The sequence below is a fragment of the Methylobacterium currus genome, from assembly GCF_003058325.1.
In the GTDB taxonomy this organism is placed as follows: domain Bacteria; phylum Pseudomonadota; class Alphaproteobacteria; order Rhizobiales; family Beijerinckiaceae; genus Methylobacterium; species Methylobacterium currus.
The window spans coordinates 22501-79308 of record NZ_CP028843.1 but is presented as its reverse complement, the minus strand read 5'-3'; the positions used below and the strand labels follow the sequence as shown (position 1 = coordinate 79308).

Annotated in this window: 47 protein-coding genes and 1 pseudogene (1 of these 48 only partly in view); 20 read left to right on the top strand and 28 right to left on the bottom strand. The window is 70.3% G+C overall.

All coding sequences use genetic code 11. The features are described 5' to 3' along the window. The 3 genes from DA075_RS00360 to DA075_RS00350 form a co-directional block, all read right to left on the bottom strand. On the bottom strand, positions 1-190 hold the start of the coding sequence (locus DA075_RS00360; RefSeq protein ID WP_099951501.1) for a sigma-70 family RNA polymerase sigma factor. Its footprint begins 527 nt before the window's first position; only the first 190 of its 717 coding nucleotides appear in the window; it begins with the start codon at positions 188-190; the stop codon falls past the left edge of the window. A 66-nt stretch (positions 191-256) separates the two neighbouring features. Next, a complete protein-coding gene (locus DA075_RS00355) occupies positions 257-1468 on the bottom strand; it encodes an MFS transporter (protein WP_099951500.1) in 1212 nt (403 codons plus the stop codon). Between the two features lie 275 nt (positions 1469-1743). After that, entirely contained in the window at positions 1744-1953 is a 210-nt protein-coding gene (locus DA075_RS00350; RefSeq protein WP_164712177.1) for a hypothetical protein, read from the bottom strand. On the opposite strand from DA075_RS00350, the gene DA075_RS00345 reads away from it, so the two are divergent. From DA075_RS00345 to DA075_RS00335, 3 genes are all read left to right on the top strand, one after another. Beyond that, positions 1940-2959, top strand: a complete 1020-nt coding sequence (locus DA075_RS00345; RefSeq protein ID WP_099951499.1) for an aldo/keto reductase — start codon at positions 1940-1942, stop codon at positions 2957-2959. The two genes, DA075_RS00350 and DA075_RS00345, sit on opposite strands and share 14 nt — an antisense overlap. A gap of 167 nt (positions 2960-3126) precedes the next feature. After that, on the top strand, positions 3127-3528 hold the full coding sequence (locus DA075_RS00340) for an SWIB/MDM2 domain-containing protein (RefSeq protein WP_099951498.1): 402 nt from the start codon (positions 3127-3129) through the stop codon (positions 3526-3528). Between the two features lie 162 nt (positions 3529-3690). Next, the gene (locus DA075_RS00335) at positions 3691-3873 is read left to right on the top strand and encodes a hypothetical protein (RefSeq protein ID WP_099956312.1); all 183 of its coding nucleotides are present in this window, start codon (positions 3691-3693) and stop codon (positions 3871-3873) included. A 173-nt stretch (positions 3874-4046) separates the two neighbouring features. On the opposite strand, the gene DA075_RS00330 is transcribed toward DA075_RS00335, so the two are convergent. Further along, on the bottom strand, positions 4047-5699 hold the full coding sequence (locus tag DA075_RS00330) for an OFA family MFS transporter (RefSeq protein ID WP_099951497.1): 1653 nt from the start codon (positions 5697-5699) through the stop codon (positions 4047-4049). A gap of 179 nt (positions 5700-5878) precedes the next feature. Continuing rightward, a complete protein-coding gene (locus DA075_RS00325; RefSeq protein ID WP_099951496.1) occupies positions 5879-7252 on the bottom strand; it encodes an MFS transporter in 1374 nt (457 codons plus the stop codon). A 354-nt stretch (positions 7253-7606) separates the two neighbouring features. Between DA075_RS00325 and DA075_RS00320 the strand changes: the two genes are divergently transcribed. Then, positions 7607-7798 (top strand): hypothetical protein, encoded by a 192-nt coding sequence (locus DA075_RS00320; protein WP_099951495.1) that lies wholly within the window; start codon positions 7607-7609, stop codon positions 7796-7798. Between the two features lie 114 nt (positions 7799-7912). Here the strand turns inward: DA075_RS00320 and DA075_RS00315 are convergent, their stop codons facing one another. Further along, positions 7913-11545 (bottom strand): autotransporter family protein, encoded by a 3633-nt coding sequence (locus DA075_RS00315; protein WP_244936453.1) that lies wholly within the window; start codon positions 11543-11545, stop codon positions 7913-7915. A gap of 636 nt (positions 11546-12181) precedes the next feature. On the opposite strand from DA075_RS00315, the gene DA075_RS00310 reads away from it, so the two are divergent. Genes DA075_RS00310 through DA075_RS00300 form a run of 3 tightly spaced genes read left to right on the top strand, consistent with a single transcriptional unit; the run spans position 12182 to position 14517 of the window. After that, positions 12182-12496, top strand: coding sequence for a hypothetical protein (locus tag DA075_RS00310; RefSeq protein WP_099951494.1), 315 nt, complete (start codon positions 12182-12184; stop codon positions 12494-12496). Positions 12497-12534: 38 nt separating this feature from the next. Then, the gene (locus DA075_RS00305) at positions 12535-13692 is read left to right on the top strand and encodes an ISAs1 family transposase (RefSeq protein ID WP_167456061.1); all 1158 of its coding nucleotides are present in this window, start codon (positions 12535-12537) and stop codon (positions 13690-13692) included. A gap of 12 nt (positions 13693-13704) precedes the next feature. Continuing rightward, positions 13705-14517 (top strand): HD-GYP domain-containing protein, encoded by an 813-nt coding sequence (locus DA075_RS00300; RefSeq protein WP_244936451.1) that lies wholly within the window; start codon positions 13705-13707, stop codon positions 14515-14517. Positions 14518-14620: 103 nt separating this feature from the next. Here DA075_RS00300 and DA075_RS00295 read toward each other — a convergent pair whose 3' ends face one another. Continuing rightward, complete coding sequence (locus DA075_RS00295) at positions 14621-18214, bottom strand: AsmA-like C-terminal region-containing protein (RefSeq protein ID WP_099951493.1); 3594 nt, start codon at positions 18212-18214, stop codon at positions 14621-14623. Positions 18215-18446: 232 nt separating this feature from the next. Between DA075_RS00295 and DA075_RS00290 the strand changes: the two genes are divergently transcribed. Next, positions 18447-20204, top strand: a complete 1758-nt coding sequence (locus DA075_RS00290) for a carbamoyltransferase family protein (protein ID WP_099951492.1) — start codon at positions 18447-18449, stop codon at positions 20202-20204. Between the two features lie 66 nt (positions 20205-20270). Here the strand turns inward: DA075_RS00290 and DA075_RS00285 are convergent, their stop codons facing one another. Together DA075_RS00285 and DA075_RS00280 are read right to left on the bottom strand one after the other, a co-directional pair. Beyond that, positions 20271-20627, bottom strand: a complete 357-nt coding sequence (locus DA075_RS00285) for a hypothetical protein (RefSeq protein ID WP_099951491.1) — start codon at positions 20625-20627, stop codon at positions 20271-20273. Between the two features lie 327 nt (positions 20628-20954). Beyond that, positions 20955-21728 (bottom strand): AraC family transcriptional regulator, encoded by a 774-nt coding sequence (locus DA075_RS00280; protein WP_099951490.1) that lies wholly within the window; start codon positions 21726-21728, stop codon positions 20955-20957. A 226-nt stretch (positions 21729-21954) separates the two neighbouring features. Between DA075_RS00280 and yddG the strand changes: the two genes are divergently transcribed. From yddG to DA075_RS35695, 3 genes are read left to right on the top strand one after another with little or no spacing between them, the layout of a single operon-like run. Continuing rightward, positions 21955-22896 carry an aromatic amino acid exporter YddG gene (gene yddG, locus DA075_RS00275; protein WP_210207010.1) on the top strand — a complete coding sequence of 314 codons (942 nt, stop codon included), beginning with the start codon at positions 21955-21957 and terminating at the stop codon, positions 22894-22896. Position 22897: 1 nt separating this feature from the next. After that, positions 22898-24688, top strand: coding sequence for a B12-binding domain-containing radical SAM protein (locus tag DA075_RS00270; protein ID WP_210207009.1), 1791 nt, complete (start codon positions 22898-22900; stop codon positions 24686-24688). Then, positions 24678-25193 carry an amino acid kinase family protein gene (locus DA075_RS35695; RefSeq protein ID WP_164712176.1) on the top strand — a complete coding sequence of 172 codons (516 nt, stop codon included), beginning with the start codon at positions 24678-24680 and terminating at the stop codon, positions 25191-25193. Before DA075_RS00270 ends, DA075_RS35695 begins: the two co-directional genes overlap by 11 nt. A gap of 171 nt (positions 25194-25364) precedes the next feature. Here the strand turns inward: DA075_RS35695 and putA are convergent, their stop codons facing one another. After that, a complete protein-coding gene (putA, locus tag DA075_RS00265; protein ID WP_099951487.1) occupies positions 25365-28454 on the bottom strand; it encodes a bifunctional proline dehydrogenase/L-glutamate gamma-semialdehyde dehydrogenase PutA in 3090 nt (1029 codons plus the stop codon). Positions 28455-28574: 120 nt separating this feature from the next. On the opposite strand from putA, the gene DA075_RS00260 reads away from it, so the two are divergent. Both DA075_RS00260 and DA075_RS00255 read left to right on the top strand, forming a co-directional pair. Next, on the top strand, positions 28575-29039 hold the full coding sequence (locus tag DA075_RS00260) for an Lrp/AsnC ligand binding domain-containing protein (protein ID WP_099951486.1): 465 nt from the start codon (positions 28575-28577) through the stop codon (positions 29037-29039). 149 nt (positions 29040-29188) lie between these two features. Further along, a complete protein-coding gene (locus DA075_RS00255) occupies positions 29189-29506 on the top strand; it encodes a hypothetical protein (RefSeq protein ID WP_232386712.1) in 318 nt (105 codons plus the stop codon). Positions 29507-29550: 44 nt separating this feature from the next. Here DA075_RS00255 and cysK read toward each other — a convergent pair whose 3' ends face one another. Then, a complete protein-coding gene (gene cysK / locus DA075_RS00250) occupies positions 29551-30531 on the bottom strand; it encodes a cysteine synthase A (protein WP_099951485.1) in 981 nt (326 codons plus the stop codon). 336 nt (positions 30532-30867) lie between these two features. Between cysK and DA075_RS00245 the strand changes: the two genes are divergently transcribed. After that, on the top strand, positions 30868-32247 hold the full coding sequence (locus tag DA075_RS00245) for an NAD(P)/FAD-dependent oxidoreductase (RefSeq protein WP_099951484.1): 1380 nt from the start codon (positions 30868-30870) through the stop codon (positions 32245-32247). Between the two features lie 150 nt (positions 32248-32397). On the opposite strand, the gene DA075_RS00240 is transcribed toward DA075_RS00245, so the two are convergent. Beyond that, a complete protein-coding gene (locus DA075_RS00240; RefSeq protein WP_164712175.1) occupies positions 32398-33849 on the bottom strand; it encodes an NAD(P)-binding domain-containing protein in 1452 nt (483 codons plus the stop codon). A 24-nt stretch (positions 33850-33873) separates the two neighbouring features. Here DA075_RS00240 and DA075_RS00235 point away from each other — a divergent pair, with 24 nt between their 5' ends. Both DA075_RS00235 and DA075_RS00230 read left to right on the top strand, forming a co-directional pair. Next, positions 33874-34506 carry a 2-hydroxychromene-2-carboxylate isomerase gene (locus tag DA075_RS00235; RefSeq protein ID WP_099951482.1) on the top strand — a complete coding sequence of 211 codons (633 nt, stop codon included), beginning with the start codon at positions 33874-33876 and terminating at the stop codon, positions 34504-34506. 104 nt (positions 34507-34610) lie between these two features. Then, complete coding sequence (locus DA075_RS00230) at positions 34611-36026, top strand: M20 family metallopeptidase (RefSeq protein WP_099951481.1); 1416 nt, start codon at positions 34611-34613, stop codon at positions 36024-36026. A gap of 16 nt (positions 36027-36042) precedes the next feature. Here the strand turns inward: DA075_RS00230 and DA075_RS00225 are convergent, their stop codons facing one another. From DA075_RS00225 to DA075_RS00190, 8 genes are all read right to left on the bottom strand, one after another. After that, positions 36043-36306, bottom strand: a complete 264-nt coding sequence (locus DA075_RS00225; RefSeq protein ID WP_099951480.1) for a GNAT family N-acetyltransferase — start codon at positions 36304-36306, stop codon at positions 36043-36045. Positions 36307-36497: 191 nt separating this feature from the next. Further along, a protein-coding gene (locus DA075_RS00220; RefSeq protein ID WP_099951479.1) for an IS630 family transposase occupies positions 36498-37459 on the bottom strand; the annotation gives its coding sequence in 2 pieces (ribosomal slippage) (positions 36498-37114 and positions 37114-37459; 963 coding nt in all). Positions 37460-37574: 115 nt separating this feature from the next. Beyond that, on the bottom strand, positions 37575-37778 hold the full coding sequence (locus DA075_RS00215; RefSeq protein WP_099951478.1) for a hypothetical protein: 204 nt from the start codon (positions 37776-37778) through the stop codon (positions 37575-37577). 2 nt (positions 37779-37780) lie between these two features. Continuing rightward, complete coding sequence (locus DA075_RS00210; protein ID WP_099951477.1) at positions 37781-38092, bottom strand: DUF1330 domain-containing protein; 312 nt, start codon at positions 38090-38092, stop codon at positions 37781-37783. 135 nt (positions 38093-38227) lie between these two features. Next, positions 38228-38938 (bottom strand): orotidine-5'-phosphate decarboxylase, encoded by a 711-nt coding sequence (gene pyrF / locus DA075_RS00205; RefSeq protein WP_099951476.1) that lies wholly within the window; start codon positions 38936-38938, stop codon positions 38228-38230. Positions 38939-38997: 59 nt separating this feature from the next. Beyond that, on the bottom strand, positions 38998-39684 hold the full coding sequence (locus tag DA075_RS00200; protein WP_099956308.1) for a uracil-DNA glycosylase family protein: 687 nt from the start codon (positions 39682-39684) through the stop codon (positions 38998-39000). A 40-nt stretch (positions 39685-39724) separates the two neighbouring features. Further along, on the bottom strand, positions 39725-41929 hold the full coding sequence (locus tag DA075_RS00195; protein ID WP_099951475.1) for a xanthine dehydrogenase family protein molybdopterin-binding subunit: 2205 nt from the start codon (positions 41927-41929) through the stop codon (positions 39725-39727). Positions 41930-41942: 13 nt separating this feature from the next. Then, positions 41943-42398, bottom strand: a complete 456-nt coding sequence (locus DA075_RS00190) for a (2Fe-2S)-binding protein (protein WP_099951474.1) — start codon at positions 42396-42398, stop codon at positions 41943-41945. 348 nt (positions 42399-42746) lie between these two features. On the opposite strand from DA075_RS00190, the gene DA075_RS00185 reads away from it, so the two are divergent. Continuing rightward, positions 42747-44276 carry a sensor histidine kinase gene (locus tag DA075_RS00185; protein WP_099956307.1) on the top strand — a complete coding sequence of 510 codons (1530 nt, stop codon included), beginning with the start codon at positions 42747-42749 and terminating at the stop codon, positions 44274-44276. Positions 44277-44439: 163 nt separating this feature from the next. Here DA075_RS00185 and DA075_RS00180 read toward each other — a convergent pair whose 3' ends face one another. From DA075_RS00180 to DA075_RS00170, 3 genes are all read right to left on the bottom strand, one after another. Next, positions 44440-45642 (bottom strand): sensor histidine kinase, encoded by a 1203-nt coding sequence (locus tag DA075_RS00180; RefSeq protein WP_099951473.1) that lies wholly within the window; start codon positions 45640-45642, stop codon positions 44440-44442. Positions 45643-45766: 124 nt separating this feature from the next. After that, the gene (locus DA075_RS00175; protein ID WP_099951472.1) at positions 45767-46627 is read right to left on the bottom strand and encodes a phosphoribulokinase; all 861 of its coding nucleotides are present in this window, start codon (positions 46625-46627) and stop codon (positions 45767-45769) included. A gap of 6 nt (positions 46628-46633) precedes the next feature. Next, complete coding sequence (locus DA075_RS00170) at positions 46634-47554, bottom strand: fructose-bisphosphatase (protein ID WP_099951471.1); 921 nt, start codon at positions 47552-47554, stop codon at positions 46634-46636. A 194-nt stretch (positions 47555-47748) separates the two neighbouring features. Here DA075_RS00170 and DA075_RS00165 point away from each other — a divergent pair. Beyond that, positions 47749-48674, top strand: a pseudogene (locus tag DA075_RS00165) (LysR substrate-binding domain-containing protein). Positions 48675-48682: 8 nt separating this feature from the next. Here DA075_RS00165 and DA075_RS00160 read toward each other — a convergent pair. Together DA075_RS00160 and DA075_RS00155 are read right to left on the bottom strand one after the other, a co-directional pair. Then, positions 48683-49816 (bottom strand): HD domain-containing phosphohydrolase, encoded by a 1134-nt coding sequence (locus DA075_RS00160; RefSeq protein WP_099951470.1) that lies wholly within the window; start codon positions 49814-49816, stop codon positions 48683-48685. 535 nt (positions 49817-50351) lie between these two features. After that, complete coding sequence (locus tag DA075_RS00155) at positions 50352-50681, bottom strand: hypothetical protein (protein ID WP_232386718.1); 330 nt, start codon at positions 50679-50681, stop codon at positions 50352-50354. A 356-nt stretch (positions 50682-51037) separates the two neighbouring features. Here DA075_RS00155 and DA075_RS00150 point away from each other — a divergent pair, with 356 nt between their 5' ends. Beyond that, a complete protein-coding gene (locus DA075_RS00150; protein ID WP_099951469.1) occupies positions 51038-51901 on the top strand; it encodes a S49 family peptidase in 864 nt (287 codons plus the stop codon). Positions 51902-52034: 133 nt separating this feature from the next. On the opposite strand, the gene DA075_RS00140 is transcribed toward DA075_RS00150, so the two are convergent. The 3 genes from DA075_RS00140 to DA075_RS00130 form a co-directional block, all read right to left on the bottom strand. Next, a complete protein-coding gene (locus DA075_RS00140) occupies positions 52035-52412 on the bottom strand; it encodes a hypothetical protein (protein WP_099951468.1) in 378 nt (125 codons plus the stop codon). Positions 52413-52500: 88 nt separating this feature from the next. After that, a complete protein-coding gene (locus DA075_RS00135; protein WP_099951467.1) occupies positions 52501-53142 on the bottom strand; it encodes a L,D-transpeptidase in 642 nt (213 codons plus the stop codon). A gap of 109 nt (positions 53143-53251) precedes the next feature. Further along, entirely contained in the window at positions 53252-55354 is a 2103-nt protein-coding gene (locus DA075_RS00130) for a prolyl oligopeptidase family serine peptidase (protein ID WP_099951466.1), read from the bottom strand. Positions 55355-55533: 179 nt separating this feature from the next. Between DA075_RS00130 and DA075_RS00125 the strand changes: the two genes are divergently transcribed. Beyond that, on the top strand, positions 55534-56685 hold the full coding sequence (locus DA075_RS00125) for a ceramide glucosyltransferase (RefSeq protein ID WP_099951465.1): 1152 nt from the start codon (positions 55534-55536) through the stop codon (positions 56683-56685). Positions 56686-56808 lie beyond the last annotated feature (123 nt).

Sequence of the window (56808 nt, the reverse complement as noted above, 5' to 3'; positions counted from 1 at the left end):
GGAGGTGCGTGGAGGGCGCGAGCGCGGCGTCGTCGTAGGCGACGCGCAACGCCGCCCCGAGATGGGCCTGGATCCCGGCCGGCAGGGAGGGCGCCTCGGCGTGCGCGGGATCGGTCCGGTCCGGATCGCTTCTGGGCTCGTTGTCCTTGGGCTCGTTGTTCTCGGACGTGTTCTTGGGCGACGGCGCCATCGTGCGGTCTCCGGTGACCGACGCTTAAGGCATGCTCCGCCGTACCATTACAATGATCCGGGCGTACTAGTCCTTCCGGTGGTCCGACACGGCGGTCGCCCTGTCCCGCAGACCCGGCACCAGGAGCAACGCTGCCCCGCAGAGCCCCGTCATGACCCAGAACGCCCCCGCCCCGAGGGCGCCGTAGAGCGGGCCGGCCGCCAGGGTCGCGAGGGCGGTGGCGAGGCCTAGGCCGAGCGTGCCGTAGACGGTCTGGGCCGTCGCCGCGAGGGCGGGCGGCACCGTCTGGCTGAGGATCCGCATCGCCGCGAGATGCAGCAGTGCGAAGGTCAGCCCGTGCAGGGCCTGGATGCCGACGAGGGCCGGCAGCGCGACGGTGAGCGCCGCCACCGACCAGCGCAGGGCTCCGGCACCCGCCGCGAGGCCCAGGGCGCCGGCGGGGCCGAGGCGGGCGAGGAGCGGCGGGCCGAGGAGAAAGAAGACCAGCACCTCCGCCGCCACCGCCTCGGCCCAGAGCAGGCTCGCGGTGGACGGAGTCAGGCCCGCTGCCCGCCAGCGGATCACCGCGAAGGCGTCGTGCACCGCGTGGCTGCCGATCACCAGGGCTGCCACCGCGACGAGGCGGCGGAAGGTTGCGGAGCGCAGCAGCAGCCCGGCCCCGGCGCTGCCGCGCCCCCCGGAGGGGGCCTCGGCCGGGCTCGCGGCGTCCGGCAGGCGGAGCGTCGCGCCGGCCAGCGCCGCGAAGGCGATGGCGCCGGCCACCGGCAGGGCCGCGAGGCCCAAGGATCCCGTGACCTGGCCGGCCGCCAGGGTGCCGGCGATGAAGGCGGCCGAGCCCGCGCCCCGCACGGTGCCGTAGGCGAAGCGGAAGGGCTCGGCGGCAGTCTTGGCGGCGGCAGTCTTGGCGGCGGCGGCGGTCAGGGCCAGGGCGTCGGCCAGCGGCGCGAGCGGCGCCGTCGCGGCGGCGTGGGCGAGGCCGGCGAGCATGAGCCCGGAGAAGCCGTGACCGGCGAGGTACAGGAGGGCGCTTCCCGCCGAGAGGGCCGCGCAGGCCGCGAGCACGCCGCGGCCCGCGGCGAGCCGGTCGGCGACGCGGCCCGCCAGGGGCCCGGCAGCGAGCCGGATGCCGGTGGCGGCGGCGAGCACCAGGCCGACCTCGGTGGCGGAGAGCCCGCGCTCGCTGAGGAGCGCGGGCAGGAACGGCGTGGTCAGGCCGTAACCGGCATAGAGCGCGGCGTAGACGAGGAGGAAGCGCGGCAGAACGGCTCCGACTTGCATCGCGCAAGCCTACCCGGATTTCCGGTCCGTCGCGCTGTCCCTCAGAGCAGGCTGGCGCCGTACGGGTGGTCCCGCGGCGGCTCGACCGTGACGATAGTCCCGAGGCCGAGGACGAGGGCGCCGGCGGCGCAGAGGGCGAGGGAGAGAGCAGCGATGATCATGGCGCCGAGCTTCGCGAGCCCGTGCTTAACGCGAGCTTGCCGAACAGGGTGAAGAGAGGGAAAACCCCAGCATCCACACCGCGCAGACGGGCGGGTGCGGCGACGCCGCCACGGTCACGCAAATGCCACCATCGCGTCAAAGGCCGTGACCACGGCAAAGATCGCCATCGCGGCAAAGATCGCCATCACGGCAAAGATCGCCATCACGGCAAAGATCGCCATCACGGCAAAGATCGCCATCACGGCAAAGATCGCCATCACGGCAAAGATCGCCATCACGGCAAAGATCGCCATCACGGGAGGACGCCCCATGAAGTACCGCACGCTCGGCCGGTCCGGCCTGAAGGTCTCGCCCCTCTGCCTCGGCACGATGATGTTCGGCGGGCCGACCCCCGACGACGAGGCCGGGCGCATCGTCGCGGATGCGCGCGAGTGGGGAATCAACTTCATCGATACGGCGGACGTCTATACCGAGGGGCGCTCCGAGGAGGTGGTGGGCCGGGCCATCGCCCGCGACCGCGACGCCTGGGTGCTCGCCACCAAGGTGGCGAACCCGATGGGGACGGGGCCGAACGACCGCGGCCTGTCCCGCGCCCACATCGTGCAGGCCTGCGAGGCCAGCCTCCGGCGGCTCAACACCGACCGGATCGACCTCTACTACCTCCACAAGGAGGACCACGAGACGCCGCTCGCGGAGACGGTGCGGGCGATGGCCGACCTGATCCGGGCCGGCAAGGTGCGGTATTTCGGGGTTTCCAACCACCGCGCCTGGCGGGTGGCGGAGATCTGCCGCCTGTGCGACGAGCACGGCATCGACCGGCCGGCGGCGAGCCAGCCCTATTACAACGCCCTCAACCGGATGCCGGAGGTCGAGCACCTGCCGGCCTGCGCCCATTACGGCCTCGGCGTCGTGCCCTACTCGCCGCTGGCCCGCGGCGTGCTGACGGCGAAGTACCGCCCCGGCGAGGCCCCGCCCGAGGGCACCCGCGCCGGGCGCGGCGACACACGGATGATGCAGACCGAGTGGCGGCCCGAGAGCCTGCGCATCGCCGAGGAGCTGAAAGCCCATGCGGAGGCGAAGGGCGCCTCGGTGATCGACTTCGCGGTGGCCTGGGTGCTCAACAACCGCGCCGTCACCGCGGTGATCGCCGGACCCCGCACCTTCGAGCAGTGGCTCTCCTATGCGCGGGCGCTCGATTACCGCTTCACCCCGGAGGACGAGGCCCTGGTCGACGGCCTGGTGCCGGCCGGCCATCCCTCGACCCCGGGCTACACCGACCCGGCCTATCCGCTCGAGGGCCGGACCACCTGGACGGCGGCCCTGGACTGAGCCACGCTCGTCTTCGTCAGGCTAACGGCGCATCCGGTGTGGATGACGCCGGTCCGACGGCGATTTCCTCTTGGAACGCGCCGCGCACGGCTTAGTTGTTGACGCTATGTGCCCAGGCATGTCCACTGTTCGACCCTGGGAGATGGGTTGCAGACCGGAGGAGACCGATGGCGATCAAGACCACCAAGAAGGCCGAGACGAAGGCCGAGCCCGAAGCCGCCGCCCCGAAGGCCAAGGCTGCCCCGAAGGCCGCCGCCAAGGAGGCCAAGGACGACGCCAAGGATGAGGGCAAGGGCAAGAAGGTCGCCGCTCCGAAATCCGGCGACAAGCCGAACGCCCTGCAGAAGCCGCTGCAGCCGACGCCCGAGCTCGCCGCCATCGTGGGCGACAGCCCGATCCCGCGCGGCGAGGTGGTGAGCAAGGTGTGGGATTACATCCGGAAGCACTCGCTTCAGAACCCCGAGAACAAGCGCGAGATCCTCGCCGACGACAAGCTGAAGAAGGTCTTCGGCAAGGACAAGGCGACGATGTTCGAGATGAACAAGTACCTCGCCCAGCACCTGAAGTAAGACGAATCGTCAGGCGCCAGGCGCTCAGCCTCCTCCCGTCCGGATGGTCGCGCGACGCGGCCATCCGAGCCCCGGCCGGGGCCAGGATGGGACCTGGCCGTCATCGATGCCCGCGCGCGGATGAGCGCGCCCCGGGCCGCTCCCGGCTCGCCGGATCATCCGATGTCCCCGACCCGCGATCCGGACGCGTCCAGCCGGCGGCGCGCACTCGCCGCCATCCTGTTCCTGATCGTCCTGGTGGCCGGCGGCGTCTGGCTCGCCGACGCATTGCGTCGGGAATCGGCCCGCGAGGATTGCCTGGCGAGCGGAAGGCGCGATTGCGGCGACGTGCAGAGGACCCCGTGAGGGGCAGGACCCGCCCGCTTCTGGTCCGCGCGGCGACCCGGCGCGGATCATCCGTAGACTGTCTCGCCGATCCGCGTCGCCATCTCGTGCGGCCCCAGCCCTTTGGGCGATCGCGGGGCCGGCCATCCGGATCCGTCCCGGATGGCTGCCGGTAGGCTCGAGCCGCGATCCTGTCACCGGAACAGGATCAGCGCCTTCGCCAGCGTGATCCACACGCCCCACGCGATCGGCAGGCCGACCGCGGCCCAGGCGAGCGCCGCCGCCGGCGTCAGGCCGCCCCGGCCGATCCCGAATGCGCCGCCCGACGCATCGCCGGCAGCCGAGCCGGCGGGCCGCTCGGCCGCTGTCATGAACCAGCGCTCGCCGAGCGGCCTCACCAAGAGGTTGGCCACGAACCCGGCCGCCAGGAAGCCGGCCAGGATCAGGAGCGTGCGGCCGTAGAGCGCCGCGCCCTGCACCCCGGCCTCCACCTGCGCCTGCCGGATCGCCGTCACGACGAGCGGGCCGACCACGCCCGCCGTCGACCAGGCGGTGAGCAGCCGGCCGTGAATCGCGCCGACGAACTGCGTGCCGAACACGTCCGCCAGGTAGGCCGGGATCGTGGCGAAGCCGCCGCCATACATCGACAGGATCACGCAGAAGAACAGCACGAACAAGGCTTGCGAGCCGATGCCGGCCGCCCAGGGCGCGGCGGCGTAGAGCGCGCAGCCGAGGGCAAAGAAGGTCGCGTAGGTGGCCTTCCGCCCGATCCGGTCGGAGAGCGTCGCCCAGAAGAACCGGCCCAGGATGTTGAACAGCGACAGGAGCCCGACGAAGCCGGCGGCGATCGCGGCGACCTGCGCCTTCTGGCCCGGATCGAGCTGCCCGAACCCGACCTCCGGTCGCCCGATCAGCGCCCCGCCGAAGATCTCCTGGAGCATCGGCGAGGCCAGCGCCAGCACGCCGATCCCGGCCGAGACGTTCAGGCACAGCATCGCCCAGAGCAGCCAGAACTGGGGCGTCTTGTGCGCGTCGCGCAGGTGGACGTGACCGCTGGTGATCAGCCCGGCCCGTGCGGCGGGTGGGGTCCAGCCCTCCGGCTGCCAGCCGGCCGGGGGCACGCGGTAGCCGAAGGCGCCGCAGAGCATCACCACGAGGTAGCCGGCGCCCATCACGGCAAGGGTCTGCCACACGCCGGCGGAATCCGGCCCCTTGAAGCGGGTGATGAGGAGGTCGGCGAGCGGCGAGCCGATCATCGCGCCGCCGCCGAAGCCCATGATCGCCATGCCGGTCGCCATGCCGCGCCGGTCCGGGAACCACTTCACCAGGGTCGAGACCGGCGAGATGTAGCCGAGCCCGAGGCCCACGCCGCCGATCAGCCCCATGCCGAGCCAGATCAGCCAGAGCTGGTGGAGGTAGACGCCGAGCGCTCCGATCAGGAAGCCGCCGCTCCAGCACAGGGACGCCGCGAGGCCGGCCTTGCGCGGCCCGGCGCGCTCGAGCCAGCCGCCGAACAGGGCCGCCGAGAGGCCCAGCATCACGATGCCGATCGAGAAGACCAGGACGAGGTCGCTGACGCGCCAGTCGCAGCGCGTGGTGACGAGGGCGGTCAGGAGGCTCATGTCGGGGCAGGCGGCCGGGACCGGCTTGCCGACGCTCAGCGCCCGCGACAGCGGCAGCCAGAACACCGACAGGCCGTAGGACATGCCGATGCAGAGATGGATCGCGAGCGCCGCCGGCGGGACGAGCCAGCGGTTGAAGCCAGCCCGCGCGACGATGCGCTCGCGGGTCAGGATACCGGGTGCGGAGGCACCACTGGGGGGTTGATCGACGACGCGTGCGTCCACGCCTGTCCTCCTGGTTCCGGTCCCACGGCTACGGCCCTTGCCGGCCGGCTTGCCCGGCCACGTTCTAGGCCCCGGCCTTAATCCGTGGGAGGCGCTGCGCCGGCGGGTTCAACCCCGGCGCGTCATCAGTTTGGATTATGGCAGTCTGCAGCACCCGCGCGGCGGCCGGAGCGGGCCCGTCAGCGCCTGACCCGGAGCCCGCTCGCGACGGAACCGGTCAGCGCCAGCGCGCTCGCGATCCACAGCACCGTCACGGTCCCGCCGGTGTGGAAATAGCCGAAGATCACCGCCACCATGGCGGCGCCGAGGGACTGACCGAGGAGCCGGGCGGTCGATTGCATGCCGCTCGCCCCGCCGCTGCGCTCCCGCGGCGCGCTGGTGATGATGACCTTGTTGTTGGGCGACTGGAACAGACCGAAGCCGAGGCCGCACAGCGTCAGCCGCAGGGCGATGGACAGGGGCGAGGCGTCCGGGGAGACGCTCGCCATCAGGGCGAGGCCCGCCGACAGGACGACGAGGCCGATGCCGCCGAGGAGCCCCGGTGGGTAGCGGTCGGCCAGCCGCCCGGCGAAGGGGGCGATCACCGCGATCGCGATCGGCCAGGGCGTCATCAGCACCCCGGTCTGGGTGCTCGAGAGGTGGAGCACGTCCTGGAAGTAGAACGGCAGCGCCACGTAGGCCATCATCTGGGCCGAGAACGAGCAGACCGAGCTCACCATCGACAGCGCGAAGACCGGGATGCGCAGGAGGTCGATCGGCAGGAGCGGTGCCGGCAGGCGGGCCTGCATCCACACGAAGGCCGTTCCGATGACGGCCGCCCCGGCGAGCAGGCCGAGCGCCGTGCCGCTCCGGCCCGGATCGCCGAGCCCGTCGACGCCGGTGATCAAAAGGCCGAAGAACAGCGCGTTGAGGAGCGCGCTCAGGGCGTCGAAGCGGGCGCCGCTGCGGGGTGTCACCGGCAGCATCCGGGTGGCCAGCGTCAACGCCGCGAGGCCGAGCGGCACGTTGACGAGGAAGAGCCATGGCCAGCCCGCCACCGACAGCACCGCCGCCGCCACGCTCGGGCCCGCCGCCGAGGCGATCGCCACGATCAGCGCCATGGTGCCGACGCCGCGCCCGATCATCCGGTGCGGATAGATGAAGCGCACGAGCGCGATGTTGACGCTCATGATCCCGGCCGCGCCAAGCCCCTGGACGATGCGGGCCGCGACCAGCATCGGCAGCGAGCCGGCGAGCGCGCAGGCCAGCGACGCGGCGGAGAACAGCGCCAGCCCCGTGCAATAGACCCGCTTGTAGCCGAGGATGTCGCCGAGTGAGGCGAGCGGCAGCAGGGCCGCGGTGACGGCGAGCTGGTAGCCGTTGGTGACGAAGATCGCGGCGCCGGGGCTGACCTGAAGGTCCCGGGCCATCACCGGCAGGGCGACGTTGACGATGGCGCCGTCGAGCACCGCCATCGACATGGCGATGCCGATCGCCAGCATCGCCCACAGCCTCGCCCGGGTCGGCAGGCCGTCGGTCCCCTCCGCCGCCACCGGCCTCGCCGTTCCCGTCATCTGGTCCGCGCTCCTCGACCCGCACTCTTCCCCGGAGGCGTAGCCCAAAGCCGCCACCGCCACACCTGCCCGCCGCCTCATCCCGGCCCTGCGTGGAGGGCGGAAACGGTTCGGCCGGCAGCCAACGTGAAAGAGTGTTGACAGGCCGGCCGAGCGGCGTATGGAGCGCTCCGTGGCCTCAGGCGGCGTCTGCCCGCTCCGCCACCTCATCCAGGAACCATCACCCCCATGCCGAGCGACAGTCACAGTCGATCGACCGCGCCGTTCGCGCCGGCCGCTTCTCGCAGGGACGCCTGACCGGGCACTCTCTCGTGGGCGTCGGCCGCGCGGACGGCCACCCCCGAGAGGTGCATCATGACCGTTACCCTCTTTCCCGTCGCGCCGAAGGGCGCCGTTGCCGCCCGCCCGTCCGTTCCCGCCGCGAAGGTCGTCCTGCGCGCGACCTGGTCCCTCGATCCGGAGACCGGACGCCCGGTCTGCCGCTGGAGCGCCGAGGGGAGCGACACCCCGACCCCCAATCCGGTTCCGATTCGTCAGGCGGCGTGAGCCGCCCGAATTTTCCCCCCTCTCCCGGCCCGCTCCGCGGGCTACCCTCCCGGCAGAGGGGAGAGGGTTCGGGCGCGGCTCGCGCCGCGCCCCCTCTCGTCGGGTCGAGCCGGCTCAGAACCGGTAGGTGAAGCTGCCCTTCACCGCGTGGTCCTCCGCCCGCGACCCGACCTGGCCCGTATACGATATGCCGAGCGCCGTCGCGGACGACACGCGCAGGTCGATCCCCGCCGAGGCGACCAGCGCGTCCCGGGTGATCGGGATCCCCGCCGTCACGAAGCGCGGGCCCGTCCCGAAGGCCAGCAGCGCCGTCGGGATCACGTCCCCGAACGCCCGCCGGTAGCCCACCAGACCATGCAGCGACACCGGAGCGCCGAAGCCCAGATCCACCTCGGTCCGGCCGCGCAGGCCCGCCGTCAGGGTCGGGATCTCCGAGGAGTGCGAGGCGCCGCTCAACGCCGCGACGCCGCCGGTCTCGGCGAACCGGTCGCGGTTGATGCCCACATAGGCCCCGCCCACGAACGGCTCGATGTAGGACACCGACACCGGCGCATTCTTGCCCAGCAGGTCCTTGCCCAGCAGGTCCTTGCCGAGCGCCCCCGCCCCGAGCGCGATCCGGTAGCCGATCTCGCCGAAGCCCTGCACCACCGAGCCGCCGTAGCGCGAGGCTTCCGTCTCCGAGACCCCGGGGAACACCACGCTGCGGCGCAGCCGCAGGCTGGTGTCGGCGTAGACCGCGCCGAGCCGCAGGGCGAACGGGCCGGCCTCATAGCCGCCATAGACGCCGCCGAACCCGCTCTCGATCGTGCCGCTCGCCGTCCGGCCGGGCGTGTCCAGGCTGGTGCCGGCGTAGCCACCCGCCACGCCGAGCTTGATCCCGTCCTCCAGCCGCACATCCGCGCCGAGCACGAAGCCGGCGGTGTCGCGGTCGAGCGTCACCGCGTTGCCGTCGCTGCGCGCCTGGCCGACGCTGCCGAAGCCCTGGCCCCACAGCCCGAACACCCGCGGATCCAGCACCCGCACCGGCACCGGGGCGACGGGCGCGGCCCGTCCCGGCAGGTCGGCGGTGTAGGTGGCGGGCAGGCTGCCATAGTCGCGGCTGCCGTCGCCCGACCAGCGCAGGCGGTCGAGGATCGCTTCGCGCACGAAGAACGCGGTCTCGTACGAGGCCGACACCGCGCTGGCGTGGCTGTCGCCGGTGAGGGCCTGGAAGGCGGTGACGGCCTCCGGCGTGGTGAGCCCCACCGTGCGGGCATGGATGCCTGCGCCCGCGCCGGCCCCCTGGACGGCATTGGCGACCGCCGCCTGGTTGCGGGTCTGGGCGATGGTGGCGAAGGCGACGTCGTTGCGGGTGAGCGTCAGGTCGACTTCGCCGGGCTGGTAGCGGAGCGTCGGGGTGAGGAAGGCGAGGTTGGAGGCGACGCCCGCGAAGGTGCCGGTGACGCCGGCATTGGCCGAGAGGATCGTGTAGCCGGTGCGGGGGCTGTAGTTTCCGCTCGATGCCAGCACCTGGACGGTGCCGCCCTGGATCGTGGCGGATCCGGTGGCGGCGAGGCGGTCGGCCTGGCCGCTCGCATTGGCCTCGACCTGGAAGGTGGAGCCCTGGGCGAAGCTGGCGTTGCCGGCCACCGTGAGGGTGCCGATCGAGTTGCCGGGGGCGACCGTCGAGCCCGATTGCGCCACGACGCCGCCGACCGTGCCGGTGCCGCCGAGGCCGGCGCCCTGGCCGATGGTGACGACCGAGCCGGCGAGCGAACCGTTCACCGCCAGGCGCCCGCCGAGGACCGCCGTGGCGCCGGTGAAGCTGCTCTGGCCGGTGAGGCTCAGGGCGCCGGCGTTGAGCTTGGTCAGGCTGCCGGTCCCCGAGAGGGCGTTGGCCATGACGCCGTCGCTCGCCTGGTCGAGGACCAGGCTGGCGTCGTTGCGGATCGCGCCCGAGCCGAAGGCCTGGGCGTGGCCGACGAGCGTGCCGCCCGAGACCGTGGTGCCGCCCGCAAAGGTGTTGGTGCCGGTGAGCACCAGGGTGCCGGTGCCGGCCTTGGTGAGCGCGCCCGGTCCCGAGATGTCGTTGCGCCAAGTGTCGAAGGCCGACGTGCCGCCCTGCGCGGCGTCCATCGTCACCGTGACGGTGCGGGCGAAGGCGCCGTAGCCGTCGAACGCGGCGTAGAGGTTGAGCCGGCCCCAGCCGTCATAGGTGTTGCCGCTCAAGATCGGATAGCCGGAGGGCAGTCCGGTGCTTGCCAGCACCTCGGTGCGCTGCGCGTCGGTGAGGTAGGGGAAGCGGGTCAGCAGCAGCACCTGCGCCTGGAGCGGCACGTCGGCGGCGGTCATCGGGGCGGCCGTGCCGCTCGGCTGGAAGCCGTAGGTCAGGCGGGCGGTGTAGTCCGCCTTGTTCTGTGCGGCATTGCCGAAGGCGTCGGCGCTGCCGGCGGCCGCGTTGAGGCAGGCGGCGACGCTCGACGCGCCGCAGGACGAGGCCAGGGTGGCCTGCGTCTGCCGGTAGGCCTGGTAGACCCCGTAGGCGGTCTTGTTCGCCGGGTCGGTCCAGTCGAGCCGGTTGCCGGTCGCATCGTAGAGCGCGCCGTAGATGTTGGTGGCGACGATCGCCGTCGATTCCATCCGGCCGCCCATCACGTCGAAGGGCGAGTGCATGCCGGAGAGGATGCGGTTGTTGCCTAGTTCCGAGGCCCGGGTCAGGAGCTGTTGGCCCCGCTGCGGCACCAGGAAGGCGGTGCCCAGGGCCTGCAGGTAGCCCGAATTGGTGTGGCCGCTCGGATAGGCGCCGTCGGCATAGGGGTTGGTGCTGTTGATGACCGGCTGCAGCAGCGTCGGCACGGCGACGCCGGTCGAGACACGGTAGGGCCGCGGCGAGGTGCCGATGCCCGGCACGGTGTCGCCGACCCCGAAGGTCGCCGGGATGAAGACGCCGTTCGAGAAGGTGCCGACATTGGGCACGGTGAGCGGCCGGCCGCCATTGGCGTCGATCATTCCCTGCGTGACCGTGAAGCCGCGCACCCACTGCGCCGTGGTGCCGTACACTGCAGGCACCGGGAAGTTCGACAGGTAGGTCGGCACGACCAGGCCCGCCGTGTCGCGGGTCGTGAGACCGGTCCTGTTCGTCGTCGCGCTGTAGGCGTTGAAGCGGGCGTCGAGCGGGTCGATGGCGGGGTTGTCGCCCTGGTAGCGGGCGAAGATGCGCTTGGCCGGCTCGGTCGAGGCGTTGGCGCGCGCAATGGTGTTGATGAAGTCGACCGCGGCCGCCAGGGGCGTCGCGGTGCCGTTGCCGAAGGTCGTCACGCCCGCATTGGCGTTGTTGCCGGCGTTGATGTTCGCCGCGTAGTCCGCGAGCGTCGTGGTGACGTAGGCTGCCGGCGTCAGGCTCGTTGGCGTCGTGCCGGTGAAGGAGGCGCCCGCCCCGGTGAGGTAGGCCGAGGTCAGGGGCCCGAGGCCGTTGAGGATGCTGTAGGCTTGGCCGGTGCGGTCGTCGTGGATCGCCGCCAGGGTCTGCGCGTCCGTCCGCCCCTGCGTCAGGGTGACGACGGTCTGGTAATTCTGGGTCAACGCCGCCGGGTTGCTGCGGAGGAGCCCCGCATAGGAATCGAGCACGCGGTTGAGCACCGTGCCCGGATTGACCGAGGTGCTGTTGGCGAAACCCACCGGCGGCGAGGTCGGCACCGCCTGCGCCCATGCGCCGGCCGGGAAGAGACACGTCGCCGCCAGAAGCGCGGCGCTGAGTTTCGGATTCATGAGCCCCTCGGAAATCATCGTGTCCGTTCGGGGTCGGCGCCTAGCTTGGCCGTATGAAATGCCGATGACGACCATCTGAGCAGATACGGTGGGAAGCGATGCGCATCATCTAGGTCATCGTAAGATCAGACGGCGACCTCGATGACTGTTCGGCCGGTTCGGGTTGCTCGTCGGACAGTCGAGCGACGGGTGTCCGGCGTCGTCGACAGGAAGCGGCGATCGTCCGGGCCTGCCCCGCACCCGCGCTGCCGGGCCTCGCAGCGCGGACAGGTTGAAGGGAGGCTGCCGGACCCGCGCAACGGGCCCGGACGATGGCGTGCCCCGAGTCAGTCGAGTGCTCCGTATTGAGGCAGTCTGATCGTCAGTTTCCTCAGAAGGAAGGGTCAGTCGCCCGCGCGGTGTCGTTGTCCGTACCGGATGCTGAACAACCTCCGGCAGTATGGCCTGGAGCAGGCGGCGGGCGCGGGCCCCGACGACGCTGGGAGCGAGCAAGGCCGGCGACAATCGTGGACGATGAAGGGTTTGATTTCCTGATTGTCGTCACTTCACCTCCCTGTCGACCTTCACCGTAAGCATTTATTCGGGAGTAGACCGGTAATCGGGGGAGGGGGCCGTTCGGCCGCCGGGAGGGACGCGATGCCCGACGAGAGGACCTTCGTCCTCGTGACTGACAGGCCGGACCGCAGCGCCGCGATCAGTGCGGCCCTGCGGGGACTCGGGATCTGCGATGTCGTCGGACCCGATGAGACGTGGCGGGACCGGCGGGCGCTGGCCGGCGTCGTCTCCGACCTGACGCTGTCGCGGCCGGAGGCCGACCACTGCCTGCGCGCGCTCCAGCGCCGCTTCGCCGACCGGCACCTGCCATTGATCTGCCTTCTGCGCAAGGCGACCCAGGAGACCCTGCAGGGCAATCGGGTGAATGCGGGAGGTGACAAGGACCGGAAGCTCTGAATCGGTCGTCCGCCACGACGTGGTTTAGGAGGCGGGCGATGGACGAGGCGAGCGAGCCGGTAGCGGCGGTGTTCGAGGCGACGGTGTTTCTCGATCATTTCGCGGACCTGCCCGATCCGCGCCAGCCCGGCAAAGTCGCCTATCGCCTGGACGAGGTTCTGCTGCTGGCGTTGCTGGCCATCCTGGCGGGGGCTGAAGGCTTCACCGATATCGCCCGGTTCGGTCACACGAAACTCGACCTTCTGCGCCGATTTCTGCCGTTCCGGAACGGCACGCCGAGCCACGATCATCTCGGTGACATCTTCGCGGCGCTCGATCCCGTCGCATTTCGACGCTGCTTTGCGGCCTGGGCCGCGACGCTGACGCAAACGCCGCTCGACGTGATCGCGATCGACGGCAAGACCTCGCGGCGCTCGGGCCGGGCCGGTGCGCGAGATGCCCTTCACGTCGTCTCCGCCTTCGCCGCACGCCAGCGGTTGGTGCTGGCCCAGACCAAGGTGAGCGGAAAGTCCAACGAGATCGCGGTAATCCCGGCCCTGCTCGACCTCCTGTCGATCGAGGGGGCGATCGTCACCATCGATGCGATGGGCTGCCAGCGTGCCATCGCCCACAAGATCCTCGACAAGAAGGCCGACTATGTCCTGGCGCTCAAGGGCAACCAGGGCACGCTGCACGAGGACGTCACGCTCTTCGTCGAGGAACAGAAAGCTCGGGACTTTGCCGATTGCACCGTCAGCACGCACGAGACCGTCGAGGGCGATCACGGGCGGATCGAGACCCGGCGCGTGACTGTCATCCATCAGGTCGCCTGGCTCCAGGAGCGCCACGCCTGGCCGGGGTTGAAGAGCCTCATCGTCGTCGACAGCACCCGTGACTTGAGCACCCGTGACCCGGTAAACAGGATCGAGCGTGAGACGCGCTGCTATCTGACCTCGTCACCGCTCGGCGCCGACCGCCTCGGGCCTGCCGTCCGGCAGCATTGGGCGATCGAGAACGGCCTGCATTGGATCCTCGACGTCACCTTCCACGACGATCAGTCTCGCATCCGTACTGCTCATGCCCCCGAGAACATGCTGACGGTCCGCCACATCGCGGTGAACGTCGCAGCCCGCAAAAAGGGCAAGGATTCCATGCGCCTCGCCCTCAAAACCGCAGGCTGGGACGACGACTACCTCGTCAGGCTCGTCGCACCATGACCCTTCACCCGATTGCCCTGGGAGACCCTGCGCCACGCCAAGACCCTCGGGGCGACGGCGTGCATGCCCGCCTACCTGCCGCCCGAGACCGTCGTGGCGGCCTTGGCCAATCAGGTCGGGATCATCGCCGGCAACGCCGAGAAGGCGGTGAGCCGGGGCGTGGTCCGGGCGGGGGAGGCGCTGAACGGGCTCATGGCCGAGGCCCGGGCCGGCCAGCCGGTCCGCATGGGCGCCGTCGAGGCCGGGCTGGGCCCGATCCTCACCGCGGTGCAGGAGGGCGGCCTCGCCCGCTGGCTCGACACGGTCTGGACCCACGACGACGCCACCTACCAGCATTGCCTGCTGGTGGCCGGCCTGGCCGCGCAATTCGCCCTGCATCTCGGCTTCCGGCACGAGGACCAGTTCCGCTTCGTGCGCGCCGCTTTGATCCACGACGTCGGCAAGGCCCGCATTCCCCTCGAGATCCTCAACAAGCCCGGACGCCTCGACCCGGACGAGCTGGCGGTGATGCGCACCCACGCGGCGATCGGCCACGAGGTGCTGCGGGCGGGCGGCGAATGCGACCCGGTGACCCTCTCGGCGGTCCGCCATCACCACGAGATGCTCGACGGCTCCGGCTATCCGGACGGCCTCGTCGGCGATCAGATCGGCGACATGGTCCGCCTGCTCACCATCTGCGACATCTACGCCGCCCTCACCGAGCGCCGCCCCTACAAGTCCCCGATGCCGATGGCCGACGCGATGGCGATCCTCGCCGCCATGGACGGCAAGCTGGAGATGCGCCTGGTGGAATCCTTCGGCGACGCGATGGCGGCCGCGGTCTAAGCGCGGGCCGGCCCGGCCGCACCGTCGGGCCGGGCGCCATCCCGGATCCGGTCGCGCGCATCGCCCCTCCGTGGCGGCGCCGCGGCCGCACCCCCCGCCTTCGTCACGGACTGCCCGTTTCCGGGGCACCGCCGCTCTGGCGGCGCGCCTCCTCCTCGGCCTTCTGGCGCGCCGCCTCCGCAGCGCGCGCCGCTTCCGCCGCCCGAGCCGCTTCCACCGCCCGCGCGGCCTCGGCGGCCTTGGCCGCATCCTCTGCCCGCTGCCTGGCCTGCCGGGCTTCCTCGGCCGCCCGCGCGCGGTCCATCTCCAGGCGGCTGCGGCGGCGGGCAAGCTCGTTGCGGTCGGCCTCGACGGTCTCGATCTTGTCGAGTTCGCGCTGGAGCACCACGGCCGCCAGCACGTTGCTGAGCGGGACGAGGTCGAGTTCGCGCTGCGGCCGGGCCAGCGGGCCGACGAGGGCGAGGCCGAGGGTCGGCGCCGGCGCCGTCCAGGCCCGGGGCGTCGCGGTGGCGGTGAGCGTGCCGCGGGCATCGAGGCGCCAGCGCGTCGCGTCGACCTGAACCAGGCCGGTCCAGGTGGCGGGGCCGGGATCGAGGGTGAGGCTCCCGGTGCGCAGCACGCCGCCGACCACCGAGGCCGGCACCGAGACGGGCCCGGCCAGTTCCAGGGGCCCGCGGTCGAGCTCCTCCGACACCACCCGCTCGACGCGGCCGGCCCGCAGCGGATCCTCCTCGGCGAGGAGCCGGGTCAGGGCGCGCTGCACGGCCGCCGGATCGAGGTCGCGGAGGGTGAGCCCGGCGAGTTCCAGGCCGCCGCTGCCGGCGAGGTTGGCGACGAGGCCGGCCGGGCTGTCCCCCGCCGCGCCGAGGCGTAGCCGCAAGGTCGTCTGACCCTTGACCGCGTCGCCGCCGGTGAGGGCCGGAAGCGACGCCGCCGTCAGGCTGCCCTCCGCGGAGAGCGTCGCCTGGGCGCCCTGGCGCGCCAGGGTGGCGCTGCCGGCGAGCTGCCCGCCCGCGAGGCCGGCGGCGAAATCGCGAAAGGCCAAGCCGTCGCGTCCGAGCCCGAGATCGAACCGCGCCCATTCCGCCGCGAGGCCGCGGCCGAGATCGAGCCGCCGCACCGTCATCGCGACTTGCCCGGTGACGGGCAGGGCGGGGGCGGGGCCGAAGCGGGCGGTGGACCATGCATCGGGGCCGGCCGCCGCCCCCGGATTCAGCATCAGCGCCCCGGCGAGCCAGGGCAGGGAGAGCCGCTCGAGCGAGACGCTGCCGGTGATCTCGCCGCCCGCCGGCCGGGTCAGCGTCGCGTCGACCGCCGCGCCGGCGAGGGTGCCGGTCACGACGAGGCGCGGGGCGTCGCCGGCGCGGCCGAAGGCGAGGTTCAGCCGCGCCGGCACCGGGTCCGGCAGGGCGGTGCCGGGACCGGGGCCGAGGAGGCCGGCCACCGGCCGCAGGTCGGGCGTGGCGAGGGTGAGCGCCCCGTCCTGGAGCGGGCCCGAGACCGGCAGCACCAGCGGGCGGGTGGTGGCCAGGGCAGCCCCGGCGATCTCGGCGTCGAGGGTCAGGCTCAGTGGCCCGGTCCCCTCGGGCCCGGTCGCCTCGTTCCGGGTCGCCTCGGGCCTGGTCGCCTCGGACCCCTTCGCATCGCGCCTGCGCCCGGCGATGTGCAGGCTCGCCGGCATCGCCAGGGCCGGCAAGAGGGCCTGACCATCCGGGCGGCCGAGCCAGCGGCCGGAGGCCACGCCGTCGAGACGGGCATCCAGGTCGTCGAGCCGCCCGGCCCGGGCGGCCAGCGACAGGCCGAGCCGGCCGCCGGCGGCGCTGCCGCGGGCCTGGCCGCGCAGGCGGCCTTCCTCGGGCCCGGAATCCCGCTCCAGCGTCACGTCGAGGGCGACCGGGCCGTCGCGCAGGAAACCCGGCAGCAGCCGCGCCTCGTCCACGAAGGTGCGCGAGACGAGATCGATCAGGGGGGCGGCCACCGGGGCGCTCACCCGCCCGGTGATGCGCCCGGCGCCGTCGGCGCCGATCCGGCCCGAGAGGCTGGCCCTGGCCCCGGCGAGGTCGCGCACCTCCAGGCTGTCGAGGCGAAGCGCGGCGCCCTCGGATTGCAGGCTGGCGGCGATCTCGCCGGTGCGCGTCCCGGTCGGGCCGTAGCGCAGGTCGCGGGCGAGCAGGGTCAGCCCGACATCGTGGTCCTGGAGCGCCGCGACGGCGCCGCGCATCGGCGGCAGCTCCGCCACGTCGAGCCCATCGGCGATGATCTGGGCATCGAAGCGCGGGCGGGCCTGGTCCGGCCCGGCCGGGCTGTAGCGGGCGCTGCCGGTGATCTTCGCGGGGCCCAGGGCCACCCGGGCGTTGCGCAGCGAGAGCACCGGCAGGGCCGCCGCCACGTCGGCCTCGGCCGAGAAGGGACGACCGTCGAGAAGGCCGGCGAGCGGGCCGTGCAGGCCGAGCCGGTCGAGGAGGCGGGCGAGCCGGTCCGAGGCCGGCGCGTCGACCGCGGCATGGCCGGAGAACCCGCCGCTCGGCGTCACGTCGCCGCCGAGCGCGAGCGCCATCCCGCCGGCGGCCGTGCCGGCGAGCCGCCGCAGGGCGACGGCGCCGGACGGGCGCAAGGTGGCGCTCAAGGATGCGCCGGTCCACTCCTCGCGGGCGAGGGTCAGACTGTCGACCGCGACGTCGAGCGTCAGGGTGCCGGGCAGCGACGCGGGCGACAGGCCCCGGCCGAGCAGGGCCTGACCGGTGGCGCTCATCAGGAAGCCGTCGAGGTCGAGGCGGCGGGCCTCCAGGCTCATCGTCGCCCGGGCCGCCGCGAGGTCGAGGCTGCCACGGCCGGTGACGCGCAGGGGCGCCTCGCCCGGCACCTCGACGGTCAAGGACTCGAAGGTGGCGAGCCGGCCCTTCGCCTTGAATCCGCCCTGCACCGAGACCGGCAGCGCGGCGCCCGCGGCCTGGGCCGGCGGTCCCACCACCAGGCGGGCCGTGCCGCTCGCCTCCGGCACCCCGCCGCCCTCCGGGCTGCCCGACAGGCTCACCCGGGCGTCGAGATCGAGCCGGGGCACCGTGTCGCCGCCGGCTCCGAGCTTCACCGGCACCGTCCCGTCCGGCCCGGGCGCGCCGGTGGTGAGGCGGAACGGCACCGCCTCGACGCTGCCTTCCGCCCGCCACGGACCGGCGAGGCGCGGCGCGGCGAGCCGGACATCCTCGGCATAGACCTGGTCGGTGCGTCCGGTCGCCGCCACCCGGGTGGTGACGAGGAGCTGGGCGACGCGCAGGTCCTCGACGGCCAAATCCCGGCCCGCGAAATCCTGGCCCTCGTCGAGGGCCGGCGGCGGCAGGAAGCGGCCGGCCTCGGTCATCGGCAGGGTGACCTCGCCGCGGCCGATCCGGGTCTCGGTGAAGCGGATCTCGCCGGAGAGGAGCGGGGTGAGGGCGATCTCGGCCTTGACGAAGCGCGCGTCGAGGGACGGCCGGTCCCGCCCGGTCGCGAGCCGCAGGTGGTCGACCCGCAGGCGCGGCGAGGGCAGCAGGCGCACCTCGAGGCGGCCATCGCTGCGGGCCTCGACCCCGAGGGAGCGGCCGAGCGCCGCGTCGAAGCTGCCGCGGTAGGATTCCCACGGGATGAAGGGCGGCGCGACCAGGGCCGCGGCGAGGATCAGGATGACGAGGCCCGCCAGGGCGGTCAGGATGTCGCGCACCGTGCTGTCCGTGCCGCCCCGCGAGGAGAGCGCCGCCCCATGTTCCGTCGACGGCCCGACGGGCCGTACCCCGATGACAGCGCTAGCATATCGGCATCGGACACGCGGGCGAAATCCGGCGCGATCACGCAGCGAGAACGGGTGTCCGATGCACCCGCGCAACGCTCCCGGGCGGCCTGACAGGGTGGGGATGGGCTGTTAGATCGGCGGCGTGACCAGATCGACGGATTCGATGCGCTATTATCTCGGCCTCGCCACCACCTTCCACGACCCGGCCCTCGCCCTGGTCGGGCCGGACGGCACGGTGCTCTTCGCCGAGGCGACGGAGCGCTACCTGCAATACAAGCGCGCCCCGAACTGCGAGCCGGATTCGGCGCCCCGCATGGCCGGCCTGCTCAAGGCCCACCTGCCGCCGGGCGCCGAGCTCGTGGTCGCCACGACCTGGGGGCCGGACTTCAGCCGCTACCTCGCCGGCCAGGCGGGCGCCGGCGCCTTCGGGCTCGAGACCTTGCGCGCGCATTCCCCGGCGCTGAACCGCTCCCTGGTGCCGGAGCGGGCCGAGCGCACCTTCATCGCCGAGCTGGCCCTGGCGCAGGGGAGGGCCGGCTACGGCACCCTGCTCGGCCTCGACCGGGCCCATGGCGGGCGCTCGACCATCGCGGGCCTCACGCGCTACCCCCACCACCTGACGCACGCGGCCTACGGCCTGTGGGGCTCGCCGTTCCGGGACGCCACCTGCCTCGTCGTCGACGGCATGGGCGAGACCGGCGCCTCGGCGATCTACCGGATGGAGGCCGGGCGCCTCTCCGAGGTGAAGCGGCATCGCGGGCGCGAATCGGTCGGCTTCTTCTTCGGCCTCGTCACCGACCTCGCCGGGTTCGACCAGACCAAGGGCGAGGAATGGAAGATCATGGGGCTCGCCCCCTACGGCCGGCAGGACCCGGACCTGATGGCGCTCCTGCGCCGGCTCTACCGGATCGAGGAGGGCCGCCTGCGCTTCTCCGACGCCGCCACCGTGCAGGCGGTCGCCGAGGAGATCCGCGCCCGGCGCCCGGTGGAGGCCGACGAGGAGGGCTGGGCCGACCTCTCGGCCTGCGGCCAGGCGATCTTTTCGGAACTGATGGACGTGCTGGTCGCCGAGGCGTGGCGGTTGGCGCCGCACGAGAACCTCGTCGTCACCGGCGGCTGCGCGCTCAACTCGTCCTATAACGGCCGCCTGCTTCAGCGGTGCGGCTTCCAGCGCCTGCACGTGCCCTCGGCGCCCGCCGACGACGGCAACGCGCTGGGCGCGGCCTGGCTCGCCTTCCAGGAGGACAACCCGGGCTGGACCGGGCCGGGGCGGCTCGCCACCCCCTATCTCGGCTCGCGCGTCTCGACCGAGCCGCTGGAGCGGATGGTCGGCTGGGAGCCGCGCCTGCGCCATCTCGGCCATCACGGGGTGACGCAGGCGGCGGCCGACATCCTGGCGGCGGGCGGGCTCGTCGGCTGGGTGCAGGGGCGGGCGGAGTTCGGGCCGCGGGCGCTCGGCAACCGCTCGATCCTGGCCGATCCGCGGCCGGCCGACGCCAAGGCGATCCTCAACGGCAAGGTGAAGTACCGCGAGGCGTTCCGGCCTTTCGCGCCGTCGATCCTGGCCGAGGCCGGGCCGGACTGGTTCGAGGATTACCAGGACAGCCCCTATATGGAGCGCACCCTGGTCTGGCGGCCCGAGAGACGGAGCGACGTGCCGGCGGTGGTGCACGAGGACGGCACCGGGCGCCTCCAGAGCGTGACGGAGGAGCGCAACCCGGCCTACGCCGCCCTGATCCGGGCTTTCGCGGAGCGGACCGGCGTGCCGATCCTGCTCAACACCAGCTTCAACGTGATGGGCAAGCCGATCCTCCACACCGCCGAGGACGCGATCCTGATGTTCGCCACGACCGGGCTCGACGCCGTGGTGATCGAGGACTGGATCCTGGTGAAGGACGGGGTGATGCCGAAGGTCGGGTGATCGAACGAGAAGGGCCGGCCCCGTCCCCGGGTGCCGGCCCCTGATCGTCCGTCGGGCGGGCGAGCCTTACTCGCAGACCTCGACGCGCTTGTAGGTGAAGGACTCGTCGTCGAGCCACACCTTGCGGCGCTCGAAATGGCAGATCGGGCCGCGGCGCGGGCGCACGATCACGGTCTCGGGCTCCTCGACATAGACCCGGCGCGGCGGCGGCGCGGCGTAGACCGGCGGCGGGGGCGGCTGCATGCCGTTCATGATGGCGCCGGCCGCGACGCCGCCGAGCACGCCGGCCGCCGCACCGCCGATGATCGCCGCGCCGACATTGTCGCGGGCCTGGGCCTGGGGTGCCGCGGTGACGAAGAGGGCGGCGACGAGCGCCGCGCCCGCGCCGAGGCGCGGAAGGCCGTATGAGGTCAGAGCGCGCACGCTGAGGATCTCCCGAAGGTGTTGGCGCGAGAATGCGAGTGACTGCTTAACGAAGTGCCAAGCTTGCCGCCCGGCCAGAGGTCGAACGGCACGGCCCGGGGCCGACGAAAGCCTCGCGCCGTCGGGCCCCAGACATGGCGGCGGTTTGCGGCGATTTCCGGGTATGCCTACGGTTCCAGGGAGGGTGTGTATTTCGGGTGACGGTGAGCGCACCGGTCGATGCCATGCAGGTTCCGAGGCCGCGTCCGGCGATGAAAATGGCCTCGGACCGACACTTGGTAACGGGGCACCGGTGGGCGCGGTAGGGCGAGGCAGAAGGATGTCCGGCTAACCGCCCTGCCGCGTCAACTGACGATACAAGGCCGGGGTCACGCCATGGCATTTCTGCATGCTCCGGGACAAGGCGCTCTGGTCCGCATGTCCGGAGAGAAAGGCGATGTCTTGTATCGACTTTTGCGTTGTCCGGAGGAGCAGCATCGCGTACTCGATCCGCTTTGCAATGATATATGCGTGCGGCGTCGTGTCGAGATGGTCAGTGAAAAGAGCGTGAAGTGATCTTTCGCTGACGCCGGCCTCTCTGGCAACCAGCGCCACCGTGATCTTATTGGAGAAATTTAGGCTGATATAGACGAGCGCCTTACGAAGCGACCGAGCTTTCATCGACGGTTGACAGGCCACGCGATCGGCAAGCTCGGAAATTATCAGAGTAGCCCAGGCGTTGCTAATCAACGACCGATCGCCGTTCGTGCTTTTTGATGCCGCATAGCTGACCAAATGCCCGATCTTCTCGTTGATGCGAAAGAACTTCTGATCATTCAGGTGACAGAAAACATCGGATTCGTGGCAAAATCCAATCGATTGATGATTTGAAATGTCAAGTACTACAAAATTGCCGTTATCTGAGCAAAAAAACTCGTGCTTGGCGCCAGATGGAATGAAAACTCCTAGATTTCGATCTATAACACTCGAGCATCCATCAATGCATATTTCCATTGAGCCGTGGCACGGTAAGACAAATTGATGATATTCATGGATATGTTCTGTTGCGACGGCATTGTACTGCCTGCACTCAAGATTTAAGCTATTAAACTCGTTATGCATATCGATGGCACTCTTTGCCGATCATGGGGATTTGGCAACATTTTATATCGGGCTGGTTTGGATTTCTAGCTCCGCCTGAAAAGAGCTGGGCAATATATTTGGCTAATGTTTCGCCGGCGCCTCGGCTTATAATTTGCAGGCTTCGTCAATGGTTTTGCAATTTTGGCGGTCTCCAGGGCAATCGGACAGAGATATGAATCGATGGGGCATGAGATGCTGAGCCGACATGAAAAGACTTCAATATGGATCGAGAACAATGCAAGGGCATGTTGCTTCGCAAGGTGCTGCCACGGCGATAGGCTTCGTGGCGGTGGTGTTCTGGTCGGCGCTCGCGCTCCTGACTAAAATGGCTGGAAATATTCCTCCGTTCCAATTGTTATTTTTAAGTTTCTTTGTGGCTTTCATATTCAGCATCATGATTATTGCATGGAGGGGTAATAGGCTAGTTAAAATTTTCAGACAGCCAATTCAGGTATGGCTGTTCAGTTTTGCGGCAATATTTATCTATCACGCCCTATACTTTTTTGCATTGCAGAATGCGCCGCCGGCGGAGGCGAGTCTGCTTGCGTATCTATGGCCATTACTGATTGTCATATTTTCGATTTTTCTGGAACGCAAGGCATTTCATGCCAAGCATCTCATCGGTGCGCTTCTCGGCTTCGGCGGATGCGCGGTTGCGATCCTCGGGCAATCATCGTCTTTGAACAAAATATCGAATTATAGCGGTTACATTGCCGCCCTGTTGTGTGCCTTGGTGTGGTCGACGTACTCCGTCATCAATCGCCGCTTCTCCGATGTCCCTAGTGAGATCATTGGTGGGGTCTGCGGTCTTGTTGCCATCGCTGCGCTACCTTTTCATCTGGCGACCGAAAATGCCGTCTATCCGACGATGCGCGAGTGGATAGCGATAATTATATTAGGATTTGGTCCAACCGGGTTAGCATTTTTTGCTTGGGATTATGCTACAAAATGGGGACATTTGCCAACAATTGGTGCCTTATCCTATCTGGCTCCCCTCTTCTCTACGCTCCTGCTCATCGCCGCAGGGTGGACGGCTCCGCGTTGGACCGTCGTTGCCGCGACACTTCTGACTGTCGGCGGAGCAGTGATCGCAACCTTCGACCACAGGAAGGTTTTTTCCGGAAAATTCAACCGTGATGGAGTTTGACATGGCCACTCTGTCCCTCGGAAAATCGAAAAGCCCTCGATTTAGTTCTGCCCCCTCAAGAGAGCCTCTGCGTTACATGGGAGAGCCTTCCAAACTGGTGAGTCGCAGCGGTCAAGCCAGACGTGAGGCGGGAGAAAAGCCGCGGATCCTGCTGTTCGTGCCGCCATACACTCGGCTCATCGAGCCATCGCCGTCCGGTAGCGCATTAGCCGAAATCGGGATCTCGAATTTTGAGGTCATGAAGCGGGCTGGCACGCCAATCGGGCTCCTTCGTATTGCGACGGCGGCACAACGTGCCGGATACGAAGTGCAGGTGATCGACAGTCCATTTTTCGGATGGGACCAAGAGGCAGACGATGTCCGAGTCGATAAAGGTCATCTGATACGTTACGGGCTTGACTACAGTCAGATCAAAAATTTAATTGATAATTTTTCTCCCGATATCGTAGGTATTCAATGTAATTACACCGTTCAATGGGGAAATGCCCGCATCCTTGCGGATCTTATAAAGCACTTGGATCGAGATACGGTCGTTGTCGGTGGCGGCGCTCACTGCAGCGGCGATTGGGAGAACGCGCTGAATGACTCCGCTATGGATGTCATCGTTATTAACGAAGCCGACAAGACATTTCCATTTCTGCTCAATAGTTTGACCGCGCCAGATGGATCTGTCGAAGCCGTGCCGGGTATCGCGTACAGAGATGCGCGTTGCGAACTGGTGCGGACGACAAAGAAATCAAATTATATGAGTATTTTACCTAACAAGCAGGGCCTGCAAAGTCGCCTGGACATGATGCCTCTGCCAGATTTTGCATTATTGAATATGAATTACTACCTTCAACGCTACCATTCTTCCGGTGCACGTGTTCGCCCGCATGGCGCCTGGGCGCAAATATTTGCCACTATCGGCTGTAACGTAAATTGTAATTTCTGTTATATTCCGAAAATCAACGGTCCCTGGCGAGCCCTCGGCCTGGACTGGTTTGATCTTCATTTGGCGGATTTGGTCAGGCATGGCGTTACAGAGGTTCTGATAGAAGATGATCACCTCATGCATGATCCCCTCTATGCATTGGAGGTCGCCAAATTGCTTAAAAAATACGATCTTCCTTGGGTTGAGGAAGGCGGTATTAGTTTGTTTAATTTAGTCGTTCTGCACAAGGGGCCTGGCTTCGTCGCCGGCATGTCAGAGAACGATCAAAGAAGCCCGATCTATAAAAACGTAATTGAGGCAATGAAACAAGGGTTGACCGCAAAGGGTTTTATAAAGTCGTTGGCAGAATCTGGTTGTTACAGCGTCTACTTGGCCGTCGAAAGCGCAAACGAAGAAAGTCTGTCAAATTCACATAAATCTACATTTAACTCAATTCAGACTGCTACATTTGAGATTGTCAAATTGTTTACCGATGCGGGTATTCAGGTGACGGGGGGATTCATGCTCGGGTTCATCAATCCGCCTGGGAAGCAGTCTGGCAAGCCTTATATAGAGAGTCTTTCTCAGATCGACCATACCATAGACTACGCTGTTGATCTTATGAATGCCGGAATGGCTTATGCCAATCCGTTCATTGTTACGCCCATTCCGGGAACGCCGATGTGGGAGTTTCAGCAAGACTATGTCGTGAGACACTATGATAACGGGTGGTCACATGAAAAGGCGACGATGTCGTGCGAGAAGTGGGACGCAGAAGACATCGAGCGGAAGAGACTCGAGCTCCTCGTGCGAGCCAATGGCCCTGCGCGTGTCCGCGAGATGGTTAGCCGGGGGACTTGGCCCGTCGATGGTGCATGATGATCCAAATTTCCCAGATAGCAATGTTCATATTTGTTCCCAAGAATTGTCGCATTACAATCTGCGATTGGCTAGGTCATATGCGGCTGCGACGATGTCGCATATGAACTTTGCTCAAGTTGTCAACCTGAAGAAATCGGGGGCAAAAATCTTGATTTTTATTGACGAATCCGGTATATTCGACCGTCGACAATTGGATCCGGTATGCACGACGGGTGTTCCGGCGCATGTCATTGCGGTTGAGGCGGCAATCGGGCAGGCAAATATCGCCCGAACTTTCGAGAGTTTTTTCTCGGAACATGGCATCATATCTGCGCAGTTAATCGTCGAAATGGCGCATATTTACTATAAAATCCATATTTCCAATCTGGTAAACACAATCAATTTACTTTTAGATCATGACGCAATCCCGATTGTCATGGAAAGTTTCCTGCAAAATCCTATTAAAGAAGGGCAGTTTCGAGATCTGTACGATGCTGTCATGAATGCGTTGGCTGACAGATAGGCACCGCTGCGAGGACGAGCGCCTTGTTTCCACTGCTCAAGAGCGCCGTTCGTATAATCAGGTTCGGTGATCTCTGTCAGCCAATGTTGCCCACTCTGGACTCGGTTCCGCCGTTGCCGTCTCCCCCGCGTCATCGCATCGCTTGAGGAGGCCTACCCGAGAGCATGCGCGTCACCCTTCCATCGCGATCAACGCCGCATCCCCCCCCGCCGCGGCGGTGTTGATCGTCACGGTCTGCTCGGTGGCGAAGCGGGTGAGGTAGTGCGGCCCGCCGGCCTTCGGGCCGGTGCCGGAGAGGCCGTGGCCGCCGAATGGCTGCACGCCGACCACCGCGCCGATCATGTTGCGGTTGACGTAGACGTTGCCGGTGGAGAGCCGGGCGACCACCCGCTCCACGGTGGCGTCGATGCGCGAATGGACGCCGAGCGTCAGGCCGTAGCCGCTGGCCTCGATCCGATCGAGCACCCGGTCGAGATCGGCGGCCTTGTAGCGGGCGACGTGCAGGATCGGTCCGAACACCTCCTCCGTCAGCGCCTCGGGGCCCGCAATCTCGTAGATCTGCGGCGCCACGAAATGGCCCTCGCCCGGCACCTCGCCGGCGTAATGCGTCGTCGCCGCGCGGCGCAGCGCGGCGCCGTGGCGGTCGAGGCGGGCGCGGGCCTCGGCGTCGATCACCGGGCCGACATGGGTCGCGGGGTCGCGCGGATCGCCGAGCCGCAGTTCCTGCGCGGCGCCCGCCACCATCCCGATCACCTTGTCGGCCACGTCCTCCTGCACCAGGAGCAGGCGCAGGGCCGAGCAGCGCTGGCCGGCGGAGCGGAAGGCGGAGGTCACCACGTCGTCGGCGACCTGCTCGGGGAGCGCCGTGGCGTCGACCAGCATCGCGTTGATGCCGCCGGTCTCGGCGATGAGCGGCACGATCGGGCCGTCCTTGGCGGCGAGCGCCCGGTTGATGTGGCGCGCCACCTCGGTCGAGCCGGTGAAGACCACGCCGGCGACGTCCCGATGCGCCACGAGCGCGGCCCCGACCGCGCCGTCGCCCGGCACGATGTGGAGGGCGCCAGGAGCGATGCCGGCCCGGTGCATGAGGCGCACCGCCTCCGCCGCGACCAGCGGGGTCTGCTCGGCGGGCTTGGCCACCACCGCGTTGCCGGCCATCAGCGCCGCCGCGACCTGGCCGACGAAGATGGCGAGCGGGAAGTTCCACGGCGAGATCGCCACGAACACGCCGCGACTGCGCAAGGACAGGCGGTTGCTCTCGCCGGTCGGGCCCGGCAATTCTTGCGGCGCCCCGAAGAGCTTTCTTCCTTGCGCTGCGTAGTAGCGGCAGAAATCCACTGCCTCGCGCAGCTCCGCCACCGCGTCGTCGAGGGTCTTGCCGGCCTCCGCCTGGAGCAGGTGGATCAGCCGGCCGGTCGAGGCCTCCATCGCGTCGGCGGCCCGCTCGAGCGCAGCGGCGCGCTGCTCGGCCGGAACCCGCCCCCAGGCAACGGCCCCCTTGCGGGCGGCCTGGATCGCCGCCGCCGCAATCTCGGGCGAGGCTTCCGCAACGGTGCCGACGACCGTGCGGGCGTCGCTCGGGCTCACCACGTCGCGCGGCGTGCCGGCCTGCGTCACGCCGTCGATCACCGGCGCCGCCTCGGCGGGGCCGCGCGCGGCGGCGACGCTGTCCGTCAGGCGCTCCAGGCTCGCCCGGTCGCCGAACTCGACCCCGGCGGAGTTGATCCGCTCCGGCGCGAACATCTCGGCCGGACGCCGGAGCTTCGGGTGCCGGGCGCGGTCGGGGTTGCCGACGCTCTCGGCCGGGCGGCGCAGCAGGGTCTCGACCGGCACCGCCGGATCGGCGGCCTGGGAGACGAAGGAGGAATTGGCGCCGTTCTCGAGGAGACGCCGCACCAGGTAGGCCAGCAGGTCGCGGTGGCCGCCGACCGGCGCGTAGGTGCGGCAGGCCGCGCCCGGCACGGCGGCGAGGAGGCGCGCATAGAGCGCCTCGCCCATGCCGTGCAGGCGCTGGAACTCGTAGGTGCCGGCCTGCGGCCCCGCCCGCTCGACGATGGCCGCGACGGTGAGCGCGTTGTGGGTGGCGAATTGCGGGAAGAGCCGCGGCCGGTGGGCGAGCATCCGCTCGGCCGCCGCGAGGTAGCTGAGATCGGTCATGCTCTTGCGGGTGAAGACGGGGTAATCGGGCAGGCCGCGCTCCTGGGCCCGCTTCACCTCCGTGTCCCAGTACGCGCCCTTGACGAGGCGGACCATCAGCCGCCGGTCGAGGCGGGCGGCCAGATCCGCGACGTGGTCGATCACCTGGAGGCAGCGCTTCTGGTAGGCCTGGACCGCGAGGCCGAACCCGTCCCAGCCCGCGAGCGACGGGTCACCCAGCACCGCCGCGATGACGTCGAGGGAGAGTTCGAGCCGGTCCGCCTCCTCGGCATCGACCGTGAAGTTGAGGTCGTAGCTCTTCGCCGCCCTGGCGAGGCCGAGGAGCACCGGCACCAGCTCGGCCATGACCCGCTCGCGGCCGACCGCCTCGTAGCGCGGGTGCAGGGCCGAGAGCTTGACCGAGATGCCCGGTCGGTCGGGCAGCGCCCGGTTGCCCGCGGCCCGGCCGATCGCCTCGATGGCGCTCGCGTAGGAGGCCGCGTAGGCCCGGGCGTCCTCCGCCGTGCGGGCGCCCTCGCCGAGCATGTCGAAGGAGTAGCGGTAGAGCCGGCCCTGTCCGCTCGCCGAGCGCTTGAGCGCCGCCTCGATCGTCTCGCCGAGCACGAAATGCCCGCCCATCACCCGCATCGCCTGGCGGGCGGCCTGGCGAACAGCGGGCAGGCCGAGGCGCTTGGCGAGGCCGGCCAGGATTCCTTCCGGCGTGTCGCCGGGCTGGATGATCCGGGCCGAGAGGCCGAGCGCCCAGGCCGAGGAGCGCACCAGCAGCGCGTCGGAGCGGGTCGCGTGCTGCTCGAAGCCGCCGAAGCGCAGCTTGTCCTCGATCAGCCGGTCGGCGGTGGCGGCGTCGGGCACCCGCAGCAGGGCCTCCGCCAGCACCATCAGGGCCAGCCCCTCCTTGGTCGAGAGCGAGTATTCGCGCAGCATCGCCTCGACGCCGCCGAGACCCCCGGTCTCCTGCCGGATCGCCCCGACGAGGTCGCGGGCCAGCGCATCGACCCGGGCCTCGCGCTCCGGCGGCAGGGCGCCCCGCTCCAGGAAGAGGCGGGCGAGGGCGGCGTCGTCGGGAGCAAAAGGCGCGTGGAAGACGGGGAGGGGGGCGGGCATCGGGCGGATCCGGGCGGCTTGCGACGATCCTCAGCTTAGAGCGCCTTTCGCCGTGCTTCGATGGCGCGTATCGCAGGTTCGCCGCAGGATCGGCGGCCAGACCGGGGTTTGACAGAGACAATGACGGACGGGCTCGACCGGGTCGATCGGCAGATCCTAAAAATCCTCCAGCGCGAGGGGCGCATCCCGAATGTCGAGCTGGCGGAGCGGGTCGGGCTGTCGCCGACCGCCACCGGCGAGCGGCTGCGCCGGTTGCAGAAGGACGGGGTGATCACCGGGTTCGGCGCGCGGCTCGATCCGCAGCGCCTCGGCCTGAGCCTGCTCGTCTTCGTCGAGGTCTCGCTCGACAAGACCACGCCCGACGCCTTCGCGCGCTTCGCGGCAGCTGTGCGGCGCGCACCGGAAGTCCTGGAATGCCACATGGTCGGCGGCGGGTTCGACTATCTGGTCAAGGCCCGGGTCGCCGACATGCCGGCCTATCGGCGCTTCCTCGGCGACGGCCTGCTGTCGCTGCCGGGGGTCAACAACACCCGCACCTACGCGGTGATGGAGGAGGTGAAGAGCGACGGGGTGCTGCCGCTCTGATCCTGCGGCTCATGCGCGGGACGCATGATGTCCCTGCGACATATCGGAGCTTTGCGGCGTCTGCGGAGTTGGCAGAGGGCGCAGAGTGTCGCAGTCTCTCATTCACCAAGCCGCCGCAGAGCGGCCCCGACACGAATGGAGGTACGCCGATGGTCAATCCGAACCGCCTCGTGAAATCCGCCTGGATCGCCGCCGAAGTCTCTCGCGAGAAGGCCGAGAAGGTTCTGGTGGTCGAGGCCTATATCGCGGTCTCTCCGCTGGAGAGCGGCTACGACGCCGGCCGGTACGGCCGCCTGGTGGAGGATGTGCGTCGCATCCTGGCCGAGAACCCCGACATCGACCGGGCCTCGATCCTGAGCGTCCATCGCGAATCGCGCTGCGCCGCCCTGTTCCGCCGTGGCGCCTGCCAGGACGAACGCCATCAAGAGGCGCACCCGGAGGAGCGCCGGCCCGAATTGGTGGCCTGAGCGCCCGGTGGAGGCGGGGCCGCGCGGCCCCGCCCGGACCGCCCTTACAGGCCCTCGAACAGGGCCGACGAGATGTAGCGCTCGGCAAACGAGCAGGCGACCGTCACGATCCGCTTGCCCTTGAACTCCGGCCGGGCCGCGACCTCGAGGGCCGCCGCGACGTTGCCGCCGGTCGAGATGCCGCCGGGGATGCCCTCGATCCGGGCGAGCAGGCGGGCGGTGTCGAAGGCGGTCTGGTTGGAGACCGTCACCACCTCGTCGATCACGCCGCGATCGAGCACGTTCGGCACGAAGCCGGCGCCGATACCCTGGATCTTGTGCGGGCCGGGCTGGCCGCCGGACAGGACCGGGGAATCCTCCGGCTCGACCGCGATGACGCGCAGATGCGGCAGGCGCGGCTTGATGACCTGGCCGACGCCCGTGATGGTGCCGCCGGTGCCCACGCCCGCCACGAAGGCGTCGAGCTGCCCTTGCGTATCGTTCCAGATCTCCTCCGCGGTGGTCTTCCGGTGGATCTCGGGGTTGGCCGGGTTGTTGAACTGCTGGGGCATGATCGCGCCCGGGATCTCCTTCAGGAGCTCCTCGGCCTTGGCGATCGCGCCCTTCATGCCCTGGGGGCCAGGGGTGAGGGCGAGTTCGGCCCCGAGATAGGCCAGCATCTTGCGCCGCTCGAGCGACATCGTCTCGGGCATGACCAGGATCAGCCGGTAGCCCCGGGCCGCGGCCACGAAGGCGAGCGCGATGCCGGTATTGCCGGAAGTCGGCTCCACCAGGGTGCCGCCGGGCTTCAGCACGCCCGAGGCCTCCATGGCGTCGATCATGTTGACGCCGATGCGGTCCTTCACCGAGGCGATCGGGTTGAAGAACTCGAGCTTCAGGAGGATCTCGGCGTCGATCCCGCGCTCCTTGGCGAGGCGGTTCAGGCGCACCAGCGGGGTGTTGCCGATGGTCTCGGTGATCGAGTCGTAGACCCGGCCGTGGCCGATCCGGCGGCCGGTCTCCGAGGTGGCGGTGGCGTCGGCCATGGTGTGTCTCTCCCTCAAGGGTGCGTCGTCCGCCGCACGGGTAGCGGAAATCCGGCCTGCCGTCGAGGTATGTCGATTTATACAGTTTTTGACTGTGAAATAGACGGTCGCGGGCTGCGCGGCGCCGGCCGGAACGGTGCCGGCGCGCCTGGGTTGATCCCCACCGCTCCCGACGACGCAGCCGGAACAAAGAGGGGGGTCCGCGGCGCGCGCCGGTATCGTAACCTTGGGTCAGACTGTCGCTCCGGCAAGTCCCGATCCGGCAGGGCCCGATCCCGCAAGTCCCCCTGGGATGGGCCTCCGGTCCGGCAGCCTGGAACCGCCCGGGAGAGCCGCATGTCCGAGACCCTGCACCGCACCACGCTCGAACCCACTCCCCGCGACGAGCCGCATGGAGCGCCGCCTCCGGCCGCGGGGCCGCACCGGGTTGTGATCGTCGGCGGCGGCTTCGGCGGCCTCACCACGGCCCGGGGCCTCGGCGGTGCCGAGGGGATCGCGGTCACGCTGATCGACCGGCGCAACCACCACCTGTTCCAGCCGCTGCTCTATCAGGTCGCCACAGCGGTGATCGCGCCGGGCGAGATCGCCGAGCCGATCCGGGCGATCCTGCGCTGGGACCGCAATGTCAGCGTGCTGATGGGCGAGGTCGAGGGCGTCGACACCGAGGAGCGTGCGGTGCGCCTGCGCGACGGCACCCGCATCCCCTACGACACGCTGGTCCTCGCCACGGGCGCCACGCACAGCTATTTCGGCCATCCGGAATGGGAGCGCTACGCCCCCGGCCTCAAGACCCTCGACGATGCGCGCCGCATCCGGGCCCGGGTGCTCCTCGCCTTCGAGGCTGCCGAGCGCGAGGACGATCCGGCCGCCCGCGAGCGGCTGATGACCTTCGCGGTGATCGGCGGCGGGCCGACCGGCGTCGAGATGGCTGGGGCCATCGCGGGCCTCGCCCACCATGCCCTGTCGCAGGATTTCCGCCGCATCGACCCGAAGCAGGCCCGGATCCTGCTGATCGAGGCGGCGCCCCGGGTGCTCGGCACCTTCACGGAGGATCTCTCGGCCTATGCGCGCCGCTCGCTGGAGCGGCTCGGCGTCACGGTGCTGACCGAGCACGCCGTCGAGGACGTGTCGGAGGAGGGCGTGACCGTGGCGGGCAAGCTGATCCCGGCGGCCACGATCGTCTGGGGCGCGGGCGTGCGCGCCTCGCCGGCGGGGGAATGGCTCGGGGTCGAGACGACGCGCCAGGGCCACGTCCCGGTCGGGCCGGACCTCGCGGTCATCGGCCGCCCGGGCGTCTACGCGCTCGGCGACCTCGCCATGGCCAAGGCCGAGGACGGCAAGCCCCTGCCGGGCCTTGCCCAGGTGGCCGACCAGCAGGGCCGCTATCTCGGCCGGGCGCTGCGCGACCGCATCCTGCACGGGACAGTGCCGAAGCCGTTCCGCTTCCGCAGCCGCGGCAACCTCGCGATCATCGGGCACAATTCCGGCGTGGTGCAGTGGGACCGCGTCAAGCTCAAGGGCTTCCTCGCCTGGCTGGTCTGGGGCGTGGCCCACGTCTACCTGCTGGTCGGCTTCCACAACCGCCTCGTCGTCACCTTGCGCTGGCTCTGGGCCTATCTGAGCTTCCAGCGCGGCGCCCGCCTGATCTCCGAGCGCGACGAGGCCGTCATGGCCCTGATCCGCGGCACCCCGCCGGGGCGGATTCCGCCGCCCTGAGCCGTCGGGCGGGGCCGGATGCGGCTGCGTCGCCGCTCCCCGGATCCGACACCCTCCTCGTCATCCCGGGTTCTCGCCTTCGGCGGGCTCCGGGATGACATCGAGACCGGCGTGTGCCGGACTGATCGACGCGATCCGTCGAACAGCCGCTCACCGCGCCTCCCGCTCGACGAAGAACGGCGTCGGCGCCAGCTCCGCATCCTCGTGCGCCACGAGGCGGGGGAAATGCGCGTCGGCCTGCGAGACGAAGAGGTCGCGCACCAGCGCGTGCGCCAGCCGCGTCGCCCCGATGCCGAGGCCCGGGATGTCGCCGGCGAGCGCGCCGTGGCTGAGGGTGACGCCCCAATTGAAGACGTGCAGCAGGCCGAGCTCCGGCAACTGGCCGGGCACCCGCTCCAGCATCTGCATGCCGTCGCCGAGATAGGGGAAGCGCGCGGCCTCCGGGTTCGCTGCGGCCTGCGCCGGCGAGACCCGGTCGCCCCAGGTCAGCACCGCGTCGCGAAATGCCTCCAGTTCCGGCCGCCGGGTCAGGTCGATGTCGAAGCCGACCGCCACCACGGCGGCGTCGACGGAGTGGCGCCCCTTCGCGGTCTCGATCACCAGCCCGTCCGGCCGCTCCTCGATCCCGCTCCAGCCCTCGTCGAAGCGCACCGAGAAATTCGGGTGGCGGGTGCAGCGCAGGACCGATTCGTGGGGCGGCGGCGTGCCCTCGCCCATCATGTATGTCGTGAAGGCCCAGCGCCTGGCGTCGTCGAGGGCGGCGTAACCGCGCAGGAAGCCCGGGAAGGCGGCCCATTTCGACTTGTTGACCTGCGGAAAGTGCGACCGGCGCACGAACAGCGTCACTTGCGCGGCGCCGGCCTCCAGGGCCGTGGCGGCATTGTCGATCGCCGAGGCCGAGGCGCCGAGCACCGCGACCCGGCCGCCGCGAAAGCGCGAAAAATCGATCGGGTCGGAGGAGTGGAACAGGCGTCCCTCAGCCCCCGTCGCGAAGGGCGGCATCCGCCGTCCGCCAGAGCCGTCGCGGCCGCAGGCCAGCACCACCTTGCGGGCATGGACCGTCTCGGATCCGCCGGGGCCCTCGATCGCGGCGCCGACCAGCCCCTCCGCCGGCCACAGCCGCACGAGGCTTGTGTCGTTCTCGACCGGCACGCCCACAACGTCGCGCACGAAGAGGAGGTAGCGCAGCCAGTCGAGGCGCGGGATCTTGTACAGGTCGCGCCAGCCCTCCTCCCCGGCTTGCGCCTCCCACCAGGCCCGGAAGGTGAGGGAGGGGATGCCGAGATCCGGACCCGTCAGGTGCTTGGGCGAGCGCAGGGTCTCCATCCGGGCGAAGGTGCCCCACGGCCCCTCCGCCCCCCGGGGAGCCTGGTCGATCACCCGGAGGTTCGACACGCCCTCGCGCAGGAGCGCGAAGGCGGCGGTCTGGCCGCACATGCCGGCGCCGACCACCAGCACGTCGAGGGCGGGACGCCTGTCCGGACCCTCGACCGGCAGCGTCCAGGGGTTCGGCGGATGATTCAGGCGGGCGAGATCGTGCCGCACCTCGGCGGCCAACGCCGTCAGACCCTTCACGGCCGCGCTCTCCTGGTGGATATCCATGCCCATCTCGTCTGGAGGTCCCCGATGGTCGAACTGTCCTGCTTCTACAGCCTGTCCTCCCCCTGGTCCTATCTCGGCGGGCCGAAGCTCCAGGACATCGTGCGCCGCCACCGCGCCCGGCTGGTGCTGAAGCCTTTCGACTTCCAGGAGGTGGTGCCGAAGACCGGCGGCGTGCCGATCCGGACCCGGCCGCAGCCGCGACGCGATTATCATGCCGTCGAGCTCGCCCGCTGGAGCGATTACCTCGGCCTGCCGCTCACCGTAACGCCCCGGTACTACCCGATGCAGAATCCGGCGCCGAACTGGAACAAGCACGCCGGCTGGACCGTGATCGCCGCCCAACAGGCCGGCCTCGACGCCTTCCCGCTCTCGCACGCGATCCTGCGGGCGCTCTGGGCCGAGGAGCGCGACATCTCGGATGCGGGCGTCCGGCGCGCCATCGCTGACGAGAACGGCTATGACGGCGCCGCCCTGGTGGCAGCCGAGCAGAGCGAGCCCGTCCAGGCCGAGTACCGCCGCTACGGCGAAGAGGCGGAACGCCTCGGCGTGTTCGGCTCGCCCACGATCGTGCTCGACCGCGAGTTGTTCTGGGGCCAGGACCGGCTCGACTTCGTCGACCGAGCGCTGGCGAAGCGGCAGGCCTCTGCGAAGCGCTAACGTCACGCAGGTCTGAGCTGAGCCGGGCGCATGGCGCTTGGGCTCCATCATGCGACAAGGGGCGGGGGCCGGACACGAACAAGGCCCCGGATGCGCGAGGAACCATGCACAACAGCGAGGCGATCTGGCGGCACGTCGAGGAGCATGCGGCGGCGTTCGTCGCCCTCTCCGACCGGGTCTGGGAGATGCCGGAGCTCAACTTCCAGGAAGTGCGCTCGGCCGCCGAGCACACCGCCATGCTCCGCGCTCAAGGCTTCCGGGTGACGGAAGGGGTCGGCGGCATCCCGACCGCCATGATGGGCGAGGCGGGGGAGGGCGGCCCGGTCATCGCGATCCTGGGCGAGTACGACGCGTTGCCGGGCCTGAGCCAGGAGGCGGGCGTGGCCCAGCACCGGCCCCGGCCCGGCGAGGGCGCCGGCCACGGCTGCGGCCACAATTTGCTCGGCGCCGGCGCGCTCCTCGCCGCCACTGCGGTGAAGGACTGGCTCGCCGCGCAAGGTCTGCCCGGCCGCGTGCGCTATTACGGCTGCCCGGCGGAAGAAGGTGGGGCGGCCAAGACCTTCATGGTGCGCGATCGTGTCTTCGCCGACGTCGACGTGGCGATCACCTGGCATCCGGGCCCGTTCGTGGCGATCTGGGAGCCGGTCTCGCTGGCGATCCAGCTCCTCGACTTCACCTTCGCGGGCAAGGCCTCGCACGCGGCGGCGGCTCCGCATCTCGGGCGCTCGGCGCTCGACGCGGTCGAGCTGATGAATGTCGGCGTCAACTACCTGCGCGAGCACATGCCGAGCGACGCGCGGGTGCACTACGCCTATCTGGATGCCGGCGGCATCGCTCCGAACGTCGTCCAGGCCAGCGCCACCGTGCGCTACCTCGTGCGCGCCGCCGACCTGCCGAGCCTCCTCGACCTCGCGGCCCGGGTGGAGAAGATCGCGCAAGGCGCCGCCCTGATGACCGAGACCAATGTCACGAGCCGGGTGGTGAGCGCGATGTCGAACCTGCTGGCGAACCCACCCCTGGAGCAGGCCCTGCACGCCAACCTGATGCGGCTCGGCCCGCCGCCCTTCGACGCCGAGGACCGCGCCTTCGCGGAGGAGATCCGGGCGACGCTGACCCGCGAGGACATCGTCTCGGCCCATCGCCGCTTCGGCGTGCCGGTGACCGATGCGCCGCTCTGCGACACGATCGTGCCCCTCGGCGCAGTGGGCGAGCGGATGATGGGCTCGACCGATGTCGGCGACGTGAGCTGGGCGGTGCCGACGGTGCAGGCCCGCGGCGCCACCTACGCCATCGGCACGCCGGGCCATTCCTGGCAGATGACCGCGCAGGGCAAGACCCCGGCGGCGCATAAGGGCATGGTCCACGTCGCCAAGGCGATGGCCGGCACCGCCGTGGACGTGCTGCGCGACCCCGATCTGCTCGCCCGCGCCAAGGCCGACCATGCCGAGCGGCTGGCTCGCACGCCCTATGTCAGCCCGCTGCCGGACGGGCTCGCGCCGCCGCTCGATATGGCCGGGTGACCTTGGCGACCCGACCTCAGGCCAAGAGGTCGCGATGCTCGCGGTGGCGCCTCAGCCACGCTGCCGAGTAGCCGCAGAGCGGCCGGATGCGCGCTCCCTCCGCCCGGGCGGCCTCGGCCACGCCCTGCATCAGCCGGTCGGCGGTGCCGGTGCCGCGCAAGGCCGGGGGCGCGTAGACGTAGGAGATGACGAGGGTGCCGGGTTGGCGGCGGTACTCGGCGTAGGCGACCTCGCCGTCCACCTCGAGTTCGAACCGGCTCCGCTCCGGGTTGTCGCGCATGGGGGGTGATCCGGGCTTGCGGTGCGTGAGGGGAAAGAGGTGGGGGCTGGGGTGGTTCCGGGATGCGCCAATGCCGAGGTCACCATCTGGCCGGGTACCCGGCCGTACTGACACCCTCCGCGTCATCCTGGGGCTCGCCGAAGGCGAGAACCCGGGATGACCCTGTACGGTGGAACTAGAGCGTCGCCCGATCAGTCTGAAACGTAGCAGTCATTCTGGTATCCGGCTGCATTGATGTAGTTGCGGCACTCCTGCGGCGCGAAGGCGGCGAAGGCTTGCTGGATCGCGTCCTGCAGCGCTTTTACCGTGCGCGCGGCCTCGGTGCGCAGCAACGTCTTGAGCTTGGCGAAGGCCTGCTCGATCGGATTGAACTCCGGGCTGTAGGGCGGCAGGTACACCACCCGCGCGCCGGCCGCCGCGATGGCCTCGCGCACGCCCGCCACCTTGTGGGCCTGGAGGTTGTCGAGGATCACCGTGTCGCCTGGCCGGAGCGCCGGGACCAGAGTGTCGGTGACGTAGTCCAGGAAGCGCCGGCCGTTGGTGGCCCCCTCGAAGATCGCCGTTGCCGTCAGGCCGCTCGTGCGCAGAGCCGCCGTGATAGTGGTGGTCTTGTAGTGCCCGCACGGCATCGGCAGGCGACAGCGCTGGCCGCGCGGGGCCCAGCCATAGCGGCGCGCCATCCGGGTTGAGGCCGCCGTCTCGTCGATGAACACCAGACGGTCCGGATCGAGATCGAGTTGGCCCTCGAACCACGCCTGGCGGGCCTCCGCTACGTCCGGACGGTCCTGCTCGGCGGCGTGGAGCGCCCCTTTTTACGGGTGATGCGATGGCGGGCCAGGAAGCGCGACAGGCTGCTGGTGCTGGAGGTGACGCCCTGCTCGGCCAAGGCGTCGCGCAGTTCCGACAGCACGATGTTGCCGCGCTTCTCGCACAGCCTCAGGATCCGCGAGGCGTGAGCCTCGATGACGTGCGAGCGCTGGTCGCCGCCCATCGGCTTGGGCCGGACGTGGCCGTCCCGGAGATGACGGGCATGCCAGCGACTGACGCTGGCGGCGCTGACACCGAACCGCTCGCCAGCTTGGCGGCAGGACGCACCCGCTATGACAGCGGACACCACACGCTCACGCAGATCGACGGACAAGGGTGAGGTCATCGCTGGCTCCTTCACCCAGCCAACGCCCTAACCAACTTGGCCGTTGCAGGCCGATCGCACCGCGCTCTAGAGGCGTCCACACACAGTCATGTCTCAGCTACGACTGGACGAGCCGTCACTCCTCCGGCACCAGCCGCCCGGCGACGGTCAGGCACAGGCAAGCAGCCCCGAGGGCGAACTCCCAGCGGCGGATGTCGCCGCCGATCGACGCGACCACCGCCTGCCCGATCAGCACCACCCCGATGAGCGGCGGCACGACCGTGAGGGTAAGGCGCAGCACCCTGCGCCAGCCCCATCCCGAGGATCCGGCCGCCGCCACGATCAGCCCTCGCCCGGCTGCGGCCCGTCGTAGCCCTCGATCACGATGAGGTCGATCTCGGCGCCGCCCTCCTGCTTGGCGCGGGCGGCCTGGTACTCGGGCGAGTTCCAGCAGGCGAGCGCCTGGTCGTAGCTCGGGAACTCGATGACCACGTTGCGGGCGCGGCTCGACCCGAGCACCGCCTCGAAGGAGCCGCCGCGCACCAGGAAGCGCCCGCCGAACCGGGCGAAGGCGACGCCGTTGGCCGCGACGTAGTTCTTGTAGGCCTCCGGGTTCGAGACGTCGACGCGGCCGACCCAGTATCCCTTTGCCATTTCGGTCCTCCCTTGGTGCCAAGCTTCGCTGTTCTAAGCAGACTTGCGTTGGCAAGCCAACGCCTCGTCCGCTTAGAATCTTGTTTTGTCGCAGATTTTTGTCGCAAAACCGGCTGCCACTTTTGCGAAATCTGCTTAGAGCGCTGCCGCCATCTCGTCGACGATGCGGCGCGCCACGTCGCGCGGGTCGGCGGCGCCGGTGATCGGCCGGCCGACGACGACGTGGTCGACGCCGGCGCGCATCGCCTCGGCGGGGGTCACGACCCGCTTCTGGTCGCCGATCGCGGCGCCGGCCGGCCGGATGCCGGGCGTCACGATCAGCCGGTCGGGCCCGATCACCGCCCGCACCTGCGCGGCCTCCGCCGCCGAGCAGACGATGCCGTCGATGCCGATCGCCTTGGCGGCGGCAGCCCGCAGCGCGACGAGGTCGGCGACCGGCAGCGCGTAGCCGGCCTCGCGCGCATCCGCGTCGTCGTAGGAGGTCAGCACCGTGACGCCCAGAATCTTCAGGCCGCCCCCCGCCTTGTCGCGTCCGCTCGCCGCCGCCCGCATGGTCTGGGGATAGGCGTGGACGGTGAGGAAGGTGGCGCCGATCCCGGCGAGCGACTGCACCCCCTCCTCGACGGTGTTGCCGATGTCGTGGAGCTTGAGGTCGAGGAAGACCTTGTGGCCGCCGCGCACCAGCCGCTCGGCGAGCCCGAGGCCGCCGGCATAGCCGAGGCGGTAGCCGATCTTGTAGAAGCTCGCGGCGTCGCCGATCCGCGCGATCAGGCGCTCGGCCTCGTCGGTGCTCGCCATGTCGAGGGCGACGATCAGGCGATCGCGGGGGCTGATGGGCTCGGGCACGGGACCTCCGGTACAGTCGAAACGCGTACGCAACCCCATCACGGGACCGCGTTCCGGAATCAAGCCCGCTCCGCCAGCCGCGCCACCTCCGCCCGCAGCACCGGCAGCAGCTCGGCCTCGAACCACGGGTGTTTCTTGAGCCACGGCGTGTTGCGCCAGGACGGGTGGGGCAGCGGCAGCAGGCGGGGGCGCTGCGGCTCCGAAAAGATCTCGCGCCAGCGCGCCACCGTGCCGGTGAGGCCGCCGGGCCGGCGGCCGAGATGCCAGGCCTGCGCGTATTGCCCGATCAGGAGGATCAGCTCGAGGTCCGGCAGGCCGGCGAGGAGCGGCGCCCGCCAGGTCTCGGCGCATTCGCGCCGCGGCGGTAGGTCCCCGCCCTTGGCGTCGTGGCCCGGGAAGCAGGCGCCCATCGGCACGATCGCGATCAGGTCGGGGTCGTAGAAGGCCGGCTCGTCGAGGCCGAGCCACTCGCGCAGGCGCTTGCCGGAGGGGTCCTGGAACGGCACCCCGCTGTGGAAGGCCCGGTTGCCCGGCGCCTGGCTGGCGATGCAGATCCGCGCGCGGGACGTGCCCTGGACGATCGGCCGCGGCGCGACCGGCAGGGGAGGGCCATGGCGGGGCGCCTCGCGGCAGAGTCGGCAGGCGCGCACCCGCTCCGCCGTCGCGGCGAAGTCCGGCTTGGAAGAAAAAAGGGTGCGGCTCTCGCCGCACCCTGAAGTCGTCTCGGGTCCAAAACTGGAAGTCATGCCCTTCATATAGGGCAGGGGTTAAGGGTGTGGTGCGCGATCACACGCCGCGGAGCGCCGTGAGGTCGAGGGGGAGTGAGCGCAGGCGCTGCCCGGTGGCGGCGAAGACCGCGTTCGAGATCGCCGGCGCCAGCACCGGCACGCCGGGCTCGCCGATGCCGGTGGGGGCGGCGGCCGAGGGCACGATATGGACCTCGACCTTCGGCATCTCGCTCATGCGGGTCGGCTCGTAGGCGTCGAAGTTCTTCTCCTGCACCTCGCCGTCCTTGAAGGTGATCCTGTTGCGCAGGACCGCCGAGAGCGCGAATCCGACCGCGCCCTCGACCTGAGCCCGGATGATGTCCGGATTCACCGCCACGCCGACATCCACCGCCGCCACGATGCGGTTGACCTTCACCTTGCCGGCCTCCGCCGTCACGTCGGCCACCATCGCCACGTAGGAGCCGAAGGACTCGTGCGCGGCGACGCCGTAGCCCCGTCCCGGCTTCTGCTCGCGGGCGCTCCAGCCCGCCTTCTCGGCGGCGAGCGTCAGCGCGGCGGAGAGCCGCGGCGCTTGGCTGAGGAGGCCGAGCCGGTAGGCCACCGGGTCCTGGCCCGCCGCATGGGCCAGCTCGTCGACGAACACCTCCATCGCCTGCGCGGTGTGCGAGTGCCCGACCGAGCGCCACCACAGGACCGGCACGCCCTCGCGGGCATTGTGGACCTCGAACCGGTAGGCCGGCAGGGCGTAGGGCGTGTCGGACGCGCCCTCGACGGTGGTGGCGTCGACCCCGTCCTTCACCATCATCGCCTCGAGGGCGGTGCCGATGATGATCGACTTGCCGACGATGCGGTGTTCCCAGCCCGTGATCGCCCCCTTGGCGTCGAGGCCGGCGCGGATGCGGTGATAGGCGGCGGGGCGGTAATAGCCGCCGGTGATGTCGTCCTCGCGGGTCCAGACGAGATGGATCGGGGCCTTCTCGCCGGTGGCCTTCAGGATCGCGGCGGCCTCCGCGATGTAGTCGGCCGAGGCCGTGGCGCGCCGGCCGAACGAGCCGCCCGCCCACAGGGTGGTGATGCGGATCTTGTCGGCGGTGGTGCCGAGGATTCCGGCGGCCACCGCCTGCTCGATGGTCTGGAACTGCGAGCCGGCATAGATGTCGTAGGCACCGTCGGCCGCGCGCTCGATCGTGGCGTTGAGCGGCTCCATCGGGGCATGCGCCAGGTAGGGGAAGCTGAACTCCGCCTCCAGCACCTTGGCGGCGCCCTTGATGGCGCCCGCCGCATCACCCCGCTTCGAGGCGACGAGGCCGGGCTTGTCGGCCATCGCCTTGTAGGCGGCCTGTTGCGATTCCGTCGACTGGCGCTCGGCGCCGGCATCGTCCCAGGTCAGCTTCAGGGCCTCGCGGCCCTTCATCGCCGACCAGGTGTCCTTCGCCACCACCGCGACGCCGCTCGGGATCCGCACCACCTGGACCACGCCCGGCACCGCCTTGGCGGCGGTGTCGTCCACCGATTTCAGCGTCGCGCCGAAGCGCGGCGCGCGGGCGACGAGCGCCGTGAGCTGGCCCGGCCGGCGCACGTCGAGGGCGTATTGCGCGCTGCCGTCGGTCTTCGACTTCGAATCGAGCCGCGGCAGCTTGGTGCCGATCAGCCGGAAGGCCGAGGGGTCCTTCAGCACCGGGTTCTCGGGGATCGGCTGCACGGCTGCCTTGGCGGCGAAGGCGCCGAACCGCGCCTCCTTGCCGCCGGCATGGCGCAGCACGCCCTTCTCGATGGTGATCTCGGCGGCCGGAACCTTCCACTCCCCTGCCGCCGCCGCGATCAGCATCGCGCGGGCGGCGGCACCGGCCTTGCGCAGCTGGATCCAGGAATTCGCCACCGCGGTCGAGCCGCCGGTGCCCTGGATCGGCCCGAAGGCGAGGTTGTTGTAGAGGCTGGCATCGGCCGGGGCGAAGACGGCGCGCATCTGCGCCCAGTCGGCGTCGAGCTCCTCCGCCACGATGGTGGCGAGGCCCGTGGTGTTGCCCTGGCCCATGTCGAGGTGCTTGATCACCACCGTCACGGTGTCGTCGGCGGCGATGCGCACGAAGGCATTGGGCTTCGCCGGGGCCTTCGACAGGTCGGGGCCGCTATTGGCGCGCGCGCCCTTCGGGTCGAGGTGGAGCCCGATCACCAGGGCGCCGCCAGCGGCGGCGGTGCCGCGCAGGAAGGCGCGGCGGGAGGGAACGGCGTCGTTCCGGGTCTTGAGGCTGCGGTTCAGCATGGCGGCGTCCCGGTCAGGCGAGGGAGCGGGCGGCGTCGTGGATCGCCGCGCGGATGCGCTGGTAGGTGCCGCAGCGGCAGACATTGCCGTCCATGGCGGCGTCGATGTCGGCGTCGCTCGGCGTCTTGTTCTCGGACAGGAGGCCGATCGCCGACATCATCTGGCCGGACTGGCAGTAGCCGCACTGCACCACGTCGAGGCTGCGCCACGCCGTCCGGACCGCCTCCGCCACCGGGCCGGAGATGCCCTCGATGGTGGTGATCTTGGCCTCGCCGACATCGCCGAGGCGGGTCTGGCACGAGCGCACCGGCTGCCCGTCGAGATGGACCGTGCAGGCGCCGCATTGCGCGATGCCGCAGCCGTATTTCGTGCCGGTGAGGTTGAGGTGGTCGCGGATCGCCCAGAGGAGCGGCATCTCGGGATCGGCGTCGACCTCGTAGGTCCGGCCGTTGAGGGTGAGCTTCGTCATCGTGCGCTTCCGACGAGAGGCTGGAATGGTTCCAGAGCTTCCTGTGTGCGGCTGCTCCTGACCTCTCGCAAGCGGAGCCGCTGTGCGCCAGCGCACCCGCCCGCGCGTGCCCCTGCGGCAGGGCGGGACGATGCGATGCGTCGCATTCGTGGGGTTCCGGCAGGAGGACCTTAACGAAGTTCGGTCAGCCTCTCCCGGACCGGCCGACGGTCTGGGGGCCTGTCCGATCGCGTTGCCATCGGACACGGCTCCAAGTCGTTGGTTCAACGGCATTGTCTACGGCGAACCGGGATCCGGTTCGTCGGGCGATGCGCGATGGCGGCGAGGGAGCGGCACGACCCGATCGCGATGTCCGAAGTCACGGCGGAAATGGTCCAGCGCGGGCGCGGCCCGACGGCGGAGGAGGCAGCCCGGCGGCGCAAGGTCGCGCGGGACGTGCGATCCGCCCGCGAGCGGCTGACCTCGTCGATCGGCCTCGAGCGCGCCTTCGATTACGAGCTCCTGCGCGTCTACGCCCAGTACCGGATCGGCGCCTTCCTGCCGCTGGTGGTGCTGGCCTGCTGCATCGCCGCGGCCTCGGTGTTCTGGGCGCCCGCGCTCCTGAGCGGTGCCTGGTGCGTCGGCGTGCTCGCGGTGATCGCCGGAAACACCGCGCTCGCCCGCTCCTTCCTGCGGCAGGACCCGGACGCGCTCTCGCTCGGCCATGCGCGCCGGCGGGTGATCGTCGGCGAGGTGGTCCAGAGCGTCGCCTGGGCGCTCCTGGTGCTGATGCTGTTCCAGGCCGAGGCGGCGAACGCCCGCACCTTCGTGATGTTCGTGCTCGTCATCGTGTCCGCCGTGACCACGATGCTCGCCGCCACCGTGCCGCTCGGGGCCTATGCGGGCCTCCTGCCGCTCAGCACCGCCACCGCGGCGCTGCTGTGCCTGTCGCGCGAGGCGGAATCGGTCCTCCTCGTCGGCATGGCGGTCTGCGCGCAGCTGTTCTTCCTGTTCCTGTCGAACCACCTGCACGCCTCGACGGTCGCGGCCCTGCAGTCGCGGGCCGAGAAGGACGCGGTCTTCGGCGAGCTGGAGCAGGCCAAGGCCAATTCCGACGAGGCGCGCCGGCGCGCCGAGGAGGCCAACCTCGCCAAGTCGCGCTTCCTCGCCACCATGAGCCACGAGCTGCGCACGCCGCTCAACGCCATCCTGGGCTTCTCGGAGGTGATGAAGAACGAGGTGTTCGGCCCGCATTCCTCGGCGTCGTACCAGGAATACTCGACCGACATCCACGACAGCGGCCTGCACCTGCTCAACCTCATCAACGAGATCCTCGATCTCTCGCGCATCGAGGCCGGGCGCTACGAGCTCAACGAGGAGGCCCTGCGGCTCGCCTACGTGGTCGAGGAGGGCCGGCACATGATGGCGCTGCGCGCCCGGGCCAAGAACCAGACCTTCCGCGAGCTGATCGACCCCACCCTGCCGCGGCTCTGGGCCGACGAGCGGGCGCTGCGCCAGATCGTGCTCAACATCCTGTCGAACGCGATCAAGTTCACGCCGCCGGGGGGCGAGATCATCATCAAGGTCGGCTGGACCTCGTCGGGGGGGCAATATCTCAGCGTGAAGGATACCGGTCCGGGCATTCCCGAGGAGGAGATCCCGACCGTGATGTCCTCCTTCGGCCGCGGCTCGCTCGCGATCAAGACCGCCGAGCAGGGATCGGGCTTAGGGCTGCCGATCGTCAAAGGCCTCGTCGACCTGCATGGCGGCGGTTTCCAGCTGAAGTCGCGCCCGCGCGAGGGGACCGAGGTGATCGTCACCTTCCCGGCGACCCGGGTGATGGACGCGCTGCCGGCCGTGGCGGAGGAGGCGCCGGTGCGGCCGGTCCGGGCGGCGTGAGAGCGCCAATTCTCTCGGCAACGGTCGCCGTCACGTCAGCCGACGCCCATCGCAGGTCTCGCCTTTCCGGGCCCGGAAAGGGGCGGCTCACGAGAGGTGATCCAGAATCGTCGTCCCCCGTCGTTCAGCGTGGGGATCGATGCTCACCCGGGGTACTGGACCGTCACCCCAGCGGAATATCCAGCACGAAATGCGCTCCCGGCCCGTCCGACGCCGTGCTGAGGCGCCCGTCGAGCTGGCGGATCAGGCTGGCGATGATCTTGAGGCCGAGCGAGCGCTGGCGCATCGACACGTCGAAGCCCGGCGGCAGGCCGACGCCGTCGTCGCGGACCGTGAGGCGCAGGCCCTTCTCGCGCACCGAGAGGCTGACCCGCACCGGGCCGGTGCCCTGCGGATAGGCGTGCTTGACCGCGTTGGTCACCAGCTCGTTGACCACGAGGCCGATCGGGATCGCCTGGTCGGCGCTGATCACCTTCGCGTCGGCCTCGCAGGCGAGGGCGTGGCCCGGCGCCTCCTCCTGGAGCTTCGCCACCAGCTCGCGCAGGAAATCCGCCAGCTCGACCATGCCGAGCTGATGGATGCCGCGCCAGAGGTGGTCGTGCACCTCGGCCACGGTGGCGATACGGGCGCCGGCATCCTCGAGGGCGTGGCGCACCTCGTCGGACTGGGCGTCGCGGGCCTGGAGCCGCAGCAGGCCCGCCACCACGCCGAGGCTGTTCTTGACCCGGTGGCTCATCTCCCGGGTGAGCTGCACCTGATGGTCGAGGGCGTCGCGCAGGCGCGCGTCGCCCTGGTGGCGCTCGACCGCGATACCGATCAGCCCGGCGAAGCCGGCGAGAAATTCCTGGTCCGCCCTGTCGAAGCCATGGCCCCCGGTGCCCCAGGCCTCCAGCACGCCGTAGGCGCGCCGGCTCTCGTCGCCGAGGGCGATCGGCACGTTGACCGCGTGGCAGAATCCGGCAGGCGCCAGGGCCTCCGGAAGGTGGAAGCGCGCGCCATCGTGTTCGGCCCCGGGCTGGATCCCGTTGGCGAGCACGCCGGCACCGGTGCGGTAGGCGTAGGACGCCGGGGTCGCCTCGTCCCCCGCCGCGAAATCCGTCCCGACGCGGTCATCCCCGAGGCCGGTGCAGGCCCGGATCACGAAGGCGTGATCGCTGGCGCGGTATTCCAGAACCTGGCAGCAGGCGGCGCCCAAGGCTTCGGCGCAGAGTTCGCTGGCGCGCGCCAGCAGCGCGTCGAGGTCGCGGGTCTGCAACGCCATCCGGGCGAAGGCGCCCATCAGCGTCTGCTGCCGCAGCCGGTACGGCAGCTCCGCCCGGCCGCTCGCGGCCTCGTGCGCCTCGCGGATCGACCCGTCACTCGCCATCCACCGGGACTCTCGCAACACGGGGTGCCTTCCCCCCTGGGTGCCTTCCCCTTAAGGCACGCCGGATGGCCGAACTCTTACGCCATCCTGCCCCGAGCACAAGCCGAGCCCGCTGAACGTCCCCCTAAAGCAGGCGGCGACGGCGCTCGACCAGGCGCAGGATCATCGGGGTCAGGATCAGCTGCATCGCGAGGTCGAGCTTCCCGCCTGGGATCACCACCGAGTTCGCCCGCGACATGAAGCTGCCGGCGATCATCGAGATCAGGTAGGGGAAATCGATGCCCTTCGGGTCGCGGAAGCGGATCACCACCATCGATTCGTCGGCGGTCGGGATCCAGCGGGCGACGAACGGGTTCGAGGTGTCGACCGTCGGGATGCGTTGGAAGTTGATGTCCGTGTTGGTGAATTGCGGGCAGATGGTTGTGACGTAGTCGGGCATCCGCCGCAGGATCACGTCGGTCACCGCCTCGGTCGAGTAGCCGCGGGCGGCCTTGTCGCGGTGGAGCTTCTGGATCCATTCCAGGTTGATCACCGGCACCACGCCGATCTTGAGGTCGGCCAGCCCGGCGACGTCGATCCGCTCGGTCGTGAGCGCCCCGTGCAGGCCTTCGTAGAACAGGAGGTCCGAGCCCTCGGGAAAATCCTCCCAGGGCGTGAAGGTGCCGGGCTCGGCCTGGAAGCGCGCGGCATCCTCGGCATCGTGCACGTAGTGCCGGGTGCGGCCGCGCCCCGAGGCGGCGTAGTCGCGGAACACCGCCTCCAGCTCGGTGAGCAGGTTCGCCCGCTCGCCGAAATGGCTCAAGGTCGGCTCGCGTGCCTCCGCCTCGCGCATCGCCGCCCGGTCGAGGGCGTGGAAGGCGTCGCCCTCGATGAACACCGCCTCCACGCCCTCGCGGCGAAAGATCTGCTCGAAGGTGTTGCGCACCGAGGTGGTGCCGGAGCCCGACGACCCGGTGACCGACACGATGGGATGGAGGGCCGACACCGCCGGTCAGGCCCGCAGCAATCCGCGGGGAGCGAAGAGCGGCGAGCCCCCGGCATCGCGGTCCGCCTCGAGGCGCCGGGCGAGATCCGCCACCTCCCGGGCCGGCCCGACGGCGAGGGACGTGCGGCGGCCGAGATCGGCCGCGGCGATGTCGAGGATCGCGCGTCCGCGCCCGTCCGTCGCGGCCCCGCCGGCGGCCTCGATCGCCAGCGCGATCGGCGCCGCCTCGTGGACGAGCCGGATCCCTGCATCCGGGCGCAGGTGCAGGCCGCCGCGGGTCAGCACCCGCTGGGCGCCGGCCGCAAGGGAGGCACAAGGAGGAGCGGCCCCAGGAGGGGGCGCGGAGGGACGGGCGGCGCAAAGAGGGGAAAAGCCGGCCCGGGCCGCCTCCCCGCCCCACGATCCGTCGCCGCCTTGGGGTGCCGGCGGCACGCGGAGCGCCGCCGGAGGCCGGAAGGTCCCGCTCTGCGGATCGAGGATCCGCGTCGTGGTGGCCGTGCCGTCGGTCAGGGTCAGGAGGGTGCGCGGCCCGTAGACGACGAAGCCCGCCGCGGCTTGCGTCCGGCCGGGAGCCAGGAAGGCGGCCTCCGGATCCGATCCGGCAGGCCTCACGGAGAAGAGCGTTCCGGCCGGCATCCCGCCCTCAAGGTCGTCTGCGCCTTCGAGCGGGGAGAGGGCGAGGACGAAGGCGGCTCCGGGCACGCGGAGTTCCGGCCGTTCTCCGTCGGGCCAGGCCACCGCCGCGATGTCGACCCCGCGCAGGGCCTCGGCGAAGATCCGCCGGGCGGCGGCCCATGGATCCCCGGGGATCGCCGCGATCACGCCGGCGGTCGCGGCGGCGGCCGCCGCGAGGGCGGCGAGCACCGACCCGAGGGCCGGCTGGCGCCGCGGTGGCGGCGGCGCGTCGATGCGGGCGCTCAGAAGCATGTGCGAGTCCCGAGAACGTCCCAAGAATGTTCCGCTGGACCTGACCGTGGTCTCGATCGCAGCTTAGGCGCCGGACCCAGGGTCCGTCATCCTGTCCCGAAGTACGGGATGCGCCGGCACGGGCCGCGATGTCGGATCGGGATCAGTCTCACGCTCACGGCCGGCGGCCGAGGAACCGGATGGCGCAGGACCGGATTCGCAACCTCTCCCTCAAGCAGCTCCACGCGGTCGCGGCGATCGCGCGGCTCGGCACCATGACCCGGGCGGCGCAGGAGCTGAACGTGACCCCGGCGGCCCTGACGGCTCGGATCAAGGGGCTCGAGGACGAGATCGGCCTGCTCCTGTTCGACCGCACCCATGCGGGCCTGAAGCCCACCGATGCCGGCCGCGAGCTGCTCTGGGCGATCGACAGCATCGGTACCGTTCTGGAGACCTGCACCGAGCGGCTGCGGACCCTGCGCGGCGGCCAGGGCGGCCGGGTCTCGCTCGAGTCGTCTCGACCGCGAAGTACTTCGCGCCCCGGATCGTCGGCGGCTTCGCCCGGGCCCATCCGGGGGTCGAGATCGACCTCGTGGTCGGCAACCGGGGCGCCACCGTCGAGTCCCTGCGCGACTACCGGGTCGACCTCGCCCTGATGGGCCGCCCGCCGCGGGACTTCCCGATCGCCGCCGAGATCTTCGGCCCCCATCCCCTGGTGGTGATCGCCGCCCCCGGCCACCGCCTCGCCGGGCGGCCCGGCGTGACCCGCGCGGAACTGGCCGAGGAGCCGTTCCTGCTGCGCGAGAACGGCTCGGGCACCCGCACGGTGTTCGAGGAGTTCATGGCCGGCTTGTTGATCCGGCGCGCCCGCATCGGCATCGACAGCGGCTCGAACGAGACGATCAAGCAGACGGTGATGGCGGGCCTCGGCATCGCGCTGATCTCGGGCCACACCGTGGCGGCCGAGGTGGCCGATGGCCGTCTGGTGCTCCTCGACGTCGAGGGCCTGCCGATCCGCCGCGACTGGTTCGCGGTGCGCCGGGCCGACAAGGTGCTGAGCCCCGCCGGCCAGGCGTTCTGGGACTTCCTGCTGGAGGAGGGCACCGCCTGGCTGCCGGACCTGCCGGCCCCGGCGGGTTAGACGCCGTTTCAGGCCGCCTCGTCCTCGCGCGGTGCGGCTCCCGCGGGGACCTCCCGGGGGAGTGACGGCACCCGGGCCCAGGGCTCGATCCGGAACGGGACGTCGCGCAGGGGCGCGGCGGCGCCGGCGCCGACCGTCACGATGTCGTCCCAGCGCGACAGGAACGCGGCGACGCAGGCCGGGTCGAAGTGGCGGCCGCTCTCCGCCTCGATGCAGGCCCGCGCCCTGTCGAGGGGCATCGCCGCCTTGTAGGGGCGCCGGGTGGTCAGCGCGTCGAACACGTCGGCGACGGCGACGATCCGGGCGGCGAGCGGGATCGCCTCGCCGGACAATCCTTGCGGATAGCCGCCCCCATCCCAGCGCTCGTGGTGGGATTCGGCGATCTCCGCCGCGAGGCCGATCAATTCGCAATTGCTGCCGCCCAGGATGCGCTTGCCGATCGCCGCATGGGTGCGGATCAGCGCGAATTCGTCCTCGTCGAGGCGGCCGGGCTTGAGCAGCACGCCATCGGGGATCGCCACCTTGCCGACGTCGTGGAGCGGGGCCGCGAGATAGACGCGGCGGCACAGATCGGCGTCGAGGCCCAGTGCCTCGGCCATGATCTGGCTGTAGCGGGCGACGCGCCAGGTATGGTCGCCGGTGTCGTTGTCCCGGTATTCGACCGCCAGCGAGAGGCGGAAGATGATCTCGGCCTCGCGTTCGCGTAAGGTGCGCACCGCCTTCTCGACCTCGCCGGCGAGCCAGGAGGCCTGGTCGTCGAGGCGGCGCACGGCTTTGGCCAGCCGCACCAGGTTGCGCAGCCGGACTTGGAGCTCGACGCGGCCGATGCGCTTGTCGAGGAAGTCGGTGGCCCCCGCATCGAGGGCGGCGAGGCGCACCGCGTCGCTCACCTCGCTGGTGATCATCACGACCGGCACCTGCGCGTAGTGCGCGATCCCCCGCAGCTGGCGGATGACGGTCACTCCGTCCATCTCGGGCATGTTGTAGTCGACCAGCACGAGGTCGAAGGCGCGCATCCGCGCCTCGTCGAGCGCCAGGATCGGATTCCGGAAGATGGAGGTGACCGTCTGCCGGTCCTGCTCCAGCAGCCGCTTGATCTGAGTCAGCACCGCCTGGCTGTCGTCAATGACGAGTACGTCCATCTGCCCATCTCCCGCGGCGCACGATGTCCGGCCGTGAGGCCGGCTCCCGCGGCATGGGGAGCCGGAGGGCTCCCCCGATTTTGAAACCAGGGTCGGTCTCGGTCTCAGGCGAGGATGGGGTTTGCGAGCTTAACTCTGAGTAAACACCTGTAGGGAACCAACGTTCTAACGTCGAAACTGTGACGCCGGTGTGACCGGGTTCTGCCGTCCGGGTCCCGAGGTGGTACATGGGCCGGCCAGATCGGCCCGGGACCGCCGGGTCGCCCGCCCGTCACGGACGGAATAGATCTCGGTCGCCGAGTCCAAAGCCGGGAATACTCCGGAGCGGGCCGACTGGATTGTATTCCTGTGCGGCGCCACCGCCGAGAGTTGTCCCGGCGAATGCGGGTCAGATCTGCCAGCCGTCGCAAGGGCAGGCATCCGGATCTGCTTGGCCCCGCAGCAGGCTCCGCTGCGTGAGGGTGGCGCGGATCACCCGATCCGCGCCCGGCCGGATGCGGAGAGGCCGGTCGGCCGCTCCCGCGGACGGCTCCGGCTAGAAGTAGAAGCGCGGGCCGTAGACCCGGCGGTACGGCCGGTAATACGGCCGATAGTACCGGCGGTAATACGGGCGGTAGGCGCGCCGGTAGTACGGACGGTAGTAGTAGCGGCGATAAGGGCGATAGCCGTAATACCGGCGATACGGCCGGTAGCGGTAGTAGCGGCGGTAGTAATAGGCCTTGTCCACCAGCGGCGCGGCGGCGCTGGCCTCGGCGGCGAGGGCGCCGGCGCTCGGCAAGGCGGCGGCGGAGCTGCGGCTGGTGCCGAGCCCGAGCCCGGCGACGAGCAGGGTCAGGACCAGGCTGATCCATCGAAGGGCACGCATGATGTCGGTCTCCCTCGGGCGGCGCGGCGAGTGCCGCCGGCGCCCCTTCTGTACGGTGCGAGGAGGCTCGTTCCCGCCTGTGACGGATCGGCGGCACGCCCACCGGACGAGCGACGGGCGCTGGCGGATCATCTAGACCCGCCCGGCCCCGCTTCAATCGATGCCGGCGAAAAACTTGCGGTCGACTTGAAGCTTGCGGTTGATCTGGCTTCCTGGGGTCAGGGTCGCTGCGGACAGGATCCCGGCCCTGGCCCGCGACCCTGGCCCGCGACCCTGGCTCGGAGGCTTCCGGCTCGCTTGCCGGGGCCGTGCGCTCCGCTACCTGTCGGGCTCGCCATCGGAGACCCCGCCCCGCCATGCCGTTCCGGCCCCTCACCGCCCTGCGCGCCTTCCTGCCCGAACGTTGGGCTCGCCGTCACCCGGTGGTGCCGGTCGTGCGCCTGAGCGGCGCCATCGGGGCGGTCTCGCCCCTGCGGGCCGGCCTCTCGCTCGGCGCCTGCGCCCCGGCGCTGGAGCGGGCCTTCGGCATGAAGGGGATCCGGGCGGTGGCGCTCGTCATCAACTCGCCCGGCGGCTCGGCGGCGCAGTCGCACCTGATCTTCCGCCGCATCCGGGCCCTCGCCGCCGAGGCCGGGGTGCCGGTCCTCGCCTTCGTGGAGGACGTCGCGGCCTCCGGCGGCTACATGATCGCCTGCGCGGCGGACGAGATCTTCTGCGACCCCTCGTCCCTCGTCGGCTCGATCGGGGTGGTCTCGGCGGGGTTCGGCTTCACCGGGCTGATCGAGCGCCTCGGCGTCGAGCGCCGGGTTCACACCGCGGGCCGGGCCAAGGCGATGCTCGATCCGTTCCGGCCGGAGAACCCGGACGACGTCGCGCGCCTGAAGACCATCCAGGCCGACGTGCAGGCGATGTTCACGGAGCTGGTCCGGAGCCGCCGGCCCGCCCTCACGGGCGACCCCGACGAGCTTTTTTCCGGAGCGGTCTGGACCGGGCGCCAGGGCCTGGCGCTCGGCCTCGTCGACGGTCACGGCGACGTCCGCTCGGTCCTGCGCGCCCGCTTCGGCGACAATCTCAAGCTGCCCGTCGTCGAGCAGGTCCGCGGCGGCCTCCTGGCGCGGCTGCTGCGCCGGCGCGAGCCGGGGGCGGTCGGTCTCGCGGCGATCGAGGGCGCGCTCTTCGCCCTCGACGAGCGCGCGGCCTTCGCCCGCTACGGATTGTAGGCGGTTATACCAACGGTCGTTGGAAACGACCTTTGGTTCCGGTCTCGAATTTTCGCCAAGCCTCTGGGTTGACATCGAAAATTCGAGATGGGTCAACGGCCTGATGCGTCAGCATCTTAGGCCGTTGGTATTGCTACGGCGCGACCTGGTCGCGCAGGCTCGCCGGCAATTGCGTCAGGCACAGGATCTGGTCCTGGCGCTCGTAGGTCTCGCGCTCGCGGATCGCCCGCTCGACCTCCTCGGTGCCGGCGCTGGAATAGCGCAGGCCGAACGGGATCGAGCCGTCCTTCGGATAGGCGGCGAGCTTGCGCCGGGTCTCGGCCCGGCAATAGGCGACCCAGTCCTGCGACAGGCCGAGCTGGCGGGCATGGTCCGCCACCACGACGCCGACCCGCATCTGCGCCTCGCGCTCGCTGCGGGCGAGCGCGCGGTCGTCCAGGCTGTTGATGAAGCCGCTGACGACGAAGCCGAGCGCGACCGCGATCGAGACGAGGACGAACAGGCTGCGCATTCCGGGGCCTGCTCCCTCGCGGCGGCGTGGGCCCTAGGTGTCGCGCGGGGTCGCTTTCGGCAAGCCGCACTTGCCACGCCGCCCGGGCTCAGTACGACGGACCGTAGGAATAGTACGTCGCCCCGTAGGCCGAGGGGTAGGTCGCCCCCACCGGCTGCCAGCCGCCGTCGCTCCACGGATCGGTGGAGCGGCGACGCGCGACGCGGGGGGCCTGCACGAAACCCTCCTCGTCGAGGCGCTCCCGACGCATCCCGGCCTCCCGGCGCGCCGTCGCCCGGCCGGCGACGGCGGTCTCGTCGCCGCCGATCACCACCCTCGTGTTGCCCATGCCCTCCGCCTTGACGAGGGCATAGAGGGTCGCGGCCTTGCCCGGGGCGAGGCGCACGCAGCCGTGCGAGGCGGGGGTGCCGAGGCGGCCGGTATGGCTGCTGCCGTGGATGGCGTGGCCGCGCCCGGTGAAGAAGATCGCGTGCGGCATCGGCGCGTCGTCCCACTCGCGCGAGCGGTAATCGACCACCATGCGCGAGGGCGAGAAGGCGCCCCGCGGCGTGGTGTAGCCGGTCATGCCGGTGGAGACCGGCCAGTCGTAGAGCGTCTGCCCGTCCCGGGTCACGGTCATGCGCTGGGTCGTCTTGTCGACCCGGATCAGGATCCCGGCCCGCGCCTCGGTGGCCCCGACGCTGGCCCCCGCCACGCAGAGGGTGACGAGGAGAGCTGCTGCGGCGCGCATCGTGAAGAATCCTTTATCCGGCAGGAGGCGGAGGCGATATGCCACGCTTGGCTGCCGGAATGACGTGCGCGCCGCGCTCAGGTTCCCGGGTTTTACTGCGCAGAAACCATCAGGTCCCGGCCACCTCCGGCTCCCAGCCGATCGCCCGGCGCAGGAAGGCGGCGCCCAAAGCCGCGAAGGCGGCGGTCTCGGCGCTGTTCTTGCCGTGGGAATGGCCGCCGGCCTCGGGCTCGTAGAAGCGGGCGGGGTAGCCGAGGGCCTGGAGCTTCGCTGCCATCTTGCGGGCATGGCCCGGATGCACCCGGTCGTCGCGCCGCGTCGTGGCGATCAGGATCGGCGGGTAGGGCTTTCCGGCCTCCGCCACGTGGTAGGCGGAGATGTGCTGGAGGAAGGCCCAGTCCTCCGGCTTGTCCGGGTCGCCGTACTCGGCGATCCAGCTCGCGCCGGCCAGAAGCTTGGTGTAGCGCCGCATGTCGATCAGCGGCACGGTGCAGAACAGCGCGCCGAAGCGCTCCGGATAGCGCGTCAGCATGTTGGCGATGAGGAGCCCACCATTCGAGCCGCCCTCGGCCGCGATGCGGCCGGGCCGCGTCACGCCGCGGCGCACCAGGTCGGCGGCCACCGCGGCGAAATCGTCGTGGGTGAGGGCCTTGCCCTCGCGCCGTCCGGCCTCGTGCCAGCGGGTGCCGAACTCGCCGCCGCCGCGGAGATTGGCCACCACCCGGGTGCCGCCCTTGGCGAGCCAGAGCCGGCCGAGCACCGCCGAATAGCCGGCGAGGTTCGTGACCTGGAAGCCGCCATAGCCGGAGAGGTGCACCGGGGCCTCGCCGGTCTCAGCCGGAGGGCCGGCCTGGACGTAGGGGATGCGCTCGCCGTCGCTCGACAAAGCCTCGTGCCGCGTCACCACCAGGCCGTCGGCCTCGAACAGGGCAGGGGCCTGCTTCAGGAGCGTCGGGGCGGCGAGGCCGGGCCGCGTGGTCAGCAGGGTCGAGGGGGTGACGGGGTCGTTGGCGGCCACCAGGAGGTCGCCGTTCGATTCCTCCTCCTCGCCGTCCATCGACCACACGCTGACGACGCCGAGCTCCGGCAGGCCGGCGACGCGGCTCTCCGCCCACCCGCCCGCCGAAGGGGTGAAGACCGGGAACACCGCCTTCAGGTCGTCGAGGACCGAGATGACGAGCTGCCCGCCGGTCCAGAAGAAGCCCTGCAGCGCCCGGCGCGGGCCGGGGGAGAACAGGACTTGGAAGTTCCTGTCCCCGGCCAGGAAGGCGTCGAGCCCGATGCCGAGCACGCTGTCGGCCGGGTGGGTCGTGCCGCCCACCTCCCACGGGGTGCGGGTGCGGATGGCGAGGGAGCCGCGGTGCCAATGGGCGTCGGCATCGGTCGGGATGTCGAGGCGGGTCTTCGGCCCGGAGCGGTCGCCGAGATCGACCGTGCCGTCGAAGAAGCCGGTGCGCTCGACGAAGACCAGGCGCTCCGGCGCCGCCTCGCGGTCCGGGTAGCCGTAGGCGACCATGCTGGTGGGGCCGGCGGAGAAGATCACCGGGGCTGCAAGCGGGTCGGTGCCGCGCCGCCACAGCCGCACGGTGCGGGCATAGCCTGCGGGCGTCGCGTGCTCCGGGCCGCCGAGGGGACTGGCGAGCAGCAGCGTGTCGGGATCGAGCCAGACCGGGATGCTCTTGGCTTCCGGCAGCGTGAAGCCGCCCTCGACGAAGCGGCGCTCGGGCAGATCGAACTCGCGCACCACGGTCGCGTCGCCGCCGCCCCGGGAGAGCTGGACCAGGGCGCGGGCGTGGCTGCCCGGCAGGCTCGCGGCGCCGCTCCACACCCAGTCCTCGCCCTCGTCGCGGGCGAGCGCATCGAGGTCGAGGAGCACGTCCCAGGTGGGCTCGGGCTTGCGGTACTCGTCCTGCGTCGTGCGCCGCCACAGGCCGCGGGGATGTTCGGCATCCTGCCACAGGTTGTAGAGGAGACCGCCGCGCCGGGTCACGCCCGGGATCTTGTCCGGCCGGTCGAGGGCGGCCTTCAGGCCGTCGCGGTCGGCGGCGGTGCGTCCGTCGGCATAGGCCGCGAGCGTGTCGGCGTTCTGCGCCTCGACCCAGGCGAGCGCCCGCTCCCCGTCGATCTCCTCGAGCCAGAGATGGGGATCGTGGTCGGGAGCCTGGAGGGTCGGGCGGGAATCGGGGGTCGGCGAATGGGGGGGCAGAGACATGCCGGGCTCGTCGGTTGGCGGTTTCGCGAAGAAATTGAGCTGGGCCGGAATCCGGGTCCAGGGTGGTGCCGGAACAGAACACAGGGGTTCGAGGCTGCGCCACCGTCATACGGTTGCAACAGCCCGTCTGTTTGAGGGGAAGACAGGGCGCGGGTCGGCACCGGCCCGGGAGGATCCGCATGACCGGTACCGGCATCGCCGCCATCATCTGCCTCGCCCTCACGGTGATCAACCTCGCGAGCCTCGCGATCGCGCTTCGCCGCCTCGGCCGGCGCGATCCGGCGGCGTTCGGGCTTGAGGAGGCCCCGGTGACGGTGGTGCGACCGGTCTGCGGCCTGGAGACCTACAGCGAGGAGACGCTGGGCTCAGGGTTCCGCCTCGCCTATCCGCGCTACGAGCTGATCTTCTGCGTCGCCCGCGCCACCGACCCGATCGTGCCGCTGGTCGAGCGGCTGATCGCCGCGAACCGGCACGTGCCCGCGCGGCTGATCGTCGGCGACGAGCGGGTGAGCGACAACCCGAAGCTCAACAATTGCATCCGCGGCTGGGACGAGGCGCGCCACGACTGGGTCATCCTGGCCGATTCGAACGTGCTGATGCCGCCGGACTACATCCAGCGCTTGCGCGCCGCCTGGCGGCCGAGCACCGGCCTCGTCTGCTCGACGCCGGTCGGCACGCGGCCGGGCAGCTTCTGGGCCGAGGTCGAGTGCGCCTTCCTCAATACCCTCCAGGCGCGCTGGCAATATGTCGGCGAGGCCTTGGGCCTCGGCTTCGCGCAGGGCAAGAGCATGCTCTGGTACCGCCCGCTGCTGGAGGCGAAAGGAGGTATCCGGGCGCTCGGCGCCGAGATCGCCGAGGACGCCGCCGCCACCAAGCTGGTGCGGGCGATGGGCCGCAAGGTCCACCTCGTCGCCTCGCCCTTCGCCCAGCCCCTCGGGCCGCGCCGCGCCGCCGAGGTGTGGTCGCGCCAGCTGCGCTGGGCGCGCCTGCGCCGCGTCACCTTCCCGCTGTTCTTCGCCCCCGAGATCGGCACCGGCGCGGTGATCCCGATGCTGGCGGCCTTTCCGGCCGCGGGCGGGGGCCTCGCCGGCGTCGCGGCGATGCTCGGGACGGCCGCCGCCTGGTACGGCGCCGAGTGGCGGCTCGCCGCCCGCAACGGCTGGCCGCGCTCCTGGCGCTGGCCGCTCGCCTGCCTCGCCCGCGACCTCCTGTTCATCCCGATCTGGCTCGCCGCCTGGGTCGCCCGCGACATCGTCTGGCGCGGCAACGCCATGGACATCCGCGCCAAGCCCGCCCGCCTCGGCGCCGACGCCCCGGCGACGGTTCCATAATCGCTTGACGGCAGGGGCGGGCGGGATCACCCTCCGGGTCAGCCCTCCCGCTCCCGGCGGGGAGGGCGAGACCGACGGAGGGAGGTATGACGCCACCCATGAGACGGGCCGCGACAATCGCCC

Excerpts from the sequence above, each read along its gene's own strand:
- DA075_RS00135 (WP_099951467.1), bottom strand. The coding sequence starts at position 53,142 with ATGCGCGCCGCAGCAGCTCTCCTCGTCACCCTCTGCGTGGCGGGGGCC.
- DA075_RS00305 (WP_167456061.1), top strand. The coding sequence starts at position 12,535 with ATGGACGAGGCGAGCGAGCCGGTAGCGGCGGTGTTCGAGGCGACGGTG.
- DA075_RS00240 (WP_164712175.1), bottom strand. The coding sequence starts at position 33,849 with ATGGATATCCACCAGGAGAGCGCGGCCGTGAAGGGTCTGACGGCGTTG.
- DA075_RS35695 (WP_164712176.1), top strand. The coding sequence starts at position 24,678 with ATGGTGCATGATGATCCAAATTTCCCAGATAGCAATGTTCATATTTGT.
- DA075_RS00355 (WP_099951500.1), bottom strand. The coding sequence starts at position 1,468 with ATGCAAGTCGGAGCCGTTCTGCCGCGCTTCCTCCTCGTCTACGCCGCG.
- DA075_RS00210 (WP_099951477.1), bottom strand. The coding sequence starts at position 38,092 with ATGGCAAAGGGATACTGGGTCGGCCGCGTCGACGTCTCGAACCCGGAG.
- DA075_RS00235 (WP_099951482.1), top strand. The coding sequence starts at position 33,874 with ATGGTCGAACTGTCCTGCTTCTACAGCCTGTCCTCCCCCTGGTCCTAT.
- DA075_RS00230 (WP_099951481.1), top strand. The coding sequence starts at position 34,611 with ATGCACAACAGCGAGGCGATCTGGCGGCACGTCGAGGAGCATGCGGCG.
- yddG (WP_210207010.1), top strand. The coding sequence starts at position 21,955 with ATGAAAAGACTTCAATATGGATCGAGAACAATGCAAGGGCATGTTGCT.
- DA075_RS00340 (WP_099951498.1), top strand. The coding sequence starts at position 3,127 with ATGGCGATCAAGACCACCAAGAAGGCCGAGACGAAGGCCGAGCCCGAA.
- DA075_RS00180 (WP_099951473.1), bottom strand. The coding sequence starts at position 45,642 with ATGGCGAGTGACGGGTCGATCCGCGAGGCGCACGAGGCCGCGAGCGGC.
- DA075_RS00200 (WP_099956308.1), bottom strand. The coding sequence starts at position 39,684 with ATGACTTCCAGTTTTGGACCCGAGACGACTTCAGGGTGCGGCGAGAGC.
- DA075_RS00320 (WP_099951495.1), top strand. The coding sequence starts at position 7,607 with ATGACCGTTACCCTCTTTCCCGTCGCGCCGAAGGGCGCCGTTGCCGCC.
- DA075_RS00160 (WP_099951470.1), bottom strand. The coding sequence starts at position 49,816 with ATGGACGTACTCGTCATTGACGACAGCCAGGCGGTGCTGACTCAGATC.
- DA075_RS00345 (WP_099951499.1), top strand. The coding sequence starts at position 1,940 with ATGAAGTACCGCACGCTCGGCCGGTCCGGCCTGAAGGTCTCGCCCCTC.
- DA075_RS00195 (WP_099951475.1), bottom strand. The coding sequence starts at position 41,929 with ATGCTGAACCGCAGCCTCAAGACCCGGAACGACGCCGTTCCCTCCCGC.
- DA075_RS00255 (WP_232386712.1), top strand. The coding sequence starts at position 29,189 with ATGGTCAATCCGAACCGCCTCGTGAAATCCGCCTGGATCGCCGCCGAA.
- DA075_RS00260 (WP_099951486.1), top strand. The coding sequence starts at position 28,575 with ATGACGGACGGGCTCGACCGGGTCGATCGGCAGATCCTAAAAATCCTC.
- DA075_RS00150 (WP_099951469.1), top strand. The coding sequence starts at position 51,038 with ATGCCGTTCCGGCCCCTCACCGCCCTGCGCGCCTTCCTGCCCGAACGT.
- DA075_RS00310 (WP_099951494.1), top strand. The coding sequence starts at position 12,182 with ATGCCCGACGAGAGGACCTTCGTCCTCGTGACTGACAGGCCGGACCGC.
- cysK (WP_099951485.1), bottom strand. The coding sequence starts at position 30,531 with ATGGCCGACGCCACCGCCACCTCGGAGACCGGCCGCCGGATCGGCCAC.
- DA075_RS00140 (WP_099951468.1), bottom strand. The coding sequence starts at position 52,412 with ATGCGCAGCCTGTTCGTCCTCGTCTCGATCGCGGTCGCGCTCGGCTTC.
- DA075_RS00315 (WP_244936453.1), bottom strand. The coding sequence starts at position 11,545 with ATGAATCCGAAACTCAGCGCCGCGCTTCTGGCGGCGACGTGTCTCTTC.
- DA075_RS00335 (WP_099956312.1), top strand. The coding sequence starts at position 3,691 with ATGTCCCCGACCCGCGATCCGGACGCGTCCAGCCGGCGGCGCGCACTC.
- DA075_RS00155 (WP_232386718.1), bottom strand. The coding sequence starts at position 50,681 with ATGCGTGCCCTTCGATGGATCAGCCTGGTCCTGACCCTGCTCGTCGCC.
- DA075_RS00245 (WP_099951484.1), top strand. The coding sequence starts at position 30,868 with ATGTCCGAGACCCTGCACCGCACCACGCTCGAACCCACTCCCCGCGAC.
- DA075_RS00325 (WP_099951496.1), bottom strand. The coding sequence starts at position 7,252 with ATGACGGGAACGGCGAGGCCGGTGGCGGCGGAGGGGACCGACGGCCTG.
- DA075_RS00190 (WP_099951474.1), bottom strand. The coding sequence starts at position 42,398 with ATGACGAAGCTCACCCTCAACGGCCGGACCTACGAGGTCGACGCCGAT.
- DA075_RS00225 (WP_099951480.1), bottom strand. The coding sequence starts at position 36,306 with ATGCGCGACAACCCGGAGCGGAGCCGGTTCGAACTCGAGGTGGACGGC.
- DA075_RS00280 (WP_099951490.1), bottom strand. The coding sequence starts at position 21,728 with ATGCATAACGAGTTTAATAGCTTAAATCTTGAGTGCAGGCAGTACAAT.
- DA075_RS00270 (WP_210207009.1), top strand. The coding sequence starts at position 22,898 with ATGGCCACTCTGTCCCTCGGAAAATCGAAAAGCCCTCGATTTAGTTCT.
- DA075_RS00130 (WP_099951466.1), bottom strand. The coding sequence starts at position 55,354 with ATGTCTCTGCCCCCCCATTCGCCGACCCCCGATTCCCGCCCGACCCTC.
- DA075_RS00185 (WP_099956307.1), top strand. The coding sequence starts at position 42,747 with ATGTCCGAAGTCACGGCGGAAATGGTCCAGCGCGGGCGCGGCCCGACG.
- DA075_RS00170 (WP_099951471.1), bottom strand. The coding sequence starts at position 47,554 with ATGCTTCTGAGCGCCCGCATCGACGCGCCGCCGCCACCGCGGCGCCAG.
- DA075_RS00125 (WP_099951465.1), top strand. The coding sequence starts at position 55,534 with ATGACCGGTACCGGCATCGCCGCCATCATCTGCCTCGCCCTCACGGTG.
- DA075_RS00290 (WP_099951492.1), top strand. The coding sequence starts at position 18,447 with ATGCGCTATTATCTCGGCCTCGCCACCACCTTCCACGACCCGGCCCTC.
- putA (WP_099951487.1), bottom strand. The coding sequence starts at position 28,454 with ATGCCCGCCCCCCTCCCCGTCTTCCACGCGCCTTTTGCTCCCGACGAC.